43 protein-coding genes are annotated in these 46,035 nt (G+C 72.3%); 23 read left to right on the forward strand and 20 right to left on the reverse strand.

Annotated features, from left to right (window positions below):
• The 8 genes from VIU94_RS38045 to VIU94_RS38080 all read left to right on the forward strand — a co-directional run.
• Positions 1-667 (forward strand): glycerate kinase (locus VIU94_RS38045; protein WP_331919045.1); only part of this gene is annotated, 667 nt, incomplete at its 5' end.
• A 158-nt stretch (positions 668-825) separates the two neighbouring features.
• Positions 826-960, forward strand: a complete 135-nt coding sequence (locus tag VIU94_RS38050; RefSeq protein ID WP_331919047.1) for a hypothetical protein — start codon at positions 826-828, stop codon at positions 958-960.
• 78 nt (positions 961-1,038) lie between these two features.
• Positions 1,039-3,078 (forward strand): elongation factor G, encoded by a 2,040-nt coding sequence (fusA, locus tag VIU94_RS38055; RefSeq protein WP_331919049.1) that lies wholly within the window; start codon positions 1,039-1,041, stop codon positions 3,076-3,078.
• Between the two features lie 330 nt (positions 3,079-3,408).
• Complete coding sequence (locus VIU94_RS38060) at positions 3,409-4,227, forward strand: ABC transporter ATP-binding protein (RefSeq protein ID WP_331919051.1); 819 nt, start codon at positions 3,409-3,411, stop codon at positions 4,225-4,227.
• Positions 4,224-5,009 (forward strand): ABC transporter ATP-binding protein, encoded by a 786-nt coding sequence (locus tag VIU94_RS38065; RefSeq protein ID WP_331919053.1) that lies wholly within the window; start codon positions 4,224-4,226, stop codon positions 5,007-5,009. Before VIU94_RS38060 ends, VIU94_RS38065 begins: the two co-directional genes overlap by 4 nt.
• Positions 5,006-5,896: a branched-chain amino acid ABC transporter permease gene (locus tag VIU94_RS38070; RefSeq protein WP_331919055.1), complete on the forward strand. Its 891-nt coding sequence runs from the start codon at positions 5,006-5,008 to the stop codon at positions 5,894-5,896. The genes VIU94_RS38065 and VIU94_RS38070 overlap by 4 nt, the downstream gene beginning before the upstream one ends.
• Positions 5,889-6,983, forward strand: coding sequence for a branched-chain amino acid ABC transporter permease (locus VIU94_RS38075; protein WP_331919056.1), 1,095 nt, complete (start codon positions 5,889-5,891; stop codon positions 6,981-6,983). The genes VIU94_RS38070 and VIU94_RS38075 overlap by 8 nt, the downstream gene beginning before the upstream one ends.
• Entirely contained in the window at positions 6,980-8,254 is a 1,275-nt protein-coding gene (locus tag VIU94_RS38080) for an ABC transporter substrate-binding protein (protein WP_331919057.1), read from the forward strand. The genes VIU94_RS38075 and VIU94_RS38080 overlap by 4 nt, the downstream gene beginning before the upstream one ends.
• Positions 8,255-8,261: 7 nt before the next feature.
• Here the strand turns inward: VIU94_RS38080 and VIU94_RS38085 are convergent, their stop codons facing one another.
• From VIU94_RS38085 to VIU94_RS38130, 10 genes are all read right to left on the reverse strand, one after another.
• Positions 8,262-9,134, reverse strand: coding sequence for an NAD-dependent epimerase/dehydratase family protein (locus tag VIU94_RS38085; protein ID WP_331919058.1), 873 nt, complete (start codon positions 9,132-9,134; stop codon positions 8,262-8,264).
• Between the two features lie 146 nt (positions 9,135-9,280).
• A complete protein-coding gene (gene pssA, locus VIU94_RS38090) occupies positions 9,281-10,138 on the reverse strand; it encodes a CDP-diacylglycerol--serine O-phosphatidyltransferase (RefSeq protein WP_331919117.1) in 858 nt (285 codons plus the stop codon).
• A complete protein-coding gene (locus tag VIU94_RS38095) occupies positions 10,131-10,787 on the reverse strand; it encodes a phosphatidylserine decarboxylase (RefSeq protein ID WP_331919119.1) in 657 nt (218 codons plus the stop codon). Before VIU94_RS38095 ends, pssA begins: the two co-directional genes overlap by 8 nt.
• A 171-nt stretch (positions 10,788-10,958) precedes the next feature.
• Positions 10,959-12,164, reverse strand: coding sequence for an acyl-CoA dehydrogenase family protein (locus tag VIU94_RS38100; protein WP_331919059.1), 1,206 nt, complete (start codon positions 12,162-12,164; stop codon positions 10,959-10,961).
• 2 nt (positions 12,165-12,166) lie between these two features.
• The gene (locus VIU94_RS38105) at positions 12,167-12,691 is read right to left on the reverse strand and encodes a MaoC family dehydratase (protein WP_331919061.1); all 525 of its coding nucleotides are present in this window, start codon (positions 12,689-12,691) and stop codon (positions 12,167-12,169) included.
• A 5-nt stretch (positions 12,692-12,696) separates the two neighbouring features.
• Positions 12,697-13,662 carry an HpcH/HpaI aldolase/citrate lyase family protein gene (locus VIU94_RS38110; protein WP_024759161.1) on the reverse strand — a complete coding sequence of 322 codons (966 nt, stop codon included), beginning with the start codon at positions 13,660-13,662 and terminating at the stop codon, positions 12,697-12,699.
• A complete protein-coding gene (locus tag VIU94_RS38115) occupies positions 13,659-15,686 on the reverse strand; it encodes an ethylmalonyl-CoA mutase (RefSeq protein WP_331919063.1) in 2,028 nt (675 codons plus the stop codon). The genes VIU94_RS38110 and VIU94_RS38115 overlap by 4 nt, the downstream gene beginning before the upstream one ends.
• Before the next feature lie 14 nt (positions 15,687-15,700).
• Positions 15,701-17,038, reverse strand: a complete 1,338-nt coding sequence (ccrA, locus tag VIU94_RS38120; protein ID WP_331919065.1) for a crotonyl-CoA carboxylase/reductase — start codon at positions 17,036-17,038, stop codon at positions 15,701-15,703.
• 415 nt (positions 17,039-17,453) lie between these two features.
• Entirely contained in the window at positions 17,454-18,293 is an 840-nt protein-coding gene (locus VIU94_RS38125) for a TetR family transcriptional regulator (RefSeq protein ID WP_331919067.1), read from the reverse strand.
• A gap of 91 nt (positions 18,294-18,384) precedes the next feature.
• Positions 18,385-20,166, reverse strand: a complete 1,782-nt coding sequence (locus VIU94_RS38130; RefSeq protein ID WP_331919069.1) for a 3-hydroxyacyl-CoA dehydrogenase family protein — start codon at positions 20,164-20,166, stop codon at positions 18,385-18,387.
• Positions 20,167-20,467: 301 nt separating this feature from the next.
• Here VIU94_RS38130 and VIU94_RS38135 point away from each other — a divergent pair, with 301 nt between their 5' ends.
• The gene (locus VIU94_RS38135) at positions 20,468-21,064 is read left to right on the forward strand and encodes a HEAT repeat domain-containing protein (RefSeq protein ID WP_331919071.1); all 597 of its coding nucleotides are present in this window, start codon (positions 20,468-20,470) and stop codon (positions 21,062-21,064) included.
• 37 nt (positions 21,065-21,101) lie between these two features.
• Here the strand turns inward: VIU94_RS38135 and VIU94_RS38140 are convergent, their stop codons facing one another.
• The 3 genes from VIU94_RS38140 to VIU94_RS38150 form a co-directional block, all read right to left on the reverse strand.
• Entirely contained in the window at positions 21,102-21,515 is a 414-nt protein-coding gene (locus tag VIU94_RS38140) for a RidA family protein (protein ID WP_331919073.1), read from the reverse strand.
• Positions 21,516-21,592: 77 nt separating this feature from the next.
• Positions 21,593-23,272: an alpha/beta hydrolase gene (locus VIU94_RS38145; RefSeq protein WP_331919075.1), complete on the reverse strand. Its 1,680-nt coding sequence runs from the start codon at positions 23,270-23,272 to the stop codon at positions 21,593-21,595.
• A 59-nt stretch (positions 23,273-23,331) separates the two neighbouring features.
• The gene (locus VIU94_RS38150) at positions 23,332-24,360 is read right to left on the reverse strand and encodes an Rv2578c family radical SAM protein (RefSeq protein ID WP_331919121.1); all 1,029 of its coding nucleotides are present in this window, start codon (positions 24,358-24,360) and stop codon (positions 23,332-23,334) included.
• A 149-nt stretch (positions 24,361-24,509) separates the two neighbouring features.
• Between VIU94_RS38150 and VIU94_RS38155 the strand changes: the two genes are divergently transcribed.
• The 7 genes from VIU94_RS38155 (at position 24,510) to VIU94_RS38185 (ending at position 35,014) form a co-directional block, all read left to right on the forward strand.
• Positions 24,510-24,953 (forward strand): SRPBCC family protein, encoded by a 444-nt coding sequence (locus VIU94_RS38155; RefSeq protein WP_331919077.1) that lies wholly within the window; start codon positions 24,510-24,512, stop codon positions 24,951-24,953.
• A 273-nt stretch (positions 24,954-25,226) separates the two neighbouring features.
• The gene (locus VIU94_RS38160) at positions 25,227-27,677 is read left to right on the forward strand and encodes an MFS transporter (RefSeq protein WP_331919079.1); all 2,451 of its coding nucleotides are present in this window, start codon (positions 25,227-25,229) and stop codon (positions 27,675-27,677) included.
• Between the two features lie 126 nt (positions 27,678-27,803).
• Positions 27,804-28,637 (forward strand): M55 family metallopeptidase, encoded by an 834-nt coding sequence (locus tag VIU94_RS38165; RefSeq protein WP_331919081.1) that lies wholly within the window; start codon positions 27,804-27,806, stop codon positions 28,635-28,637.
• Positions 28,630-29,976 carry a M20/M25/M40 family metallo-hydrolase gene (locus VIU94_RS38170; RefSeq protein ID WP_331919083.1) on the forward strand — a complete coding sequence of 449 codons (1,347 nt, stop codon included), beginning with the start codon at positions 28,630-28,632 and terminating at the stop codon, positions 29,974-29,976. Before VIU94_RS38165 ends, VIU94_RS38170 begins: the two co-directional genes overlap by 8 nt.
• 26 nt (positions 29,977-30,002) lie before the next feature.
• Positions 30,003-31,991, forward strand: a complete 1,989-nt coding sequence (locus tag VIU94_RS38175; RefSeq protein WP_331919085.1) for a prolyl oligopeptidase family serine peptidase — start codon at positions 30,003-30,005, stop codon at positions 31,989-31,991.
• Positions 31,988-32,944 (forward strand): S66 peptidase family protein, encoded by a 957-nt coding sequence (locus VIU94_RS38180; protein WP_331919087.1) that lies wholly within the window; start codon positions 31,988-31,990, stop codon positions 32,942-32,944. Before VIU94_RS38175 ends, VIU94_RS38180 begins: the two co-directional genes overlap by 4 nt.
• A 342-nt stretch (positions 32,945-33,286) precedes the next feature.
• Positions 33,287-35,014, forward strand: a complete 1,728-nt coding sequence (locus VIU94_RS38185) for a CocE/NonD family hydrolase (protein ID WP_331919123.1) — start codon at positions 33,287-33,289, stop codon at positions 35,012-35,014.
• 16 nt (positions 35,015-35,030) lie between these two features.
• On the opposite strand, the gene VIU94_RS38190 is transcribed toward VIU94_RS38185, so the two are convergent.
• Positions 35,031-35,444: a hypothetical protein gene (locus VIU94_RS38190; RefSeq protein ID WP_331919089.1), complete on the reverse strand. Its 414-nt coding sequence runs from the start codon at positions 35,442-35,444 to the stop codon at positions 35,031-35,033.
• Positions 35,441-35,704, reverse strand: coding sequence for a hypothetical protein (locus VIU94_RS38195; protein ID WP_331919091.1), 264 nt, complete (start codon positions 35,702-35,704; stop codon positions 35,441-35,443). The genes VIU94_RS38190 and VIU94_RS38195 overlap by 4 nt, the downstream gene beginning before the upstream one ends.
• Before the next feature lie 211 nt (positions 35,705-35,915).
• On the opposite strand from VIU94_RS38195, the gene VIU94_RS38200 reads away from it, so the two are divergent.
• Entirely contained in the window at positions 35,916-36,185 is a 270-nt protein-coding gene (locus VIU94_RS38200; protein WP_331919093.1) for a hypothetical protein, read from the forward strand.
• A 102-nt stretch (positions 36,186-36,287) separates the two neighbouring features.
• Here the strand turns inward: VIU94_RS38200 and VIU94_RS38205 are convergent, their stop codons facing one another.
• Positions 36,288-37,379, reverse strand: a complete 1,092-nt coding sequence (locus VIU94_RS38205; RefSeq protein ID WP_331919095.1) for an adenosine deaminase — start codon at positions 37,377-37,379, stop codon at positions 36,288-36,290.
• Between the two features lie 149 nt (positions 37,380-37,528).
• A complete protein-coding gene (locus VIU94_RS38210) occupies positions 37,529-38,308 on the reverse strand; it encodes a GntR family transcriptional regulator (protein ID WP_331919097.1) in 780 nt (259 codons plus the stop codon).
• A gap of 183 nt (positions 38,309-38,491) precedes the next feature.
• On the opposite strand from VIU94_RS38210, the gene VIU94_RS38215 reads away from it, so the two are divergent.
• The 4 genes from VIU94_RS38215 to VIU94_RS38230 all read left to right on the forward strand — a co-directional run bounded on the left by VIU94_RS38215 (position 38,492) and on the right by VIU94_RS38230 (position 41,374).
• Positions 38,492-39,931 carry an MFS transporter gene (locus tag VIU94_RS38215; RefSeq protein WP_331919099.1) on the forward strand — a complete coding sequence of 480 codons (1,440 nt, stop codon included), beginning with the start codon at positions 38,492-38,494 and terminating at the stop codon, positions 39,929-39,931.
• Positions 39,932-40,066: 135 nt separating this feature from the next.
• Entirely contained in the window at positions 40,067-40,300 is a 234-nt protein-coding gene (locus tag VIU94_RS38220) for a lipopolysaccharide assembly protein LapA domain-containing protein (protein ID WP_331919101.1), read from the forward strand.
• Complete coding sequence (locus VIU94_RS38225) at positions 40,297-40,656, forward strand: hypothetical protein (protein ID WP_331919103.1); 360 nt, start codon at positions 40,297-40,299, stop codon at positions 40,654-40,656. The genes VIU94_RS38220 and VIU94_RS38225 overlap by 4 nt, the downstream gene beginning before the upstream one ends.
• 25 nt (positions 40,657-40,681) lie before the next feature.
• Positions 40,682-41,374, forward strand: coding sequence for a GNAT family N-acetyltransferase (locus VIU94_RS38230; RefSeq protein ID WP_331919105.1), 693 nt, complete (start codon positions 40,682-40,684; stop codon positions 41,372-41,374).
• Here the strand turns inward: VIU94_RS38230 and VIU94_RS38235 are convergent.
• Positions 41,355-41,690 carry a DUF6204 family protein gene (locus VIU94_RS38235; protein WP_331919107.1) on the reverse strand — a complete coding sequence of 112 codons (336 nt, stop codon included), beginning with the start codon at positions 41,688-41,690 and terminating at the stop codon, positions 41,355-41,357. The two genes, VIU94_RS38230 and VIU94_RS38235, sit on opposite strands and share 20 nt — an antisense overlap.
• A 128-nt stretch (positions 41,691-41,818) precedes the next feature.
• Between VIU94_RS38235 and VIU94_RS38240 the strand changes: the two genes are divergently transcribed.
• Positions 41,819-43,813 carry a DUF5107 domain-containing protein gene (locus VIU94_RS38240; protein WP_414721077.1) on the forward strand — a complete coding sequence of 665 codons (1,995 nt, stop codon included), beginning with the start codon at positions 41,819-41,821 and terminating at the stop codon, positions 43,811-43,813.
• 27 nt (positions 43,814-43,840) lie between these two features.
• Here the strand turns inward: VIU94_RS38240 and VIU94_RS38245 are convergent, their stop codons facing one another.
• Positions 43,841-44,194, reverse strand: a complete 354-nt coding sequence (locus tag VIU94_RS38245; protein WP_331919111.1) for a VOC family protein — start codon at positions 44,192-44,194, stop codon at positions 43,841-43,843.
• Between the two features lie 28 nt (positions 44,195-44,222).
• Positions 44,223-45,050, reverse strand: coding sequence for a class I SAM-dependent methyltransferase (locus VIU94_RS38250; RefSeq protein WP_331919113.1), 828 nt, complete (start codon positions 45,048-45,050; stop codon positions 44,223-44,225).
• 207 nt (positions 45,051-45,257) lie between these two features.
• Here VIU94_RS38250 and VIU94_RS38255 point away from each other — a divergent pair.
• Positions 45,258-46,035: aminotransferase class I/II-fold pyridoxal phosphate-dependent enzyme (locus tag VIU94_RS38255; protein ID WP_331919115.1), on the forward strand; the 778-nt coding region annotated here is incomplete at its 3' end.

Raw genomic sequence — 46,035 nt, forward strand, 5'->3', positions numbered from 1 at the left:
GGGCGAGCCCGTCGGCCCCGGCGGCGCGGCGCTGGCCGAGCTGGCCTTCGCCGACCTGTCCGACCTCGACCCGCGCTTCGCGGGCGTCGACCTGATCCTCGCCAGCGACGTCGACAACCCGCTGACCGGGCCGAAGGGCGCGCCGGCGGTGTACGGCCCGCAGAAGGGCGCGTCCCCGCAGGACGTGCAGACCCTGGACGCGGCGCTGTCGCACTTCGTGACCGTGCTCGAGAAGGCCATCGGCCCGAAGGCGGCGGAGTGCGCGGTCGCGCCCGGCGCGGGCGGCGCGGGCGGCATCGGGTACGGCGCCCTCGTCGGCCTCGACGCGAGCTTCCGCCCCGGCATCGAGCTGATGCTGGAGGTGCTGGGCTTCGCCCCGGCCCTGGAGCGCGCCACCCTGGTCATCACCGGCGAGGGCTCCCTCGACGAGCAGACCCTGCACGGCAAGGCCCCCGCGGGCGTCGCCGCGGCGGCGCGCGCGGCCGGCAAGGAGGTCGTCGCGGTCTGCGGCCGCCTCGCCCTGCCGCCCGCGGACCTCGGCGCGGCCGGCATCCGCCGTGCCTACCCGCTGACGGACCTGGAGCCGGACCCGGCCAAGTCCATGCCGAACGCGGGCCCCCTCCTGGAGCAGACGGCGGCGCAGATCGCCCGCGACTTCCTGCTGTAGGACGGCGCTCCGTCTCGTCTCCCCTTCACCCGGTCCGCTCCGCGCGGACCGGGTGAAGTCCGTTGCGGGGAAAAACCGTTGTCGCCGAGGGCAGCGCGCTCCCTACACTCGCGTCCGTACCCGCCAACCGATCAACGACCGCAGAGGGGAGCCCGACCGTGCGCAGCCGTACGTCCGTCACCGCTCCCCCTGCCCGGTCCCGGTCGCCGTTCCGGTACGACGTGATCCTGGCCTCTCCCGCCGCCCGGCGGCGGCTGCGCGCCCGCCTCCGGAATCCCGTGACGCACGCCTGACGTCTTCCTGACGTCGAGGCCTTTCGTCCGGGACATCGCGCTGCCCTTCTCCCGATCACGTTCGAAAGGCCACGGGCCGTGCGCACGCACCTCTCCCACATCCGCAACCTCGGCATCCTCGCTCACGTGGACGCCGGCAAGACCACCGTCACCGAGCGGTTCCTGTACCTCACCGGTGCCACCCACAAGCGCGGCGAGGTCCACGACGGCACCACCGTCACCGACTTCGACCCGCAGGAGCGCGACCGCGGCATCACCATCTTCGCCGCGGCCGTCAGCTGCGACTGGGACGGCCACCGGATCAACCTGATCGACACGCCCGGCCACGTCGACTTCTCCGACGAGGTCGAGCGCTCGCTGCGCGTCCTCGACGGGGCCGTCGCGGTGTTCGACGCCGTGGCGGGCGTCGAGCCGCAGAGCGAGACGGTGTGGCGGCAGGCCGACCGGCACGGGGTCCCGCGGATCGCCTTCGTCAACAAGCTGGACCGGGCGGGCGCAGACCTCGACACGGCCGTCGCCTCGATCCGGGACCGGCTGAACACCGTGCCGCTGGTCGTCCAGCTCCCGATCGGACGCGAGGACGGCTTCACCGGAGTCGTCGACCTGCTCCGCATGCGCGCCCTCGTCTGGGGCGCGGACGACGCCTGCGCCGAGGGCCCCGTGCCCGAGGAGCTGCGCGAGGAGGCGGCGCGCCGCCGCAGGCTCCTGGAGGAGACCGTGGCGGAGCTCCACCCGGCCGCGCTCGACGAGTTCTGCGCCCGCGGGGAGCTCGGCGAGCGGACGCTGGCGGACGCGCTGCGGGAGCTGACGGCCGGCGGCGAGGGCGTGGTCGTGCTGTGCGGATCGGCGTACCGCAACCGCGGGATCGAGCCGCTGCTCGACGCCGTGGTGGCCTACCTGCCGTCGCCGACGGACGTCCCGTCCGTACGCGGCACCCACGACGGGGCCGTGCAGGAGCGGGCCGCCGACCCGACCGCGCCGTTCGCGGGGCTGGTCTTCAAGGTGCACTCGACCGCCACCGGGCGGCTGACCTTCCTGCGGGTGTACGCGGGAACGATACGGAAGGGGGAGACCGTGCTCGACGCGACGGCGGGGCGCACGGAGCGGGTCGGGCGGATCCTGCGCGTCCAGGCCGACCGGAACACCGACGTCGACCGGGCCGTGGCCGGGGACATCGTGGCCGTCGTCGGACCGAAGGCGGCCCGCGCCGGGGCGACGCTGTGCGCCCCGGACGCGCCGCTGCTCTTCGAACCGCCGACGTCGGCGGCGCCCGTGGTGTCGGTCGCCGTCGAGGCCCGCAGGAGCCTGGACACCGACCGGCTCGCGTCGGCGCTGGCCCGCCTCGTCGAGGAGGACCCGTCGCTGGTGGTGCGGACCGATCCGGAGACCGGTCAGACGGTGCTGTCCGGGCTCGGCGAGCTGCACCTGGAGGTCGCGACGGAGAAGATCCGGCGTGCACACGGCCTTGACGTCGCGGTCGGCAGACCGCAGGTCGCGTACCGGGAGACCGTCGTGCGCGGGGTGTCCGGTTTCGTGTACCGGCACGTCAAACAGGACGGCGGGGCAGGGCAGTTCGCCCATGTCGTGCTCGACGTCGAGCCGCTGGACGGGCCGGACGGGACGTTCGCGTTCGGCTCGGCGGTCACCGGCGGCCGGGTGCCGCAGGAGTACGTCCGCGCGGTGGAGGCGGGCTGCCGCGACGCGCTCGCGGAGGGTCCGCTCGGGGGCCATCCGGTGACCGGGGTACGGGTGACGCTCGTCGACGGGGCCACGCACGCCAAGGACTCGTCGGAGCTCGCGTTCCGCACCGCGGCCCGGTTCGCGCTCCGCGACGCGCTGCGCGCCGCGGAGATGACGCTGCTCGAACCGGTGGCTGAGGTGACGGTCACGGCGCCGGACGCCGCCGTCGGCGCGGTCCTCGGCGACCTCGCGGCCCGTCGCGGCCGGATCTCGGGCTCGTCCGCCCACTCCGGTACGACGGTCCTGACGGCGACGGTCCCGCTGGCCGAGCTCTTCGGCTACGCGTCCCGCCTCCGCAGCCGCACCCAGGGACGCGCCACCTTCACGACGCGCCCCGCGGGCCACATCCCGCGCGCGTCGGGGGTCGCTCGCACCTGAGCGGCTCCAGGGCCGGCCCCCCACCGCCGGGGGGCCGGCCCGCCGCGCGTCAGAAGCCCGTTCCGCACTGTTGTGCGCGTGCACAAGCCCTCGCCCGCCGCGCTGGTCACCGGCAGCGTTTCGGCCGCCGAGCGTGGACGGACGGCTCCCGCGGTGCTGGGGTGAGCGCCACTGAACACGCCACGGAGATCCGAACGGGCCACGGAGATCCGAACGGGCCACGGACATCCGAGCAGGCCACGGAGATCCGAACGGGCCACGGACATCCGAGCAGGCCACGGATATCCGAGCAGGCCACGGATATCCGGACGGGCCATGGAAGGGGAACCAATGGGGGGTAGCGCACTCGCCCTCGAAGTGGCGGACCTGTCGGCGGGGTACGGACCGGTCCGCGCCCTGCGGCAGGTGTCGCTGGCCGTGCCGGAGGGCGCCGTCGTCGCCGTCCTCGGCGGCAACGGCGCCGGCAAGTCCACGCTGCTGCGGGCGATCTCCCGCACGCTCGCGTTCCACGGCGGCGCCGTCGCCTCCGGCACGGTCCGCTTCGGCGGCCGCGCCCTCGACGGGCTGCCGCCCGACCGAGTCGTCGCCGCCGGGGTGTGCCAAGTCCCCGAGGGCCGCCAGGTGTTCGCCCGGATGACGGTCGAGGACAACCTGCGCGCCGGCGCCCTCGGTGCGTCCGGCGACCGGGCCGCGAAGGCCGCCGCTCTGAAGCGGGTGCACGAGCTGTTCCCGGTCCTCGCCGACCGCGCCCGACAGCCCGCCGGGCTGCTCTCCGGCGGCGAACAGCAGATGCTCGCCGTCGGTCGCGCCCTGATGGCCGGGCCCAAGCTGCTGCTGCTCGACGAGCCCTCGCTCGGCCTCGCCCCGCTGATGGCCGCCCGGATCGCCGACACCGTCCGCGAGATCAACGCCCAGGGCACGGCCGTGCTCCTCGTCGAGCAGAACGCCGCCCTCGCGCTGCGGCTCGCCTCCCGCGCGTACGTGCTCGAGGTCGGCGAGGTCACGCTGTCCGGCCCGGCCGGCGAACTCGCCGCCTCCGACGAGGTGCGCCGCCGCTACCTCGGCGTCGTCGACGAGACCGCCGCCGCGGACGCGGCCGACGCGGCGAGCGCCCACCCCGTGCTCTCCCGCTGGGAGGACGCAGGATGACCCAGCAGCCCGTCCCCGCCCTCGAAGTGCGGGGCCTCACCGTCAAGTTCGCCGGACTCACCGCGCTCGACGCCGTCGGATTCACCGTCCGGCCCGGCACCGTCCACGCCGTCATCGGACCCAACGGCGCGGGCAAGTCCACCTGCTTCAACGTGCTCTCCGGGGTCTACCGGGCCACCTCCGGCAGTGTCCGCTTCGGCGACCACGAACTCACCGGACTGCCCCCGCACAAGATCGCCGGCCTCGGCGTCGCCCGGATCTTCCAGAACCTCGCCCTGCCGCCGCACGCCACCGTCGAGGACAGCCTCCTGCTCGGCCGGCACCGGCTCACCCGCACCGGATTCCTCGCCGCCGGACTGCGCCTGCCGTCCGCCGCCCGCGAGGAGGCCCGGCACCGCGAACGGGTCCGCGAGATCGCCGCGTTCGTCGGCCTGGAGAAGGAGCTCGCCCAGCCCGCGGGAGCGCTCCCGTACGGCAAGCAGAAGCTCGCCGAACTCGCCCGCGCGCTCTGCATGGAGCCGAAGCTGCTGCTGCTCGACGAGCCCGTCGCCGGCATGACCGCCGACGAACGCCGCCGCACCGCCGCCGTCGTCGCCGGCGTCCGCGACAGCCTCGGCATCTCGATCGTCCTCGTCGAGCACGACATGGGCGTCGTGATGCGGCTCGCCGACAGCGTCACCGTCCTCGACTTCGGCCGCCGCATCGCCGACGGCGCCCCCGGCGAGGTACAGAACGACCCGGCGGTCGTCCGCGCCTACCTCGGAGAGGAGACCGCCGCGTGACGACCTTCGCCGAATTCCTGCTCAACGGCGTGTCCTTGGGATCCATCTACGCGCTCATCGCGCTCGGCTTCGTGGTGATCTTCCGCGCCACCGAGGTCGTCAACTTCGCGCACGCCTCGCTGCTGCTCGCCGGCGGCTACGTCACCGCCGTGCTGCACGAGCCGATCGGCTTCTGGCCGGCGCTGCTCGTCGGCATCGCCGGCGCAGCCCTGGTGGGCGCGGCCGTCGAGTTCCTGGTGATGCGCCGCTACCGGGGCTCGGACCACAGCGTCCTCGCCATCGTCACCATCGGCGTCGACATCCTGCTGGCCACCGAGCTGACCCGGCGCATCGGCACCGACATCCTCGCCCTCGGCGACCCGTGGGGCGACGCCGTCGTCACCGTCGGCGGGATCTCCGTCGCCGAGACCCGGATCGCCGCCCTCCTCGCCGCGGCCCTGCTCATCACCGCCTTCCTGCTGGCCTTCCGGCACACCTCCTGGGGCGTCGCGATGCGGGCGGCGGCCGAGAACCAGGAGACCGCCGCCCTGATGGGGATCAGGCTCGGCCGGGTCTCGCTCGGCGCGTGGGCGGTCGCGGGCGGCCTCGCCGCCGTCGCCGCGCTCTTCCTCACCGTGTTCCCCACCCCCGGCCTGGAGCGCTCCACCTCGCTCGCCGCGATGAAGGCCTTCCCCGCCGCGATCCTCGGCGGCCTCGACTCCACGACCGGCGCACTGGTCGGCGGGCTGCTCGTCGGGATCACCGAGTCCCTCGCCACCGGCTACCAGGGGGACCTGACCTTCCTCGGCCGGGGCATCGGCGACCTCGCCCCGTACCTGGTGATGGTCGCGGTGCTGCTGATCCGCCCGGCGGGGCTCTTCGGCACGAAGGAGCCGGCCCGTGTCTGAGACCTCGCCCGTCCTTGCCGCAGGCTCCAGCGCCGTCCTCGCCCGCCCGCGCCTCTGGGCCTGGGCCGCCGCCGGACTCGTACTCCTCGCCTTCCCCTTCTACCTGGACCGCTTCTGGCTCCAGGCCGGGCTGTTCGCCATGGCCGCCGCGATCGGCGCGATCGGCATCAACCTGCTGACCGGCGCGACCGGCCAACTCTCCATGGGACACGCCTTCTTCCTCGCCGTCGGCGCGTACGGCTACTGCGCCTTCGCCGGCGACGGGGCCGACGGGCTCGCCGGTCTCGGCCTGCCCGGCTGGCTGGCCGCCGCGCTCGCCGTCGCCCTCGCCGGCCTGGCCGGGGGCGTGTTCAGCCCGATCGCGGGCCGGCTGCGCGGCGCGTACCTCGGCATCGCCACGCTCGCGCTGATCTTCATCGGCCAGCATGTCCTGTTCAACGCGCACGACCTCACCGGCGGCTTCAACGGCCGGGCCGTGCCGCCGCTCAACCTCTTCGGGATCGCCTTCGACGACACCGAACTCCTCGTCGCCCAGGTGCCGTTCGGGGCCGCCGAGAAGCTCTGGTACCTCGGCCTCGCCCTGCTCCTCGCGGGCGCGCTGTTCGCCCGCGGCGTGCTCCGCGGCCGCCCCGGACGCGCCATGAACGCGATCCGGGACCACCGGATCGCCGCCGGCGTCATGGGCATCCCGGTGGCGCGCTACCGCGCCGCCGTCTTCGTCCTGTCGTCGATGTACGCGGGGCTCGCCGGGGTGCTGCTCGCGCTGGTCTTCCAGCGGACCGTGCCGGAGTACTTCGGCATGATGCTCTCCCTCGAATACCTGGCCATGATCGTCATCGGCGGTCTCGGGTCGGTCGCCGGTGCGGTGGTCGGAGCGGTCTTCGTCTCCCTCCTGCCGCAGCTCCTCAACCGGTACAGCGACGCGCTTCCCCTGGTCTCCGCCCCCGGGACGGGCGGTATCGCACCGGGGGAGGCCGCGCGCTTCCTGTACGGCGCCGCCGTCGTCGCGGTGGTGCTCTTCCTGCCCGGCGGCCTGGTCCGGCTCGCCGCCCGGCGCACCCGGCAACCCTCAGGGGAGGAACGATGAACCACCGACGACAGGCCGTGCGGGGTCTGACCGCCGCACTCGCCGTACTGGTCGCGCTGACCGCGGCCGGCTGCAGCTCCAAGGCGAAGACCGGCGAGGGCGCGAGCGCCGGCAAGGGCGGCGTCAAGGCCGGGGAGGGCGTCACCGACACGACCATCGCGGTCGGCGCGCTCACCGACATGACGGGGGTGTACGCCACCCTCGGCAAGAGCATCACGCAGGCGCAGCAGCTGTACGTGAAGCAGGTCAACGCGGCCGGCGGGATCTGTGGGCGGCAGCTGGAGCTGACCGTCCGCGACCACGGGTACGACCCGCAGAAGGCGCTCGCCGCGTACACCGAGCTGGAGCCGAAGGTGGTCGGCTACAGCCAGTTCATCGGCTCGCCGTTCGTCGCCGCGGCCAAGCAGCGCATCGACGGCCAGGACAAGGTGCTCGTCCTCCCGCAGGCCTGGTCGGCCTCGCTGCTCGGCAGCCCGTACATCCGGGTGCTCGGCTCGACGTACGACGTGGAGACGATCAACGCGGTCGACTTCCTCGTCGCGGAGAAGGGGCTGAAGAGGGGCGACAAGCTCGGGCACGTGTACTTCGAGGGCGACTACGGCGAGAACGCGCTGGTCGGCTCCAAGCACGCGGCCGGGAAGGCCGGTCTTACGGTGGTCGAGCAGAAGATCAAGCCGACCGACAGCGACATGTCGGCGCAGGTCGCGGCGCTGAAGCAGGCCGGCGTCAAGGCCATCGTCATCAGCGCGGGCCCCCGGCAGGCGGCCTCGCTCGTCGGCGTCGCGGCGGCGACCGGGCTCCGGATCCCGATCATCGGCAACAACTCGGCGTTCTCGCCGCAACTGCTCGGCACACCGGCCGGCCCGGCCCTGGAGAAGATGTACTACGTCGCCTCCCCGAGCCTCCCGATCGGCGCGGACACCCCGGTCGCTCAGAAGCTGGTCGCCGACTACCAGGCCGCCTACCCGAAGGACAGCCTCGACAACGGCATCGTCGCCGGCTGGACCGCGGCGACGGTCTTCGGCGAGGCCCTGAAGAAGGCCTGCGACGCGAAGGACCTGACCCGCGAGGGCGTGGACAAGGCCCTCCTGTCGATCACCGCCCACGACGCGGGCTTCGGCATGAAGCACGACTTCACGGACCCGCAGTCCCCCTCGTCGAAGGAGAGCGCCATCCTCCAGCCGGCGAAGTCCGTCCCGGGCGGCATGCGCACGGTGCGCCGGCCGTCGGTCTCGGCGGCGGCCCAGTCCTTCACCCCGAAGACGGGCTGACCGCGGATCAGTCGCCCTGGGCGGCGAAGCCCGCGCGCCAGGTCGGGTGCGTCGGGCGCCAGCCCAGGGCTCGGGCCCTGGTGTTCGACGCGCCGCGAGCCCAGGGGAGCGCGCCCTCGGCCGGGGGCGGGGCGGGTGTGCCCAGCGCCTTGGCCAGCGCCGGGAGCCAGGCTCGGGACGGGGCCGGGGCGTCGTCCACGATGTTGTACGCGCCCGGCGGCCATGTCAGCGCCTGCAGGGCCGCCTCCGCCGCGTCCGCGACGTGGACGAAGGAGCTCACGGAGTCGTCCGCCGTCAGGCTGCCCAGGAAGCGGGCCTCCGGGGCGCCGGCCAGCGCGGCCGCGACCGCGCCGCCGGGGGCGTACCAGGTGCCGGGGCCGTACAGGATGCCGTAGCGCAGCACGACCGCCTCGGGGAGCTCGGAGACCTGGTCCTCCAGGGCGCGGGCTCCGCCGACGATCCGCGCGCGGGGCAGCTCGTCGGTGGGGTCGAGCGGTACGGATTCGCCGGCCGGGCCGGGGCCGGGGGCGTACGCCCAGGCGATCGACTGGGCGACGATCCGCTCGACGCCGGCCGCCTTCGCCGCGTCCACCAGGTTCCGGGTGCCCTCGTGCCGGAGTCGGTTGTTCGCCGCCCCGTCCGCCGTGCTGAGGTCCGTGAGCTGGTGCACGATCGCGTCCGGCGCGGCCGCCGCCACCGCCGCCCGCAGCCCGTCCGCGTCCAGCGCGTCGACCCGCACCGCCCGCGCCCCGGCCGCCCGGATCCGGTCGGCCCCGGTCTCCGTACGGGAGGCCCCGACGACCTCGTGTCCGGCGTCGAGCAGCAGGGGGACGAGCAGCCGGCCCACGGCGCCGGTCGCGCCCGCGACGAAGATCATCATGGCCTTCAGAATAGGGGCCCGGCGTCTTTGTCACGTCGAGGAAACTACGGAATGTGAAGCGCGGGCCCGCCAAGCGCCTTCCGGAGCAGGCATGCGGAAGGGCCCGGAGGCGATCGCCTCCGGGCCCTTCCTGCAAACCGTCCTGCTTACTGCGCCTGCGCCGCGCGAGCCTCGCGGCTCTCGCGCCGGTTGTCCCGGAAGGTGTTCACCCGCCGCGCCGTGGCGAAGAGCGGGATCACCGCGCCCAGGACCACCTGCAGCGCGCAGCCGGTCTGGAGCAGCAGCGCACCGCCCGGCGCGTCGAACGCCCACGCCGCCAGCAGGCCCATCGCGCCGACGATCCAGCTGAGCATCGCCACCGCGAGGATGCCCCGCGGCTTCGGGTACTCGACCCGGCTCACCATCAGCCAGGCCACTCCGATGATCGCGAGCAGCGTCGGGATGAACGGCAGCTCGAGGAGCACGATCGAGACGACGGTCAGCGCGCCGAAGGGGCTCGGCATGCCCTGGAACATGCCGTCCTTCATGGTCACGCAGGAGAATCTCGCCAGCCGCAGCACCACGGCGAGCAGCACCACGATCGCGGCAACCGCCGAGACCTTCTGCTGCGCGCCGGGCGTGACCATGCCGTACACGAGTACGAAGTAGGCCGGGGCCAGACCGAAGCTGATCAGGTCCGAGAGGTTGTCGAGCTCGGCGCCCATCGGGGACGAGCGCAGCTTGCGCGCCACGATGCCGTCGAACAGGTCGAAGATCGCGGCGGCCAGCATCAGGATCACGGCGGTGGCGGCGCTGTTGCGCGCCATGCCGGTCTCGGTGCTGCCTGTGATGTGCGGGATGAGGATGCCGGTGGTGGTGAAGTACACCGCCATGAAGCCGCAGGTGGCGTTGCCGAGCGTGAGGGCGTCCGCTATGGACAGCCTCAGCGACAGCGGCATCTCCTCTTCTTCGGCCTCCGCCTCGGCGTCGGCGACCCAGCCCGCCTGAGTCTCGGGATCAATCACGGTCAATGCGAGTCACCCCCGCGGTCGTGGTCTGACCGACCTCGACAGCGACATCGACACCTTCCGGCAGGTAGATGTCCACGCGCGAGCCGAAGCGGATCAGACCGATGCGGTCGCCCTGCTCGACCTTGGTCCCCTGCGGGATGTACGGCACGATCCGCCGGGCGACGGCGCCCGCGATCTGCACCATCTCGATGTCGCCGAGCTCGGTGTCGAAGTGCCAGACAACGCGCTCGTTGTTCTCGCTCTCCTTGTTGAACGCCGGGACGAACCCGCCGGGGATGTGCTCCACGGACGTCACCGTGCCGGCCAGCGGCGCGCGGTTGACGTGGACGTTCAGCGGGCTCATGAAGATGGCGACCCGGGTCCGGCCGTCCTTCCACGGCATGATGCTCTGCACCACACCGTCGGCGGGGGAGATGACCCGGCCCTGAGCGATCTCGCGCTCGGGGTCGCGGAAGAACCACAACATGCCCGCCGCCAGCGCGGTGGTGGGCACGGCGATGGCCGCGGCGCGCCTGGACTTGCGAGAGCGCGCAAGGCTCAGCGCCGCGGTGGCGACGGTCGGCAGAAGCCACGGCGATGCTCCGCGTGCGATCCGTACGCCGAGGAGGCTGTCGCGAGGTGCAGAGGTTTGGCTGTGGGGCATGGATGACCTTCGTAGCGGATGATGCCGCACTGGCAACGTGGGGACGGCGGCTTTTCCGGCGATGCTATCGGTTGCGGGGCGCAACTGGGAAAGCCAGAAGCCGAGTCGACGGCCGGAAGACGATGACAGGGTGTGATCTTCTTCGCGGCCGAATCGACCCAAATCGGACAATCAACCCTGGAATCGGTACTCCTCGAGCAGCCGGCGACCAATGATCATTTTCTGGATCTCGGCGGTACCTTCGCCGATGAGCAGCATCGGGGCCTCACGGTAGAGGCGCTCGATCTCGTACTCCTTCGAGAACCCGTATCCGCCATGAATACGGAACGCATCCTCCACGACTTCCTTGCAGTATTCGGAGGCGAGGTACTTCGCCATCCCTGCTTCGAGGTCGTTTCGTTCCCCGGAGTCCTTTTTGCGTGCTGCGTTCACCATCATGGCATGAGCAGCCTCGACCTTGGTAGCCATTTCGGCCAGCTTGAACTGGATCGCCTGGTGCTGGGCGATCGGCTTGCCGAAAGTGTGACGCTGCTGGGCATACGAGACACCCAGTTCGAACGCACGCTGAGCGACACCGCAACCACGGGCCGCCACATTCACGCGGCCGACCTCGACGCCGTCCATCATTTGGTAAAACCCTCGACCCGTGGTCCCGCCGAGCACCCTATTGGCCGGAATGCGCAGTCCGTCCATGATGAGTTCGGTGGTGTCGACACCCTTGTAACCCATCTTGTCGATCTTCCCGGGGATGGTGAGGCCGGGGCGGACCTCTCCGAAGCCGGGCTCCTTCTCGACGAGGAAGGTCGTCATCGACTTGTGGGGGGCCGTGCCCTCAGGGTGTCCTTCGTCACTTCGGACGAGAACGGCGACCAGCGTTGACGTTCCGCCATTGGTCAGCCACATCTTCTGGCCGTTCAGGACGTACTCGTCGCCGTCCTTCACCGCCTTGGACGTGATGGCCGACACGTCCGAGCCGAGGCCCGGCTCCGACATCGAGAACGCGCCACGCGTCTCGCCGGCCGCCATCCGCGGAAGGAAGTACTCCTTCTGCTCCTGGGTGCCGTGCTGCTTCAGCATGTACGCCACGATGAAGTGCGTGTTGATGATGCCGGAGACCGACATCCAGCCGCGCGCGATCTCCTCCACGCACAGCGCGTAGGTGAGCAGCGACTCACCCAGACCCCCGTACTCCTCGGGGATCATCAGACCGAAGAGGCCGAGCTCCTTCAGCCCGTCGACGATCTGCTGGGGGTACTCGTCACGGTGCTCCAGCTCGGTCGCGACCGGGATGATCTCCTTGTCGACGAACTCCCGGACGGTCTTGAGGATCTCCTGCTGGACGTCCGTGAGCCCGGCGGTCTGGGCGAGTCGTGCCATGGCTACTTCTCCGACTTCTTGGGGGGCTCGATGAGCTCGGGGCGGCCGGGCTGCTCGCCGCCGCGCGCGTCGATGTACTCGGCGGTCGGGACCATGACCTTGCGGCGGAAGACGCACACGAGGGTGCCGTCCTGCTTGTAGCCCTTGGTCTCGACGTAGACGATGCCGCGGTCGCTCTTCGACTTCGACGGCGTCTTGTCGAGGACGGTGGTCTCGCCGTAGATGGTGTCGCCGTGGAAGGTCGGCGCGACGTGGCGCAGCGACTCGATCTCCAGGTTGGCGATCGCCTTGCCGGAGACGTCCGGGACGGACATGCCGAGCAGCAGCGAGTAGATGTAGTTGCCGACGACGACGTTCTTCTTGAAGTCCGTCGTGTTCTCGGCGTAGTTCACATCCATGTGCAGCGGATGGTGGTTCATCGTCAGCAGACAGAAGAGGTGGTCGTCGTACTCGGTGACCGTCTTGCCGGGCCAGTGCTTGTACACGGCGCCGATCTCGAACTCTTCGTAGGTGCGGCCGAACTGCATCGGACTCAGGCCTCCGGGATCTCGAACTTGCTGGTGCGCTGCATGCCGGCGGCACGGCCCTTGCCGGAGATGACCAGGGCCATCTTGCGGGAGGCCTCGTCGATCATCTCGTCGCCGAGCATCGCGGAGCCCTTCTTCCCGCCGGCCTCGGACGTGTAGTAGTCGTACGCGTCGAGGATCAGCTCGGCGTGGTCGAAGTCCTCCTGCGCGGGCGAGAAGATCTCGTTCGCCGCGGCGACCTGGTCCGGGTGCAGCACCCACTTGCCGTCGAAGCCGAGGGCGGCGGCGCGCTGGGCGACCGCCTTGTAGCCCTCCGGGTTGCGGATCTGGAGGTAGGGGCCGTCGATCGCCTGAAGGTTGTTGGCGCGGGCGGCCATCAGGATGCTCATCAGGATGTGGTGGTACGCGTCCGCCGGGTAGCCGGGCGGCTGCTCGCCGACGACCAGGGACTTCATGTTGATGGAGGCCATGAAGTCGGCCGGGCCGAAGATGATCGTCTCGACGCGCTGCGAGGCCTGGGCGATCGCGTTGACGTTGACGAGGCCCTGGGCGTTCTCGATCTGCGCCTCGATGCCGATCTTGCCGACCTCGAAGCCCATGGTCTTCTCGATCTGGGTGAGCAGCAGGTCGAGGGCGACGATCTGCTGGGCGTCCTGGACCTTCGGCAGCATGATGCAGTCGAGGTTCTGGCCGGCGCCCTCGACGACCGTGACGACGTCGCGGTACGTCCAGTGGGTCGTCCAGTCGTTGACCCGCACGACGCGGGTCTTGCCGGTCCAGTCGCCCTCATTGAGGAACTTCACGATGGTGTGCCGGGCCTCCGGCTTGGCCAGCGGCGCGCAGGCGTCCTCGAGGTCCAGGAAGACCTGGTCGGCGGCCAGTCCCTGGGCCTTCTCCAGGAAGCGCGGGTTGGAGCCGGGGACCGCCAGGCACGAGCGACGGGGGCGGAGCCGGTTCACGGGGCTGGTCATGCGGGGACCTCCAGGGAGTCGAGCTTGTTCGCTTTCCGGATCTCGTCGACGATACGGCCGATGATCTCGGTGATACCGAAGTCCTTCGGTGTGAAGACGGCGGCGACACCCGCTCGCTTCAGTTCTGCGGCGTCGGCGTTCGGGATGATCCCACCGACGATGACCGGCACGTCGTTGGCCCCCGCCTCGCGGAGACGGTCGAGGACGTCCGGGACCAGCTCCGCGTGCGAGCCGGAGAGGATCGACAGACCCACGCAGTGCACGTCCTCGGCGAGAGCCGCGTTGACGATCTGCTCCGGGGTCAGCCGGATGCCCTGGTAGACCACCTCGAAGCCGGCGTCCCGCGCACGCACCGCGATCTGCTCGGCCCCGTTGGAGTGGCCGTCCAGGCCCGGCTTGCCGACCAGGAGCCGCAGCCGTCCGGCGCCCATCTCCTCGGCCGTGCGGGCCACCTTCTCGCGGACCAGGGCCATCGGGGTGCCCGCCTCGGCCGTGACGGCGACCGGGGCGGAGGAGACGCCCGTGGGGGCCCGGTACTCGCCGAAGACCTCGCGCAGCGCCCCGGCCCACTCGCCGGTGGTGACGCCGGCGCGGGCGCACTCCAGGGTGGCCTCCATGAGGTTGCCGGTGCCCTGCGCGGCCTCCTTCAGCCGCTCCAGTGCCTTGCAGGGGCGCGGGTGGTTGAACGGCGGCTGGTAGCGGTTGTCGCGCCAGTCCTTCAGCGAGCCGACCACCCGGGCCTCGACCGCCGGGTCGACCGTCATGATCGCGGTGTCGAGGTCCGAGGTGAGCGGGTTCTCCTCGGTGGTCTCGAAGATGTTGACGCCGACGATCTTCTCGTCGCCGGCCTCGATCCGGGCGCGGCGCTCGGCGTGCGAGGAGACCAGCTGCGACTTGAGGTAGCCGGACTCGACGGCCGCCATCGCGCCGCCCATCTCCTGGATCCGGTCGATCTCGGCCAGGCACTCGGCGACCAGGGCGTCCACCTTGGCCTCGACGACGTGCGAGCCGGCGAAGATGTCCTCGTACTCCAGCAGGTCGGACTCGTGGGCGAGCACCTGCTGGATGCGCAGCGACCACTGCTGGTCCCAGGGCCGGGGCAGGCCCAGCGCCTCGTTCCAGGCGGGGAGTTGCACGGCGCGGGCGCGGGCGTCCTTGGAGAGCGTGACGGCCAGCATCTCCAGGACGATGCGCTGGACGTTGTTCTCCGGCTGGGCCTCGGTCAGGCCGAGGGAGTTGACCTGGACGCCGTAGCGGAAGCGGCGCTGCTTGGCGTTCTCGATGCCGTACCGCTCCAGCGTGACCTTGTCCCAGATGCGGCCGAAGGCGCGCATCTTGCACATCTCCTCGATGAAGCGGACGCCGGCGTTCACGAAGAACGAGATCCGGGCGACCACCTCGCCGAACCGCTCCTCGGGCACCTGGCCCGAGTCGCGGACGGCGTCGAGGACCGCGATCGCGGTGGACATCGCGTACGAGATCTCCTGGACCGGAGTGGCCCCGGCCTCCTGCAGGTGGTAGCTGCAGATGTTGATCGGGTTCCACTTCGGGATGTGGTTGACCGTGTACGCGATCATGTCCGTCGTGAGGCGGAGCGAGGGGCCGGGCGGGAAGACGTGCGTCCCGCGCGACAGGTACTCCTTCACGATGTCGTTCTGCGTGGTGCCCTGGAGCTGGGTGATGTCCGCACCCTGCTCCTCGGCGACCACCTGGTAGAGCGCCAGCAGCCACATGGCGGTGGCGTTGATGGTCATCGAGGTGTTCATCTGCTCCAGCGGGATGTCCTGGAACAGCCGGCGCATGTCACCGAGGTGCGAGACCGGGACCCCGACCCGGCCGACCTCGCCGCGGGCGAGGATGTGGTCGGGGTCGTAGCCGGTCTGCGTCGGCAGGTCGAAGGCGACCGAGAGACCGGTCTGCCCCTTCGCCAGATTGCGCCGGTACAGCTCGTTGGACGCCTCGGCGGTGGAGTGACCGGCGTACGTCCGCATGAGCCACGGCCGGTCCTTCTGACGCTCTGTCATCTATGGTCCCGGGGTCAGATGTTACGGAAGCGGTTGATGGCGTCGATGTGCTTCTCGCGCAGCTCCGGGTTGCTGACGCCCAGGCCCTCCTCGGGGGCCAGCGCGAGCACGCCGACCTTGCCCTGGTGCAGGTTGCGGTGCACGTCGTACGCGGCCTGGCCGGTCTCCTCCAGGGAGTAGACCTTCGAGAGCGTCGGGTGGATCTTGCCCTTGGCGACCAGGCGGTTGGCCTCCCACGCCTCGCGGTAGTTGGCGAAGTGCGAGCCGATGATGCGCTTCAGCGACATCCACAGGTAGCGGTTGTCGTACTCGTGGTTGTAGCCGGACGTCGAGGCGCAGGTGACGATCGTGCCGCCCTTGCGGGTGACGTACACCGAGGCGCCGAAGGTCTCGCGGCCCGGGTGCTCGAAGACGATGTCCACGTCCTCGCCGCCGGTGAGCTCGCGGATGCGCTTGCCGAAGCGCTTCCACTCCTTCGGGTCCTGGGTGTGCTCGTCCTTCCAGAACTTGTAGCCCTCGGCGTTGCGGTCGATGACCGCCTCGGCGCCCATGGCCCGGCAGATGTCGGCCTTCTCGGGGGAGGAGACGACACAGATCGGGTTGGCGCCGCCGGCCAGCGCGAACTGGGTGGCGTACGAGCCGAGTCCGCCGCTAGCGCCCCAGATGAGCACGTTGTCGCCCTGCTTCATGCCGGCGCCGTTGCGGGAGACCAGCTGGCGGTACGCGGTGGAGTTGACGAGGCCCGGGGACGCCGCCTCCTCCCAGCTCAGGTGGCCGGGCTTCGGCATCAGCTGGTTCGACTTGACGAGCGCGATCTCCGCCAGGCCGCCGAAGTTGGTCTCGAAGCCCCAGATGCGCTGCTCGGGGTCGAGCATCGTGTCGTTGTGGCCGTCCGAGGACTCCATCTCGACCGAGAGACAGTGCGCGACGACCTTGTCGCCGGGCTTCCAGGCGTTGACGCCCGGGCCGGTGCGCAGGACGACGCCCGCGAGGTCGGAGCCGATGATGTGGTACGGCAGGTCGTGGCGCTTGCTGAGGTCGGAGAGCCGGCCGTAGCGCTCCAGGAAGCCGAAGGTCGACACCGGCTCGAAGATCGAGGTCCAGACCGAGTTGTAGTTGACCGAGCTGGCCATGACGGCGACCAGGGCCTCGCCCGGGCCCAGCTCGGGCAGCGGGACGTCGTCGAGGTGCAGCGACTTGCGCGGGTCCTTGTCGCGGCTGGCGAGCCCGGCGAACATCTCGGTCTCGTCCTTGTGCACGGTGATCGCGCGGTAGGACTCGGGCAGCTCGATGTTGGCGAAGTCCTCGGACGTGGAGTCCGGCGACTGGATCGCGTCCAGGATGTCCTTCACGGTATGCCTCCGGCGGTGCGGCTGTGCGAGGGGGAGCGATGAGGGAGTCCCCCCTCGGATCGAGGGTTGAGGGGTGCTGCTGTGGAGGTGTGCCGTCGGTTCGGCGGGGGTGGTGCGGTGGCTGCGCCGGGGTAGGGCGCAAAGGGTGCCTGTGACGCAGGCGTCCGGGCGCACAAGCGAAGTCGCTTGCGGGGACAGCCGACGCACGAGGAGATCTCTGCGCGCCGGCCGCCCGGACAACTTCAACGTATGGCACGCCGTGTCACCACGCAAGGCACTGCGTGCCAACAATTTCACTCAGATGCAATCCGCCGGTCACACATGAGCGATGATCGATCAGAATGGGCGCTCACCAGCGAAAACGGCCGCCCCCGAGTGGGGACGGCCGTTGTTCTGATCGATCGTTTCGGCGGGCTCAGCTCTCCGAGAGTGCCTGCCGGATGGTCCGCATGACCTCGTCCAGCGGGGCGTCGGTACGCGCCACGGCGACGAGTACGCCGCCCTCGGTGGAGGCGGTCGCCGCGGGCTGCGCAGGCTCCGCGGGAGCCGTCTGGGCGGTCGGTGCGGCCGCCGCCGTGGGCCGCGCCCCTATGCCGGAGCCGAAGGTCTCCCGCACGATCGCGAAGGCGTGGTCCAGCTGGGCCTCCACGTCGCCCTGACCGCCTGCCCGCAGCCAGCGTCGCAGCACGTGGTTGTGCGCGGTGACGACCGCGGAGGCGGCCACCTCGGCCAGCAGCGGGTCGTCGTTGCCGTCGTGGTGGTCCCGCTCGTCGAAATGACCCAGCAGATACCGGGTGAACAGCCGCTCGTAGCGGGCCACCGAGGCGATCTCCCGCTCCCGCAGGGTGGGCACCTCGCGGGTGAGCCGGTAGCGCTCCACGGAGACCGCGGGGGACCCCGCGTACATCTTCATGACTTCCTTGATGCCCCGGCAGACGGTGTCCAGCGGGTGCTCGTGCGGCGGCGCGGCGTTGAGCACCGCCTCCGCGCGCACCAGGGTGTCGTCGTGATCGGGGAAGATCGCCTCTTCCTTGGAGCGGAAGTGGCGGAAGAAGGTCCGCCGGGCCACGCCGGCGCGGGCCGCGATCTCGTCGACCGTGGTCGCCTCGTACCCCTTGGTCGCGAAGAGCTCCATGGCCGCCGTCGCCAGTTCCCGCCGCATCTTGAGCCGCTGGGCGGCGGCGCGGCTGCCCGCGGCGCTCTCCGGGGCGTCGGGCTGAGGTGTGGCACGGGGTGTCTTAGCGGCCTTGGACATGTCCTGAACGTACTGCATCGGTGCAGGAGAGTGCGCCTGCGGGGGCGGGCCGCCGGTGGGCTCCAGCAGCCCGCCCCACCCCGCGTACGGATCAGCGGCGGGCATATTCGCGGAAGCCGCGCCCCGTCTTGCGGCCCAGGCAGCCCGCGGCCACCAGGTGCTCCAGGAGCGGGGCCGGGGCCAGGCCCGGGTCCCGGAACTCGCGGTGCAGCACCTGCTCGATGGCGAGCGAGACGTCCAGGCCGACCACGTCGAGCAGCTCGAACGGTCCCATCGGGTAGCCGCCGCCCAGCTTCATCGCGGCGTCGATGTCGTCGAGCGTGGCGTAGTGCTGCTCGACCATCTTGATCGCGTTGTTCAGGTACGGGAAGAGCAGCGCGTTCACGATGAAGCCGGCCCGGTCGCCACAGTCCACCGGGTGCTTCTTGATCTTCGCGGTGACCTCGCGGACGGTGGCGTGGACGTCGTCGGCGGTCAGCACCGTGCGGACGATCTCCACCAGCTTCATGGCCGGGGCCGGGTTGAAGAAGTGCATGCCGATGACGTCCTGCGGGCGCGAGGTGGCGCGGGCGCAGGCGACGACCGGCAGCGAGGAGGTGGTGGTGGCCAGCACCGCGCCCGGCTTGCAGATCTTGTCCAGCGTGCCGAACAGCTGCTGCTTGACCGCCAGGTCCTCGGCGACCGCCTCGACCGCCAGGTCGACGTCGGCGAAGGCGTCGAGCGAGCCGGCCGGGGTGATCCGGGCCAGCGTCTCGTCGCGGGCCTCGGGCGTCATCCGGCCCTTGTCCACGGAGCGGCCCAGCGACTTGGCGATCCGCGCCTTGGCGGTCTGGGCCTTCTCGTCCGAGCGGGCGGCCAGGACGACGTCGTACCCGGCCTTGGCGAAGACCTCGGCGATGCCGGAGGCCATCGTGCCGGAGCCGGCGACGCCGACCGAGCGGACCTCGCGCCCGCCGTCGGCCGCGGCGGCCTCCAGCGGGGTCAGCGCGTCGCGGACCACGGCGGCGGAGCCGGGAGCCTCGTACGTGTAGAAGCCGCGGCCCGACTTGCGGCCGGTCAGGCCCGCCTCGCTGAGCTGCTTCAGGATCGGGGCGGGGGCGTGCAGCCGGTCCTGGGACTCGCTGTACATCGCCTCCAGGACGGTGCGGGCGGTGTCGACGCCGATCAGGTCGAGCAGCGCCAGCGGGCCCATCGGAAGGCCGCAGCCCAGCCGCATCGCGGCGTCGATGTCCTCGCGGGAGGCGTACTTGGCCTCGTACATCGCCGCGGCCTGGTTGAGGTAGCCGAAGAGCAGCCCGTCGGCGACGAAGCCGGGGCGGTCGCCGACCGCGACAGGCTCCTTGCCCAGATCGAGCGCGAGCGAGGTGACGGCCTCGACGGCCTGCGGGGCGGTGAGCACCGAGGAGACCACCTCGACCAGCTTCATCGCCTGGACCGGGGTGAAGAAGTGCAGGCCCAGGACCCGCTCGGGGTGCGCCGAGTCGGCGGCGAGCCGCGTGACGGAGAGCGCGTTGGTGCCGGTGGCGATGATCGCGTCCGGGCGGATGATCGCGTCGAGCGCCCGGAACACCTCCTGCTTGGCCTCGTACGACTCGGGCACGACCTCGATCACGAGGTCGGCGTCGGCGGCGGCCTGCAGATCGGTGAAGGTGCGGAAGCGGGCCAGGACGTCCTGCCGCTCCTCCTCCGTGATGCGCTCGCGGCTCACGGCGCGGGCCGTGGAGGCCTCCAGGGCGGTGGCGGCCTGACGGGCGGCGGCCTCGCTGATGTCGATGCCGATGACCTCACGGCCGGCCCGGGCGAGCACGTCGGCGATGCCGGCGCCCATGGTGCCGAGGCCGACGACGGCGATGGTGGAGAGAGGGGTGTCCATCAGGGGACTCCTGGGAGGGAAGAGTGACGACTGAGGGCGGCGATGCGGGAGCGAACGAATCGCGGAGAACACGCGTCGCGAGAATGCGCGGAACGCGCGGGAAAAGGAGCAACGGACTCTGTCCCGGAGCCACGTCGAGAACTGCCGAACCGACAAACTCGATCCCACAACGGCTGCGTCACCAGGCCGTCGTGGGGGTGCGGGGGTTACCCGCTCACTTGAGATTAACCGGCGGGTAACGAGCGCGCCAGCCCTGGGAAGTACAGAAAATGTGATCTGGATCGCGGATACGCTGAACGCCATGGATATCGCTCAGGACCCGGAATTCTGCTCGATGATCGATCGATTGCGGGACGAGATCCAGGACGAGTCGGAAGTCGTCCGGGCGGAATTCGAAGAACTCGTCGCGACCTGGGACGAAAGGGAGTTCGCACGGGTCCTCACCGCACCCGGACAGCCGCTCTGGGCCCGGGAGATCGCGTGCTTCCGGCTCGGCCTCGCGGGGGACGCCCGCGCCTTCGAGGCCCTGGTGCTCCTGCTCAACCACCGCGACCCCGAGCGCTGCGTGTCCGCCGCGTACGCGCTGGCCCGGCTCGGCGACCCGCGCACCGCGCGTGCCGCAGCCGCCCTCGCGACGAACGAACTCCGCGTCGCCTACGCGCTGCTGCCGGTCCGTCTGCTCGCCGAACTGCGCGCGCCCGAGTCCGTGCCGGCGCTGGTGACCGTTCTGGAGCGGCGGCTCGCTGCCGAAGACCCGCACTGGCGGGTGGGCGTCGCCTGCGCCGAGGGGCTGGGCACGCTGGGGGACGGACGGGCCCGGCCCGTCCTGGAGGCGGCGGTCCCGCACCCCAGGCTCGGCCCGGCAGCCCGCGCGGCCCTCGCCCGGCTCGCGGACTGATCAGGGGCGACCCCAGCCCTGATCCGCCGGACAGGCCTTAGGAGGCCCCCTCTTCCGGTACGAGCGCGAACGCCTCGATCTCGATCAGCAGCTCGGGCCGGACGAGCGCGGACACCTGCACCGCCGAACTGGCCGGCAGCGCGGCCGCGCCGAAGGCCTCGTCCCGCGCGGCCCGCACCGCCGGCAGGTGCGCCACGTCCGTGACGAAGTACGTCAGCTTCACCACGTCCCCGAACCCGGCCCCCGCCGCGTCGAGACAGCGCCGCAGATTGGCGAACACCTGACGCGCCTGCGCCGCCGGATCGCCGGCGCCGACCACCGCGCCCGAGGCGTCGAGGGAGCACTGGCCGGATATCGCGACGAACCGGCCCGTGCCCCACACGACATGGCTGTACTGGGGGCTCGGGGCGACCCCGGCGGGGGCGGGCACATGCGTGAGATGCGTCGTCATGCCCGCCATCCTCGCCGACGCCACTGACAACGAGAGCAGCGGGCCGCCGCGCCGGGTGACGTCGTGGCCCTCGGCCCTCAGCCCCGGTGCCCCAGCATCCCGTGCAGGGCCGCGCCGCCCGTCGTTCCGCCCGCCGCGGCGGCCGCCCGGGACTTCCCGGACTTCAGCGGCTGCGGATCCGGCAGCGCCGCGCAGACGGCGTCCGCCTCGGCGGCTGTCCCTTCCTTCGCGCGCGGCACCGTGCCCGACTCCAGGTATCGCACCAGGTGCTCGTCCAGGCACGCGTTGCCGCCGAGCGTCACGGCGTGGTTTCCGCCGCCCTCCTCGACGACCAGGCTGGAGCCGCGTACGGACCGGTGCAGGTTCACGCCGCCCTCGTACGGGGTGGCCGCGTCGTCCGTCGCCTGGAAGAGCAGCATCGGCGGCGCCTGATCGTTCGTCACGTCGACCGGAGTGCGCGACTCCACCGGCCAGAACATGCACGGCGCGTTGTACCAGGCGTTGTTCCAGGTGGAGAAGGGCGCCTTCGCGTGCGCCGCCCAGTTGTCGGCCCGCCACACGGTCCAGTCGCGCGGCCAGGCCGCGTCCCGGCACTGCACGCTCGCGTAGACCGAGTAGCCGTTGTCGTCCGAGGCGTCGGCCGCGCCGAGGTTCCGGTACGCGGCGATCAGCGGCGCGCTGTCCGTCTCGTTGACGTACGCGGCGAAGGCCTCGGCCAGCTGGGGCCAGTAACCGTTGTAGTAGCCGCCGGGCAGGAAGGTGTCCTCCAGCTCGCCCGGGCCGACCGTGTCGCCGGCCGGCGCGGCGCGCAGTCGCTCCCGCATCCCGTACCAGGCCGCCTCGACCGCGGCCGGGTCCGTGCCCAGCCGGTACGTGGCGTCGTGCTTGGCCACCCAGGCGGTGAACGCCTTGTGCCGGGTGTCGAAGGCGAGGTCCTGGGACATGTTGTCCTCGTACCAGACGCCCTTCGGGTCGACCATCGAGTCCAGCACGAACCGGCGCACCCGCTCCGGGTACAGCTTGGCGTACACGGCGCCCAGGTAGGTGCCGTACGAGTAGCCGAAGTAGTTGAGCTGCGGCGCGCCGAGCGCCCGCCGGATCGCGTCGAGGTCCCGCGCCGTGCTCACCGTGTCCATGTGTCGCAGCAGGTCGCCGTACTTGGTCCCGCAGGCGGCCGCGAAGGCGCGGGCCCGCTCCAGGCCGGCCGCCTCGCCCTCGAGGGTGTGGGGCACGGAGTCCGGGCGTACCGGCTTGAAGTGACCGGGCAGGCAGTTCAGGGCCGGCTCGCTGCGGCCGACGCCGCGCGGGTCGAAGCCGATCACGTCGTACTGCGCGGACAACTCCGCCGGCAGCGAGGCGGCCACGAAGCCGGCCATGCCGAGGCCGCTGCCGCCCGGGCCGCCGGGGTTGACCAGCAGCGGGCCCTGGGACTTCGCGGCGGTGTGCGCGATCCGGGACAGCGCGAGCGTGATCGTCCGGCTCTTCGGATCGTCGTGGTCCAGCGGCACCTTGAGGGAGGAGCACTCGAGCCGCGGGTAGCGCTTCGTGGCGCAGGCTCGCCAGATGACCGGGGAGGCCGGGCGGGTGGTCGGATGGGTCGCCGGTTCGGCGGCGGGCCCGTTCGCCGCTTCGGCCGCGGTTCCGTTCGCCGGCGTCGTGGGCGGTTCGGGTGCGGGCGACGCGGACGCGGGCAGGGCGGCGACCGTACCGGCCAGCAGCGCCCCCGCGGCGAACAGCATTCCTGCGCGTGGGTTCATACGGCGTCCGTGCCCGCAAGCCGGAGCGGAAGGACCACTTCCGGCGAGAGTTGACCCAATCAGAGGAGGGTGAGCTGCGTCGGCCCCGCGAGCGCCGGCGCGCCGGGCTCGGGTATGCGCCGGGCCGCGCCCCGACGCGCCGGTCCGATGCCGAACTCATCCGCCAGTTCGTGCACCTGACGGGTGATCCGGCGCTGGTACCAGGTGGGCGCGTACGCGCCGTCCGCGTACATCCGCTCGTACCGCCCCACAAGGAGCGGGTGGTGCTCGCGCAGCCAGGCCATGAACCACTCGCGCGCGCCCGGCCGCAGATGCAGTACGAGCGGGGTCACCGACGTGGCGCCGGCCTCGGCGATCGCCCGGACCGTCTCCCGCAGCTGCTCGGGGCGGTCGCCGAGAAAGGGGATGACCGGGGCCATCAGGACCCCGCAGCCGATGCCGTGCTCGGTCAGCGTGCGCACGGCGTCGAGGCGGCGCTGCGGCGACGGGGTGCCCGGCTCGACCGTGCGCCACAGGCTCTGGTCGGTGAAGCCGACGGAGACGGAGATGCCGACCTCGGTCACCTCCGCGGCCTGCCGCAGCAGGTCCAGGTCGCGCAGGATCAGCGTGCCCTTGGTGAGGATGGAGAACGGGTTCGCGTGGTCGCGCAGCGCCGCGATGATCCCCGGCATCAGCCGGTAGCGGCCCTCCGCGCGCTGGTAGCAGTCCACGTTGGTGCCCATCGCGATGTGCGCGCCCTGCCAGCGGCGGGACGCGAGCTGACGGCGCAGCAGCTCGGGGGCGTTGATCTTCACCACGATCTGGGAGTCGAAGCCGAGCCCGGTGTCGAGGTCCAGATAACTGTGGGTCTTGCGGGCGAAGCAGTACACGCAGGCGTGCGAGCAGCCGCGGTACGGGTTGACCGTCCATTCGAACGGCATCCGGGAGGCGCCCGGCACCCGGTTCACGATCGACCGGGCCCGCACCTCGTGGAAGGTGATCCCGCGGAACTCGGGGGTGTCGAACGTACGGGTGGTGACCGCGTCCGTGCCGAACAGGACGGGGGCCGTGGTGGCGGCGGGCTCGTCGCCCAGATGGTCCCAGCGCATGGACGCCTCCTCGGTAGTACTGCCTCGCACCGACCCGAGAATAGAACACATGTTCCCTTGATCGCCGCAACCCCGATTTTGGGCGGCGGGGCGCAGGTGATGGGATGGGCCCGTACCCCCCCGAGGAACCTGAAGCTGGAGGAACTGGGATGGCGCAGGTCGAGGCCACGACGGAACGGATCATCGCGGCGGACGCGGAGACCGTGTTCGATGCTCTGGCGGACTACCGGAACACCCGCGCGAAGGTGCTCCCCGAGCACTTCAGCGAGTACGAGGTGCGCGAGGGCGGCGACGGCGAGGGCACCCTCGTGCACTGGAAGCTGCAGGCCACCAGCAAGCGCATCCGCGACTGCCTCCTGGAGGTGACCGAGCCGACCGACGGGCAGCTCGTCGAGAAGGACCGCAACTCCTCCATGGTCACCACCTGGACCGTCACCCCGGCCGGCGAGGGCAAGTCCAAGGCCGTCGTCTCCACGGTCTGGAACGGCGCGGGCGGCATCGGAGGCTTCTTCGAGAAGACCTTCGCCCCCAAGGGCCTCGGCCGGATCTACGACGCGATGCTCGACAAGCTTGCCGCCGAGGTCGAGAAGTAACCCTCGCGCACCCCTGCGCGCGGCGGCGCGGCGCTCACCGGTTCGGGTGGTTTTCGCTCACGACCCGGGAGCGCCCCGGTCGCGCCCCCGAGTGCGCCGGGGCGCGGGAAAGCCGCTGATGAGCGCGCCAACTGCGGCTTCGCGCCTGGTCGTTCACCGCGCTCGCCGCCCCTGATCTCCCGTACCGTCCGGCTTGCTCCCGCTTCGCGCCTGATGCGAAGAATGGCGTCGCGGACGCAGCCGCGAGGGCAGACGCGACGAGGGGAGCGGCAGGTGGGCGGCATCACGCTGGTGAAGGGCGCGGGGGGCGGTGCGTCGCCGGAAGCCGCGGAACCGGAGCCTGGCGTCTGTGAGGAGCCAGGGGCGGGGGCGGCCGGCGCCGGCGCCGGTGCTCAAGGGCCGGACACCGCCGCGTACGCACTCGGCCCTCGCCGCGTCCGGCTGGTCTTCCTCGGGCTCATGCTCGCGCTGCTGCTCGCCGCGCTGGAGCAGATGATCGTCGCCACCGCGCTGCCGAAGATCGTCGGCGAACTCCAGGGTCTCGACCGGATGTCCTGGGCGATCACCGCCTATCTGCTCACCGCCACCATCGGCCTGCCGGTCTACGGCAAACTCGGCGATCTCTTCGGCCGCAAGGGCGTGTTCCAGTTCGCCATCGTCGTCTTCGTCGTCGGCTCGGCCCTCGCCGGCTGGTCGCGGACCATGGACCAGCTCATCGCCTTCCGCGCCGTCCAGGGCGTCGGCGCGGGCGGCCTGATGATCGGCGTGCAGGCGATCATCGCGGACATCGTGCCGGCCCGTGATCGCGGCCGGTTCATGGGCCTCATCGGGGCCGCGTTCGGACTCGCCTCGGTGGCCGGGCCGTTGCTCGGCGGCTTCTTCACCGACCATGCCTCCTGGCGTTGGTGCTTCTGGTTCAACGTCCCCTTCGGTCTGATCACCCTCGCGGTCGTCTCCGGCGTGCTGAAGCTGCCCCGGCCGCGCAGCCGGGCCCAGCTCGACGTGCTCGGCGCGATCCTGCTCGCCGCCGCCTCCACCTGCCTGGTCCTGCTGACGAGTTGGGGCGGGACCGAGTACGCCTGGGGCTCGCGGGTCATCCTCGGACTCGCCGCCGGGGCCGCCGGAACGACCGTGCTGCTGTTGGTCGTCGAGCACCACGCGCCCGAACCGATCCTGCCGCTGCGGCTGTTCCGCGACTCCGTGTTCACCGTCACCAGCCTGGTCGGCGCGGTGATCGGCGTCGCGCTGTTCGGCGCGGCGAGCTATCTGCCCACGTTCCTGCAGATGGTCGAGGGGGCGACGGCCACCGAATCGGGGCTGCTGATGCTGCCGCTGATGGGCGGCATCGTCCTCGCCTCCGTCGTCTCCGGCCAACTCATCAGCCGCACCGGCCACTACAAGATCTATCCGGTGCTCGGCGGCGCGATCTCCGTCGTCGGGATGTGGCTGCTGTCCCGGATGAACGCGGACACGCCGCGCCTGGACCACAGCGTCTGGCAGGCGGTCCTCGGCGTCGGCATCGGGCTGGTCATGCCCGTCCTGATCCTCGCCGTGCAGAACTCCGTACCGCCCGCCGACCTCGGGGCCGCGACCAGCGCGCACAGCTACTTCCGGCAGATCGGAGGCAGCGTCGGGGCGGCCGTCTTCGGCACCCTCTTCGCGCACCGCCTCGACGGCGCGCTGTCGGAGCGGCTCGCGGACGGGGGCGCCGCCGGGCTCCCGGCGGGGGTGCGGCTGCCCGAGGCGGAGTCGATCACCCCGCAGGCGGTGCACGCGCTGCCGCCGATGCTGCGCGACGCGTACGTGCACGCGTACGCGGAGGCCATGCCGCGGATCTTCCTCTACCTGGTGCCGGTCCTCGTGCTCGGCCTCCTCCTCGCCTTCTTCCTCAAGGAGAAACCGCTGGTGTCCCACCACACCCCCGAAGCCACGACCGTCCCCCGGGCGCGGAGCTCGGCCGCCCTCGGAGGAGTCCCGGTGTGCGGCGCCGTCCAGCACCCCGACGGGTCCTGCGTGCCGCGCGCCGCGCTCACCCTCATCGACGTCCAGGGACGGCAGATCGGGCGGGGCGCGAGCGAGGAGGACGGGCGGTACGCGCTGAGCGTGCCCGGCTCCGGCTCGTACGTCCTGATCGCGGCGGCCGGCGGCCACCAGCCGCAGGCGGTGTCGGTGACCGTCGGCGACCGGCCGGTGGAGCTGGACGTCGTCCTCGGCGGGGCCGGCCGCCTGGCCGGCGCGGTCGTCACCGCGGACGGCGCGCCGGTACGGGACGCGGCGGTGACGCTGACCGACGTCCGCGGCGACGTCGTCGCCTCGACGCGCAGCGGCCGCGAGGGCGGCTATGTGATGACGGAACTGGTGGCGGGCGAGTACACCCTGGCCGCCAGCGCCCCCGCCTTCCGCCCCGCCGCCCTCCCAGTGAGCGTGCAGGCGGCCCGCGAAACCCGCCAGGACATCGAGCTCGCAGGCGGCGCGGTACTCCGCGGCACGGTCCGCGCCGGCGTCGGCCGCCCGGTGGAGGAGGCCCGGGTCACGCTGCTGGACGCGGCGGGCAATGTAGTGGACACCCTGACGACCGGCCCCGACGGCGCCTTCCGCTTCGTGGACCTCTCCTCCGGCGAGTACACGGTCATCACCGCGGGCTACCCGCCGGTCGCAACGGTCCTCCAGGTCGCGGGCGGCGGGCGGACGGAACGGGACCTGCAGCTGGGCCACGAGGACTGAACCCGGCGCCCACACGTACCTGACGTGGCCGTGTGTCCACCGGTGACAAGGGCAGGCGGATCTACAAGGATGCTGTTCGTCGGGCCCGGCGTGTGACGGGGTCGTTCCCCGGGGAACAGGAGTGGCATGAAGATCCTGATCAGTGCCGACATGGAGGGGGCCACCGGGGTCACCTGGCCCGCTGACGTGCTGCCGGGGACGCCGCAGTGGGAGCGGTGCCGGGTGATGTTCACGTCGGACGTCAACGCGGCGGTGCTCGGGTTCTTCGACGGCGGGGCCGACGAGGTGCTGATCAACGAGGCGCACTGGAACATGCGGAATCTGCTGCTGGAGCGGCTCGACGAGCGCGTCGAGATGCTGACCGGGCGGCACAAGTCGCTCTCCATGGTCGAGGGCGTGCAGCACGGGGACGTCGACGGGATCGCGTTCGTCGGGTATCACACCGGCGCCGGCGCCGAGGGCGTGCTCGCGCACACCTATCTCGCCAACTCGATCACCGGCGTCTGGCTCGACGGGGTGCGGGCCAGCGAGGGGCTGCTCAACGCGCATGTCGTCGCCGAGTACGGGGTGCCCGTCGTGCTCGTCACCGGGGACGATCTGACGTGCGAGGACGCCCTCGGGTACGCGCCCGAGGCGCACAAGGTCGCCGTCAAGGACCACGTCTCGCGGTACGCGGCGGTGTGCCGCACCCCCAGCCGGACGGCCTCCGAGATCCGCGCCGCCGCGAAGGCCGCCGTGGGCCTGGCCGTACGGCACGAGCCGGTGCGCGGCGGGCCGCACACCGTCGAGCTCGAGTTCGACGCGGAGCACCTCGCCGCCGCCGCGACGGTGGTTCCCGGCGTGGCGCGGACCGGGGAGCGCAAGGTCGCCTACACCAGCGCGACCATGTACGAGGGCATTCGTTCGTTCAAGGCGGTCACCACGATCGTCTCCGCCGCGGTGGAGGAACAGTATGGGTGAGCAGATCCGGCAGCAGGGGGTCGGTGTCGACTCCCTTGCGCTCGACGAGGTCGTTCACTTCACCTCCGAGCTCATCCGCATCGACACCGCCAACCGCGGCGGCGGCGACTGCCGCGAGCGCCCGGCCGCCGAGTACGCGGCCGAGCGGCTCGCCGGCGCCGGGCTCGAGCCCTTCCTGCTCGAACGCACCCCGGGCCGTACCAACGTCGTCGCCCGCATCCCCGGCACCGACCCGTCCGCCGACGCCCTGCTCGTCCACGGCCATCTGGACGTCGTGCCCGCCGAGGCCGCCGACTGGGCCGTGCATCCGTTCTCGGGCGAGGTCCGCGACGGCGTCGTGTGGGGTCGCGGCGCCGTCGACATGAAGAACATGGACGCGATGGTGCTCGCCGTCGTCCGCTCCTGGGCCCGCCTCGGCATCCGCCCCCGCCGAGACATCGTCATCGCCTACACCGCCGACGAGGAGGACAGCGCCGTCGACGGTTCCGACTTCCTCGTCGACCGCCACCCCGAGCTGTTCGAGGGCTGTACGGAGGGCATCAGCGAGTCCGGGGCGTTCTCCGTCCACCCCGAGCCCGGCATTACCCTCTATCCGATCGCCGCCGGCGAACGCGGCACCGCCTGGCTGGAGTTGACCGCGCACGGCCGCGCCGGACACGGCTCCAAGATCAACGAGGAGAACGCGGTCACCCGGCTTGCCTGCGCCGTCGCCCGCATCGGCGCGCACCGCTGGCGCCCCCGGCTCACCCCCACCGTCCGCGCCGCCCTGATCCGACTCGCCGCCGTGTACGGCATCGAGACCGATGTCGACGCCCCCGGCTTCGATGTGGACGCGCTCCTGGACAAGCTCGGCCCGGCCGCCGCCCTCGTCGAGCCGACCGTCCGCAACAGCGCCAACCCCACCATGCTGAACGCCGGTTACAAGGTGAACGTGATCCCGGGGCACGCCACGGCCTTCGTCGACGGGCGCATGCTTCCCGGCGGCGAGGAGGAGTTCGTCGCCACCATGGACGCGCTCACCGGGCCCGACGTCGACTGGCAGTACTACCACCGCGAGAGCCCCCTCGAAGCCCCCGTCGACTCCCCGACGTACGCCAAACTCCGTGCTGCCGTCGAGCACTTCGACCCGACCGGGCACGTCGTCCCGTTCAGCATGGCCGGCGGCACCGACGCCAAGCAGTTCTCCCGGCTGGGCATCACCGGATACGGTTTCTCCCCCCTGAAGCTGCCCGCCGGCCTCGACTACGCGGCGCTGTTCCACGGGGTCGACGAGCGGGTGCCGGTCGAGGCCCTGCACTTCGGCGTCCGCGTCCTCGACCGCTATCTGCAGTCCGCGTAACGCGCACACGCACAAGGGGAGTTGCGATGGTACCCACGGCGGCCTACGGCGCCTGGCCGTCCCCGATCGACGCCTGTCTCACCGCCGCGCACGACGGCCGGCCCGAGTACCTCGGGGCCGTCGGCGACGAGCTGTGGTGGACCGCGCCCCGCCCCGCCGAGGGCGGCCGCCGCGCCCTCGTACGCCGCCGAGCCGACGGTGCCGAGGAGTCCGTCCTGCCCGCTCCGTGGAACGTGCGCACCCGGGTCATCGAGTACGGCGGACAGCCCTGGGCCGGAACCGCCCGCGCGACCGGCGGGCCGCTGATCGTCTTCAGCCACTTCCCCGACCAGCGCCTGTACGCCCACGAGCCGGACGGCGACGCCCCGCCGCGCCCGCTCACCCCGCTCTCCTCCGTCGGCGGCGGCCTGCGCTGGGCCGACCCGGTGATCCACCCGGACCGGGGCGAGGTCTGGTGCGTCCTGGAGGAGTTCACCGGGGCGGGGCCGACCGACCTGCGGCGCGTCGTCGTCGCCGTGCCCCTCGACGGCTCCGCCGCCGACGACCGCACAGCCGTGCGCGAACTCTCCGACGGGCGGCACCGGTTCGTCACCGGACCGCGGATCGACCCGGACGGCCGCCGGGCGGTGTGGATCGGCTGGGACCATCCTCGGATGCCGTGGGACGGCACCGAGGTGATGCTCGCCGACGTCGGCGCGGACGGCGCGTTCCACGACCCGCGCCGCGTCCTCGGCGGACCCCAGGAGTCGATCCCACAGGTCGAATGGGCCCCCGACGGACGGCTGTTGTACGTCAGCGACCGCAGCGGCTGGTGGAACATCCACCGCGCCGACCCCGGCCGTCCGGACGAGGAGCCCGTCGCGCTCTGCCCCCGCGAGGAGGAGTTCGGCGGCCCGCTGTGGAAGATCGGCCTGAGCTGGTTCCGCCCGCTGGACAACGGGCTGATCGCCGCCGTCCACGGCAAGGGCGCCACCGCCCTCGGCATACTCGATCCCGAGTCCGGCGAGCTCGTCGACGCCGCCGGGCCGTGGACCGAGTGGGCCGCCACCCTGGCCGTGCACGGCACCCGCGTCATCGGCGTCGCGGCCAGCCCGCGCAGCGCGTACGAGGTCGTCGAGCTGGACACCTGCACCGGCCGGGCCCGGGTGGTCGGCCGGGCGCACGACGACCCGGTCGACCCGGTGTACTACCCCGAGCCGCAGATCCGCACCTTCACCGGCCCGGACAACCGCGAGATCCACGCCCACGTCTACCCGCCGCACAACCCCGACCGGATCGCGCCCGGCGACGAACTGCCGCCCTACGTGGTCTGGGCGCACGGCGGCCCCACCGGGCACGCCCCGCTCGTCCTCGACCTGGAGATCGCCTACTTCACCTCCCGGGGCATCGGCGTCGCCGAGGTCAACTACGGCGGCTCCACCGGGTACGGGCGGGAGTACCGCAACCGGCTGCGCGAGCAGTGGGGCGTGGTCGACGTCGAGGACTGCGCCGCCGTCGCCGAGGCGCTCGCTGCCGAGGGCACGGCCGACCCGGCGCGGCTCGCGATCCGCGGCGGCAGCGCGGGCGGCTGGACCGCCGCGGCCTCGCTCGTCGCCACGGACGTCTACGCCTGCGGCACGATCATCTACCCCGTCATCGACCTGGAGGGCTGGGCCGTCGGCGGCACCCACGACTTCGAGTCCCGCTACCTGGACACCCTGATCGGCCCGCTGGAGGAGGTGCCCGCCCGGTACCAGGAGCGGTCGCCGGCCGCTCGGGTGGAGCGGATCACCGCCCCGTTCGTGCTGCTCCAGGGCCTGGACGACGTGATCTGCCCGCCCGCGCAGAGCGAGAGATTCCTCGCCCGGATCGCCGGGCGCGGCGTCCCGCACGCGTACCTCGCCTTCGAGGACGAGGGGCACGGCTTTCGCCGCGAGGACACCCTGGTCCGGGCCCTTGAGGCCGAACTCTCCCTGTACGCCCAGACCTTCGGCATCGCCCGGCCCGACGTCCCCCGCCTGGAGCTGAAGCCGTGACGCGCTCGCCCGAGCCCGCCCCGCTCGTCCCGCTGACCCGCCCCCGCCGGCTGCGCGCCGGCGAGCGGGTCGCCGTCGTCGCGCCCAGCGGCCCGATCCCCGAGGACCGGCTCGCGGCCGGCCTGGCGATCCTGCGCGGCTGGGGCCTCGAACCGGTGGTCGCCCCGCACGTCCTGGACGCCCACCCCCGGCACGGCTATCTGGCCGGTTCGGATGAGGCGCGGGCCCGGGATCTCCAGGAGGCCTGGTGCGACCCGACGGTCTCGGCTGTGCTCTGCGCCCGCGGCGGCTTCGGGGCCCAGCGCATGGTCGACCTGCTCGACTGGACGGCGATACGGGCGGCGGGGCCCAAGGTGTTCGTCGGCTACAGCGATGTCACCGCGCTCCACGAGGCGTTCGCGCTGCGGACCGGGCTCGCCACGCTGCACGGGCCCATGGTCGCGGCGATGACCTTCCTCAAGGACGCGGCCACCCAGGAGCACCTGAGGGCCACCCTGTTCGAGCCCGAGTCGGTCCGCACGGTGGGCGGCCTGGAGACCGCGCGCACCCTGGTCCCCGGCCGCGCCCGTGGCGTCACGTTCGGCGGCTGCGTCAGCCTCATCGCCGCCGGCCTGGGCACCCCCGACGCCCGCTTCAGCAGCCGCGGCGGCCTGCTGTTCCTGGAGGACGTGGGGGAGGAGCCGTACCGCCTCGACCGCATCCTCACCCAACTCCTGCGCGCCGGAACACTGGAGGGCGTCACCGGCGTCGTCCTCGGGTCGTGGGAGGAGTGCGGACCGTACGAGGAACTCCACGCGCTCTTCGCGGACCGGTTCGCCGGGCTCGGCGTGCCGGTGGTGGAGGAGTTCGGCTTCGGGCACTGCGCGAGCACGCTGACCGTTCCGCTGGGCGTCGGCGCGGTCCTCGACGCGGACACGGGAACACTGACGCTGGACGCTCCGGCGTTGCGCTGATCGGCTGCTGACCGGCTGAGGTGTGAGGCTCCGGCGTCGACGTCTCACGCCCCGGTGTTGCTCTGATCGGCTGACGTCTCACGCCCCCCGGCGTTGCTCTGATCGGCTCACCTTGCACGCCCCGGCGCTGCTCCGAACCGCTTCCGTCTGCCGTCCGCTCTTCACTGAATCTCCGTCAATAACCTTCGTCCCACGCGTTGACGGAGCTCTGACACGTGTCACACCATGGGCGCGGCCCGGTACCTACCAGTCGGTACGGCACCGGGTCATTCCTGCGTCCTCAGCGTGGAGGTCACCGTGTCCCGACCCCGCAAGGTCCTCGCCCTCGCCGCCGCGGCGGCCATGGCCGCACCCCTGGCCCTCACCGCCCCGGCGGTCGCCGCCGAGCCGGGCGGCGGCACGTACACGGTGACGCCGCTGACCTTCACCGTCCGGGCCGGCGACCGGACCTGCGCCGTCGAGGCCGACCTGTACCGGCCCAGCGGCGTGGACGCGGACCGTCCGGCCCCCGCCGTCCTCACCACCAACGGCTTCGGCGGCAGCAAGGCGGACGGCTCGACCGCCGCCACCGGCCGGGCCTTCGCCGCGCGCGGCTACGTCTCGCTCGTCTACTCGGGCCTCGGCTTCGGCAAGTCCGGCTGCCTGGTCTCCCTCGACGACCCGCGGATCGACGGCCAGGCCGCCGCGCGGCTGCTCGACTTCCTCGCCGGCGCCCGCGCCGCCGACGACGGGACCCGCGTGGACTACGTCCTCCAGGACGGCGCGGGCGACCCCCGGGTCGGCATGATCGGCGGCTCGTACGGCGGCGCGATCCAGCTCGCCACCGCCTCCGTCGACCCGCGCCTCGACGCCCTCGTCCCGCTCATCACCTGGAACGACCTGGCCTACTCGCTCGCTCCGAACGCCGCCGACCGCGAGACGCCAGGCGTCTTCAAGTGGCAGTGGGCCAACGGCTTTTACCTGATCGGAGAAGGTCAGCCGCTGCTCGTCCCGTCCCTGGACCCCTCCCGTTTCAACTCGCTCGGCTGCCTGCACTTCGTCAGCGACGCCTGCGACACCCTCCGGCTGCTCAACTCCGGCCGCTACCCCGACGCCGAGACCCGGAAGATGCTCGACTTCGCGCGTAGCGTCTCGCCGACCTCGTACCTCGACCGCGTCAAGGCCCCGACGCTGATCGTGCAGGGCCAGTCAGACAGCCTGTTCAACCTCAATGAGGCCCGGGACACCTACCGGCAGCTGCGCGGGCGGGGTGTCCCGGCCAAGATGATCTGGCAGTCCTGGGGCCACAGCGGCGGTCTCACCGACCCGGCGGCCGGCGAACTGAACCTGGGGGAGGGGAACCTGGAGACCAGCTACGTCGGAACCCGGATCCTCGCCTGGTTCGACCGGTATCTGAGGAAGCATCAGGACATCGACACCGGGCCGGCGTTCGCCTACTACCGGGACTGGCAGAGCGGGTACGGCACCGCCTCCGGCGTCCCCGCGCTCAGCCAGAAGCTGTACCTCTCCGGCGACGGCAAGCTCGTCGACAACCGGGCCAAGGTCGCCCGAGGCTCCCGCCAGTACGCCAACTGGCTCGTCCCCACGAGCCATTCGGAGTCCTCGCTGGCCGGCATGATCGGCCTGCCCGACCCGAAGCCGTACGACATCAACGGCACGCACCTCGCCTGGACCAGCGCCCCGCTCACCGCGCCCGTCGACCTCGTGGGCGCACCCAAGGCCACCCTGAAGGTGATCTCTCCCAAGACCGAGCGCGTACAGCACTCCGGCGACGCCGCCGACAAGCTGGTCCTCTTCGCCAAGGTCTACGACCTCGCCCCGGACGGCACGAAGACCCTGGTCAACCGACTCGTCGCACCGGTGCGCGTCCCGGACGTCACCCGGCCGTTCACGGTCGAACTGCCCGGCATCGTGCACCGCTACGAGACGGGCCACCGGCTCCAGTTCGTCATCGCGGCCGGCGACACTGCGTACACCGGCAACCGCGGCATCAAGCCGGTCACCGTCTCCAGCGCCCCCGAGGACACGGGGACGCTGGAGCTGCCCCTGGTACGGGGCCGGGTGGGCTAGGGCCTGCCCGGGCGGCTCAGCCGCCGACGGCGGCCGGGGCGCTCGTCGTGTGGACGATGTGGGGGCAGACCGCGCAGGCTTCCGGCCCGCCCTGCTCCCACCAGCGGCACGACGAGCGGATGGCGCAGGGGGCGAGCGCGGTGTGTCCGGCGGTCGACGCGCCGACGCGCGCCACGGCGTCGCCCAGGCTGCACCGTTCCTCCGCCCAGTGGGCGCACGACGACGTGACGCACGGTCCGGCGAACCGGAAGCGCGCCTCGGGAGGCCTGCGCCCGTCGGCTGACGCCTGCTCGACGAACCCGGAGTCCACCTCCAGCGGATCCCGCAGCGCGGCCACCGTCCCGTCCGGCCGCACGATGCCGAGCAGGAGCCGACCCGGAGCGCAGGAGCTGCTGGGGCACGTGGCCCCTCGGTCGTCACGCACGGTCACTGCGGCAGCTCCGACTCCAGGATCAGCCCGAGCGGAACCAGCCACCCCCTGAGCTCCGCGAGGTCGGTCGGCAGTGCGTCGATGACGGCCCCGCCGAGATTGTCGGGCCCTGTGATCGGCACCTCGCGCAGGGGCGGTGCGAGGTCGAGCGTCGCCACCTCGGCGAGGACGGCCCGCTTGACGGAATTCGCGATCTTCTCCATGGCCTCCGGCGGTAGGCCGCCTTGCACGGTGACGCGTACGCCCGATTCCTGCGCCATTTCCGGTCTCCTTCGGCAGAGGGGCAGATGCCCCAACCGTGCTGCCGCCCTTGATGGCGCGCCACCGCTGACATCCAGGGGAGTGAGCCGGGGTCAGGCCCGGCTGCTCCGATGGAGGGGCGTCGTTCGCGTGTATCCGTCGAGACGCGAGTCGGACACGTAGCGTGACGGTCGCTCGTGGACGCGGGTGAACTCGACAAGGGAGAGATCCATGCCACCCAACGACAAGCAGAAGCTCCAAGAACTGCAGCTGGCCGGGGCCTACATCGCGAGCCACCCTCGGTTCTCCGAGGTCGTGGACGAGATCGGGAGCGACCCGGCGAAGTTCGAGACGGCGAACGTGAATCCCGTCCAGTTCCTCAACGGAAAGGGGTTCGACTTTCCGCCGGAGTGGAACATCACTATGTCGAACGCGCATTCCTTCTCGATCGCGGCGTGCGTGAACGATCACTGCATCAGCATCACCGTGACCATCCAGTGAGAGCCCTGAGGTAGGGCTCGTGCAGTCCGGCCGAGGCGCGGCCGGTCCGCCTCCGCCCGGTCCTGGCCACGGCCGGGAGCCGGTCGGAGGCGGCGTCGCTTCCTAGCCCGCGAGCGCCGCGTAGCCCGGGCGGACGACCTCGTCGATCAGGCGCTGCCGGTCCGGGAGCGGCAGGAAGGCGGCGTCCAGGGCGGCGACCGTGAACTCCTCGAAGACCTCCGGGCCGTAGCCGAAGGCGTCCGCCATGTGCTGGAACTCTTCGCTCATGGTGGTGCCGGAGACCAGACGGTTGTCCGTGTTGAGGGTGATCCGGAAGCCGAGGCGGCGCAGCTCGTCGATCGGGTGCGAGGCGTAGTCCTTCGCCGCGCCCGTCTGGAGGTTGGAGGTCGGGCAGACCTCCAGGGCGATCCGGTTGTCGCGCACGTACGCGGCGAGCCGGCCGAGCGTGCCGTCCTCGGCTATGTCGTCCGTGATCCGCACGCCGTGGCCGATCCGCTCGGTGCCGCAGACCTGCACGGCCTCGTGGATCGACTCCGCGCCGACGGCCTCGCCCGCGTGGATGGTGAAGTGGCAGTTCTCCCGCTTCAGATGCTGGAAGGCGGGGAGGTGGCGGGCCGGCGGGTTGCCGATCTCGCCGCCGGCGATGTCGAAGCCGGCCACGCCGTTGTCCCGGTGCGCGACCGTGAGCTGCGCGATCTCCAGGGAGCGGTCGGTGTGCCGCATGCCGGTGAGCAGCGTGCGGACGATGATCCGGCCGCCGGCGCGGCGCTCGCCCTCGCGGAAGCCCGCGTTCACGGCCTCCACGACCTCGTCGAGGGTCAGCCCGCCCTCCAGGTGCTGCTCGGGGGCGTACCGGATCTCGGCGTAGACGACCCCGTCGGCCGCCAGGTCCTCGGCGCACTCGGCCGCGATCCGCTCCAGGGCCTCGCGGGTCTGCATCACCGCGCAGGTGTGGGCGAAGGTCTCCAGGTACCGCTCCAGCGAGCCGGAGTCGGCGGCGTCCCGGAACCAGACCGCGAGCTCGGCCGGGTCCTCGGTCGGCAGCGCGGTGTAACCGCAGGCGCGGGCCAGCTCGACGATGGTGGCGGGCCGCAGGCCGCCGTCCAGGTGGTCGTGCAGCACGGCCTTGGGGGCGCGGCGGATCCACTCGGCCACGGTGGTGGCGGAGGCGGCGAGGTTGTCAGACAAGTGCATGGCGCGGAAGTGTACGCCACGCCCCCCGGGTCCGGGCAGCCGTCCCGCCTGCCACTCGCCCCCGTGTGGGCAGTCGTCCCGCCCTGGGGGTCCCCCCCCCGGACGAAGTCTGGGGGAGGAACGACTAACCATGACGGGGGGAGCGGGGGTCAGTTCGTCTGGACCACTGGGAGCGCTGGCGCGCCCGTCGGGAGCATGTGCTTCGCGGCCAGGATCGGGATGTCGTCGACGCGGACGACCTGGGTGACCAGGACCGCCGGGGTGTCGGCCGGGCGGGACAGCTGCTCGCCGCGGCGGTGGCCGAGGAGCGTTGCCGTGACCGTGCTGTGGCCGCTCAGCCGTACGTCCCGGGAGGCGGCGGTCAGGACCGCGAGCATCGAGGTCCGCTCCGGCGCGGCGCGCAGGGCCTCGGCGAAGGCGGGGTGCGCCCGAACGAGGACGTCGTCGGTGGCCGCCCACTCCTGGCTCAGCGCCGCCGCCGTGCCCTCGCCGGTCAGCAGCGACTCCCAGAACCGCAGCTCCGCGCGGGCCGGGGCCAGCAGGTGCTGGGTGGTGAAGTCGGTCGGCTCCTCGACCGCCCGCAGCAGGGTCCGTACGCGCAGCGGCGCGCCCGCCCCGATCAGCTCCTCCAGCGGCTGGACGTGCTCGAAGCCCCGCCGCGGCGGGGCGTCGTTGACGGTCCGGCCGACCCCGCGCCGCACGGTGAGCAGCCCGTCCTCCTGGAGCAGCAGCAGCGCCTCGCGCAGCGCGGGCCGGCTGACGCCCAGCTCGCCGGCGAGCCGCGGCTCGGAGGGCAGCGTCGAGCCGGGCGGGTACGTGCCGTCGTGGATCGCGTCCGCGATCCGCTCGTAGAGCACGACAACCGGCCGCCGCCGCTGCCCGGACCCGTTGCCGGCTCCGGTGCCGGACGTTCCTGCGCTGACTGCCACTGCCCCTCCTCGTCCCACTTGTCGGGCAAGTGACGGGCAGGCTAAGCCCACCCGAAGCCGACGGGCAACGCGGTTACGGATCCCACACCAGCGCGGCTTGACGTTTTACGCGCGTAGAACACACCCTGTCCGGGCACAGCTTGTCTGACAAGCTCCGACCTGGACGAGGCAAAGGGGCCCGACATGTCCACCCGATCCGATCTCGCGGGCCGTGGGCCCATGCTCCTGGCGATGGTGCTGGCCGTCCTCGGCTACCAGATCAACGCCACGATGCTGAGCCCCGCGCTGCCGGACGTCATCGAGCGCCTCGGCACCACCACCGCGGCCGCCGGCCTCTCGCAGACGTTGTTCTTCCTGATGGCCGCGATCGGACAGGTCACCATCGCCCGGCTCAGCGACCAGCGCGGCCGCAAGCCCATGATGATCGTCTGCGCGATCGTGCTGATCTTCGGCAACCTGCTCTGCGTCTTCGCGCCGAACATCGAGATCTTCATCGCGGGCCGCATCCTCCAGGGCATCTCCGCCGCGATGTTCACCCTCGCCTTCCTCACCCTGAACCAGCTGCTCACCCCGGCCGGCTTCGGCAAGGCCGCGGGCATCATCACCGCCGTCAACGGCGGCCTCGCCGGCGTCGACGCCATCGCCGGCGGCCAGATCGCCGACACCATCGGCTTCCGCGGCATCTTCGTCTGCTCCACCCTGATCGCCGTCGCCGGCCTGGTCGGCGTCCGGAAGTACGTCCCCGACACCGCGGCCGAGACCGCCGCCGGCACTGCCGACGCCCGCTTCGACTCGCGCGGCATCGCCGCCCTGGCCCTCGGCCTCACCGGCATCCTGGTCGGCCTCGCCCAGGGCACCGCCTGGGGCTGGACCTCCCCGCTCACCGTGGGCTTCCTGCTCGGCGGCCTGGCCTCGCTGATCTTCTTCGTCGTCTCGCAGAAGTCCGCCCCGAACCCGGTCATCGACATCGAGGTGCTGGCCTCCCGTCGCGCCTGGCCGCTGCTGCTGACCACCGTCTGCACGCTCGGCGGCGCGTTCGGCGCGATCGCCCTGACCATCCCGCTCTTCTCGCAGGACGCTCGGGTCGGCCTGGGCCTCTCGGCGGTCACCGCCGCCGTCCTCTTCCTCACCCCGATCCAGCTCATCGGCGTGATCTCCGCCCCGCTGACCGGCCGGCTCGGCCCGAAGATCGGCTGGCGCAGGATCGTGGTCACCGGCGCGGTCGCCAACTTCGCGATCTTCCTCCTCGCCACGCTCTTCCTGAGCAACGAGTGGATCCTGATCGCCTCGCTGGCCGCGCTCGGCGTCACATACGGCGGCTTCATGCTCACCGGCCTCAACGGCCTCGCCGTCACCACCGCCCCGAAGGACAAGCCGGGCTCGCTCTCCGGCCTCAACGGCGCGTGCTTCGGCATCGGCGCGTCGCTCGGCATCGCCCTCGCCTCCGCGATGATCACCGCCGGCAGCGACGCGGGCGGCCCCACCCAGGCGGGCTACCAGCACGCGATGTACACGGCCCTGGCGCTGCTGGGCACCGGCGTCGTCACCGCGTTCCTGATCCAGCGGCCCGACCCGGCCGAGACGCCGGCCGAGGAGCCGCAGCCGGTGCTCGTCCACCACTGACGGGCCCCCGGCCCCGTCGACCGGCCGCCGGGTGGCTTCACCCGTACGGCCCTCCCACCGCCCCCGTGCGGACCGGATCCCTCCATCCTGGTCCCACGGGGGCGGCGGCGCAGGACGGACGAGAGGGCGACACGCATGGGTCCCAAGGAGACAACGGGCGCGGGGCGCGGGGGCGTCACCGCGGGCCGGATCGCGATCGCGGTCCTCGTCGTCCTCACGCTCGTCCTGATCTTCGAGAACACCACCCGGGTCGAGATCCGGCTGCTGGTCCCCAAGGTCACGATGCCGCTGTACCTGGCCCTGCTCGGGACCGCTCTGCTCGGGGCGATCTGCGGCTGGTACGGGGCGACGCGACGGAGCAGGCGGTGAGGCGCGCGGCGAAGGTCTGCGCGGTCACGGTCCTCGCCCTCGCGGCGGTCGTCGCCGGTACGGCCGAGCAGACCGGCGCGGCGGACGAGGCCGAGCCCGGCGCACCGCCGCGGCCTATGCCGGACTTCACCGGGCACAGCCTCATGCGGGCCTTCGCGGCGCTCGACCACCGCACACGGGTGCATGTGCACGACGCGAGCGGCGGGGACCGGCGGGTGCTGTGGCCGCCGCGCTGGAGGGTCTGCACGCAGTACCCGGCTGCTGGCGACAGCGGCGGGGCGGGCGGCAGCGTGACGCTCGGCGTCGTGAAGAAGACCGAGCGGTGCCCGTCCCGGGTCCTCACGTCGCGCCGCTGAGGCGGCTCACCGCAGCCCGGCCACCATGCCCGACGATCACGTTCCGGACGACGACGATCACGTACCCGGCGATCACGTACCCGGCGATCGCGCTTCCGACGACCACGCCTCCGGCGACCACGCTTCCGACGATCTCGACGCGTACGTCGCCGTGGGCCCCCGCGTCGCGCTACGGACCTACTCCGCCGACGACGCCGAGGAGTTCACCGCCGCCGCCCGTGCGAGCCGCGCGCTGCACCGGCCCTGGCTGTTCCCGCCGCAGACCGCCGAGGAGTACGCGAGGTACCGGCGGACCCTGGACGAGGACCCCGCGCGGCTCGGGTTCCTGGTCTGCGAGCGGGCCGCGGCGGGCCGGATCGCCGGGTTCGTGAACATCAACAACATCGTCCTCGGCGGCTTGCTGAGCGGTGCCCTCGGCTACGGGGCCTTCGTCCACGCGGCCGGGCGCGGGCTGCTCGGCGAGGGGCTCGGGCTGGTGCTCCGGCATGCCTTCGACCCTCCCCCTACGCCTGGCGGCGTGGGGGGACCCCCAGCTCTGCACCGACTTGAGGCCGACATCCAGCCGGGGAACGCCGCTTCCCGCGCCCTCGTCGTGCGGGCCGGCTTCCGGCTCGAAGGCTTCTCGCCCGCGCTGCTCTTCATCGACGGCGCGTGGCGCGACCACGAACGCTGGGCGATCACCGCGGACGCGCAGGCGCTCAGCGGCGCTTGTAGTTGATCTTCATGGTGTCCAGGTCGGTCACGGTGGACTTCAACTCCCGGTAGCCGTAGCCGAGTTCCTTCAGCGCGCGCTCCACCCGGTCCTCGGCGAGCGCCGCCGCCATCTCCTCGCCGTCCGTCGCGTCCGAGTGCACGACGATCCGGTACGAGAAGTGCTTCAGCGTCCGGTCGTACGCGAGCGCGCCCTCCTGCGTGAACTGCATCGCCGACAGGCCGTGATCGTCCGCCTCGTCGAGCAGCCGGGCCCGGCTCTCCTCCGACAGACCGTCCCACCTGCCGCGCACGATCACCCGGTAGGTGTGCTGCGTGCTCATTTCTCGCGTCCTCACGTCGTCCGGCACGGAAAGGACCCACCCTACGGACGTGTCGCCCGGCCGACCTCGGAATTTCCGCCGGGTCGGACCCCTGGCCTGGGCGGCGACCGGCGTGTTCCATGGTCGACATGACGACCGTACGACGTGCCGAACTCACCCTCCCCGGCGCTCCGCTCGGCCCGGACAACCCCCTGCCCGCCCTCCGCACGCTCGACCGGAGCCATGCCGTCGTCGACCCGCGCGACACCGCGGACCTCCCGCGCGACATGGCCCGGCAGCTCGGCCACGCCCCGCTGCGCACGCTGCTGCCCGCCCCGCTGCGCGACGGCTACGGACGCGAGCGCGCGCCGCTGACCCTCGACACCATCGTGATCGAGAACGACCGCCTGCGCGCGACGGTCCTGCCCGGTCTCGGCGGCCGAATCCACTCCCTGCACCACAAGCCGACCGGACGCGAACTCGTCTACCGCAACCCGGTGTTCCAGCCCGCCGCGTTCGCGCTCAACGGCGCGTGGTTCTCCGGCGGCATCGAGTGGAACATCGGCGCGCGCGGCCACACCACCCTGTCCTGCGCCCCGCTGCACGCCGCCGTCGTGCCCGCGCCCGACGGCGGGGAGATGGTCCGGCTGTGGGAGTGGGAGCGGCTGCGGGACCTGCCCTTCCAGGTCGACCTCTGGCTGCCGGCGGACTCCGACTTCCTGTACGTCGCGGTCCGCATCCGCAATCCGCACCCGCGCGCCGCCGCCGTCTACTGGTGGTCCAACACCGCCGTGCCCGAGGACCGGCGGGTGCTCGCCCCGGCCGACCGCGCCTGGCTCCCCCACAGCCTGAACGGCGTGGGAGGCACCCCCACCGGCTACGAACGGGCCCTGAGCCGGGTCCCGGTGCCCGTCCTCGACGGCGCGGACCGCACGTACCCGGCGCTTGGACCGCACCCGGCCGACTACTTCTACGACGTCCCCGACGACTCCCGCCGCTGGATCGCGGCACTCGACGAGACCGGCGCGGGCCTCGTGCAGACCTCCACCGACCGGCTGCGCGGCCGCAAGCTGTTCCTGTGGGGCGCGGGCCGCGGGGGCAGGCGCTGGCAGGAGTGGCTCACCGAGCCCGGCACGCCCGGCTACGCCGAGATCCAGGCCGGGCTCGCCCGCACCCAGCTGGAGCACCTGACGATGGAGCCCGGCGAGGAGCTGAGCTGGCTGGAGGCGTACGGACCGCTCGTCGCAGACCCGGCGGCCGTGCACGGAGCGGACTGGGCGGCAGCCCGGGAAACCGTGGAGCGCGGCCTCGAAGCCGTACTGCCGCGGTCTGCGGTGGACGCGGCGCACGAGGCGTGGCGGCGGACCGGAGCGGACGCCGCACCCGTCAAGAGCCTGGCCACCGGCTCGGGTTGGGGCGCGCTGGAGGTGCTGCGCGCCGAACTCGACCTGCCCGGCACTCCGTTCGACCCGGCGTCCCTCGGGCCCGAACAGCAGCCCTGGCTGGAGCTGCTGCGCACCGGCGTGCTGCCCGGCCCGCGCGCGGGCGAGCCGTCGCCCGGCCCGACGCTGGTCGCCGCCCCCTGGCGGGACATGCTGGAGACCGCGCCGGCCGACCCGGCCACCGAGTACCACCTCGGCGTCGCCCAGTGGCACGCCGGCGATCTGGCGCAGGCGGTGCGAAGCTGGGAGCGCGGGCTGCAACGTGCCGACGCCCGCTGGCCGTTGCTGCGCTGTCTGGCCGTCGCCGAGCAGGAGGGCGGCCACCCGAAGCGCGCCGCCGAACGGTACGTCGAGGCCTTCGACGACCTGTGCGCCGCCGGGGCGGGCGACACGGAGCGGGCCGCGCTCGGACGCGAGGCCCTGACCGTTCTCGTCGACCAGGGCCTGACCGAGGAGGCCCGGGCGGTGTGGGAGCGGCTGCCCGGACCGGCCCGGGAGCGCGGCGCGTTCCGCTTCCTGGAGGCCCGCCTGCTGCTCGCCGAGGGCCGGACGGCCGAGGCCCGCGCCGTGTACGACGCGGGCTTCGAGGTGGCCGACCTTCGTGAGGGGGCCGAGGTGCTCGGTGAGCTCTGGTCCGCTCTCACCGACGAACCCGTCCCGGACGCCTACGAGTTCCGCATGCGCCCGGGCCACGGCGAGTAGCGGGGGCCCGGGCGGGGACGTCTGAGGTCAGGCGGCCGCGCGGCGGTCGACGTACTCGAAGACGGAGCCGTCCGGGTGGACCGCGATCAGGTTGCGGCCCACCGGGGTCGGCACCGGGCCGGCCACGATCTTGGCGCCCGTCTCGGTGAGCGCGGCGAACGCCGCGTCCACATCCTGGACGGAGATCGTGGCCGTCACCTTCCGCAGCACCTCCAGCTCCTCCTCCGGGCCGCTCATCAGCAGGAAGCAGTCGATGGCCGCGACCGACACGCCGCCGCGCTCGAAGCGCAGGGCCTGGCTCCCGGTGAGCCGCTCGTAGAAGGCGACGGCCGGTTCGAGGTCGTCGACGCAGATGCGCAGTGTGGTACCCAGAATCTCCATGCGGACGAGCCTAGTCAGGTCCGCGGCGCTACGGCACCCGGCACAGGATCTCGCCGTGCGGAACCATGAACCAGGCGTCCTCCTGCCGGCCCCACTCCCGCCACGCCTCGGCGATCTCCGCCAGCTGCACGGCAGTTGCGTGCCCGCCGTCCACCGCCAGTTCCGCGTACACCGACGCCGTCGTGCGGTCCGCCCACAGGCCGCTCCACCAAGCCCGCTCCTCCTCGGTGGCGAAACACCACGTCGCGGCCGAGGTCGTGACGTCGGTGAAGCCGGCGGCCCGCGCCCAGGAGAACAGCCGCCGCCCGGCGTCCGGTTCGCCGCCGTTGTGCCGGGCGACCGCGTGGTACAGCCTCGACCAGTCGTCCAGCGCGGGCAGTTCGGGGAACCAGGCGAACGCGCCGTAGTCGCTGTCCCGCGCCGCGACCACGCCGCCCGGCCGGCACACGCGCCGCATCTCGCGCAGCGCCTGCACCGGATCGCCCACGTGCTGCAGCACCTGGTGCGCGTGGACCACGTCGAACGAGTCGTCGGGGAAGTCCAGGGCGTGCACGTCGGCCACCGCGAACTCGACGTTGTCCAGGCCGCGTTCGGCGGCGACCGCGCGGGCCTTGTCCACGACGTCCGGCGCGGCGTCGACCGCGGTCACCCGTCCCGGGGCGACCAGCGCCGCCAGGTCGGCGGTGATCGTGCCCGGGCCGCAGCCGACGTCCAGGACGTCCATCCCCGGCCGCAGTTCGGGCACCAGATAGGCCGCGGAGTTGGCGGCGGTCCGCCAGCTGTGCGAGCGCAGCACCGACTCGTGGTGCCCATGGGTGTAGACGGCGGTCTCCTTCGCCGGGGACGGATGCGTCATGGCCGGACTCCCTCTCGCTCGTGCTCGTGAAGTGGTGTGATCACCGTAGCGCCGCTTGGCCGCATGGTGAGATCTATATCTTGCTATGTGGACGCCAGTTTCAGTCCGCCTGTCGCCCGGTCGCGCCCTCCGGCGGCGGAATGGGTGATATCTCCGTATAAAGGGGCGTGGGACTACGTCACGGAGCGTCGCTCGGGAGGTCACGCCATGCGTCAGGCGGCGGCGGAAGGGCGCGGGCCGGTGCGTTACGGGCCGCTCGCCCCGGAGTCCGGCCTGCCCGTGCTCGAGTCGCTCGCCGGAGTGCTCGCGGCGGCCGCCGGGCGGGCGGAGACGGAGCCGTACGGCGGCGGGCCGGTGCTGCGCGAGGCCGCCGCCGGCTACTGGGGTCGGCGCGGGCTGCACGCGCACGCCGAGGACGTGCTCGCCGCCCCCGGGGCCCAGCCGCTCTTGTTCGCCCTGCTCGCCGCCCACGACGGCGACGTCCTGATGCCCCGGCCCTGCCCCGCCTGGTGGACCCCGCAGGCCCGGCTGCTCGGCAGGCCCGCGTACCACGTGCCCACCCCGGCCGAGTGCGGCGGCGTGCCCGATCCGTACGCCCTCCTGGAGACCGTCCGCCGGGTCCGGGCCGAGGGCGGCCGGCCCGCCGTGCTGCTGCTCTCCGTCGCCGACGACCCGACCGCCACCGTCGCCCCGCCCGAGCTGGTCCGCGAGGCCTGCGAGGCGGCCGTCGCCGAGGGCCTGCACATCGTCAGCGACGAGACCTGGCGCGACACCCTGCACCGCCGGCACGGCACCGTGCTGCTCAGCCCCGCCGAGATGTGCCCCGACGACGTCACCGTCCTCGCCGACCTCTCCGGCGCCTTCACCCCCGCCGCCTGGCCCTGCGCCGTCGCCCGCTTCCCGCCCGCGTCCGACAGCCAGGTCCGGCGGGCCCGCGCCCTCGACGTGCTCACCGCGCTCGGCGCCCACGTCGCCGCCCCGGTCG

This window comes from Streptomyces sp., assembly GCF_036566765.1.
In the GTDB taxonomy this organism is placed as follows: domain Bacteria; phylum Actinomycetota; class Actinomycetes; order Streptomycetales; family Streptomycetaceae; genus Streptomyces.

What these genes read in the sequence shown, in the direction of transcription:
- VIU94_RS38185 (WP_331919123.1), top strand. Translation starts at nt 33,287, where the DNA reads ATGGCCGCACCCCTGGCCCTCACCGCCCCGGCGGTCGCCGCCGAGCCG.
- VIU94_RS38250 (WP_331919113.1), bottom strand. Translation starts at nt 45,050, where the DNA reads ATGACGCATCCGTCCCCGGCGAAGGAGACCGCCGTCTACACCCATGGG.
- VIU94_RS38095 (WP_331919119.1), bottom strand. Translation starts at nt 10,787, where the DNA reads ATGCCCCACAGCCAAACCTCTGCACCTCGCGACAGCCTCCTCGGCGTA.
- VIU94_RS38165 (WP_331919081.1), top strand. Translation starts at nt 27,804, where the DNA reads ATGAAGATCCTGATCAGTGCCGACATGGAGGGGGCCACCGGGGTCACC.
- VIU94_RS38235 (WP_331919107.1), bottom strand. Translation starts at nt 41,690, where the DNA reads ATGAGCACGCAGCACACCTACCGGGTGATCGTGCGCGGCAGGTGGGAC.
- VIU94_RS38080 (WP_331919057.1), top strand. Translation starts at nt 6,980, where the DNA reads ATGAACCACCGACGACAGGCCGTGCGGGGTCTGACCGCCGCACTCGCC.
- VIU94_RS38085 (WP_331919058.1), bottom strand. Translation starts at nt 9,134, where the DNA reads ATGATGATCTTCGTCGCGGGCGCGACCGGCGCCGTGGGCCGGCTGCTC.
- VIU94_RS38195 (WP_331919091.1), bottom strand. Translation starts at nt 35,704, where the DNA reads ATGGCGCAGGAATCGGGCGTACGCGTCACCGTGCAAGGCGGCCTACCG.
- VIU94_RS38135 (WP_331919071.1), top strand. Translation starts at nt 20,468, where the DNA reads ATGGATATCGCTCAGGACCCGGAATTCTGCTCGATGATCGATCGATTG.
- VIU94_RS38230 (WP_331919105.1), top strand. Translation starts at nt 40,682, where the DNA reads ATGCCCGACGATCACGTTCCGGACGACGACGATCACGTACCCGGCGAT.
- VIU94_RS38060 (WP_331919051.1), top strand. Translation starts at nt 3,409, where the DNA reads ATGGGGGGTAGCGCACTCGCCCTCGAAGTGGCGGACCTGTCGGCGGGG.
- VIU94_RS38215 (WP_331919099.1), top strand. Translation starts at nt 38,492, where the DNA reads ATGTCCACCCGATCCGATCTCGCGGGCCGTGGGCCCATGCTCCTGGCG.
- VIU94_RS38220 (WP_331919101.1), top strand. Translation starts at nt 40,067, where the DNA reads ATGGGTCCCAAGGAGACAACGGGCGCGGGGCGCGGGGGCGTCACCGCG.
- VIU94_RS38115 (WP_331919063.1), bottom strand. Translation starts at nt 15,686, where the DNA reads ATGACAGAGCGTCAGAAGGACCGGCCGTGGCTCATGCGGACGTACGCC.
- VIU94_RS38170 (WP_331919083.1), top strand. Translation starts at nt 28,630, where the DNA reads ATGGGTGAGCAGATCCGGCAGCAGGGGGTCGGTGTCGACTCCCTTGCG.
- VIU94_RS38100 (WP_331919059.1), bottom strand. Translation starts at nt 12,164, where the DNA reads ATGGCACGACTCGCCCAGACCGCCGGGCTCACGGACGTCCAGCAGGAG.
- VIU94_RS38140 (WP_331919073.1), bottom strand. Translation starts at nt 21,515, where the DNA reads ATGACGACGCATCTCACGCATGTGCCCGCCCCCGCCGGGGTCGCCCCG.
- VIU94_RS38105 (WP_331919061.1), bottom strand. Translation starts at nt 12,691, where the DNA reads ATGCAGTTCGGCCGCACCTACGAAGAGTTCGAGATCGGCGCCGTGTAC.
- VIU94_RS38240 (WP_414721077.1), top strand. Translation starts at nt 41,819, where the DNA reads ATGACGACCGTACGACGTGCCGAACTCACCCTCCCCGGCGCTCCGCTC.
- VIU94_RS38200 (WP_331919093.1), top strand. Translation starts at nt 35,916, where the DNA reads ATGCCACCCAACGACAAGCAGAAGCTCCAAGAACTGCAGCTGGCCGGG.
- VIU94_RS38065 (WP_331919053.1), top strand. Translation starts at nt 4,224, where the DNA reads ATGACCCAGCAGCCCGTCCCCGCCCTCGAAGTGCGGGGCCTCACCGTC.
- VIU94_RS38150 (WP_331919121.1), bottom strand. Translation starts at nt 24,360, where the DNA reads ATGCGCTGGGACCATCTGGGCGACGAGCCCGCCGCCACCACGGCCCCC.
- VIU94_RS38205 (WP_331919095.1), bottom strand. Translation starts at nt 37,379, where the DNA reads ATGCACTTGTCTGACAACCTCGCCGCCTCCGCCACCACCGTGGCCGAG.
- VIU94_RS38155 (WP_331919077.1), top strand. Translation starts at nt 24,510, where the DNA reads ATGGCGCAGGTCGAGGCCACGACGGAACGGATCATCGCGGCGGACGCG.
- VIU94_RS38175 (WP_331919085.1), top strand. Translation starts at nt 30,003, where the DNA reads ATGGTACCCACGGCGGCCTACGGCGCCTGGCCGTCCCCGATCGACGCC.
- VIU94_RS38245 (WP_331919111.1), bottom strand. Translation starts at nt 44,194, where the DNA reads ATGGAGATTCTGGGTACCACACTGCGCATCTGCGTCGACGACCTCGAA.
- VIU94_RS38125 (WP_331919067.1), bottom strand. Translation starts at nt 18,293, where the DNA reads ATGTCCAAGGCCGCTAAGACACCCCGTGCCACACCTCAGCCCGACGCC.
- VIU94_RS38110 (WP_024759161.1), bottom strand. Translation starts at nt 13,662, where the DNA reads ATGACCAGCCCCGTGAACCGGCTCCGCCCCCGTCGCTCGTGCCTGGCG.
- VIU94_RS38145 (WP_331919075.1), bottom strand. Translation starts at nt 23,272, where the DNA reads ATGAACCCACGCGCAGGAATGCTGTTCGCCGCGGGGGCGCTGCTGGCC.
- VIU94_RS38130 (WP_331919069.1), bottom strand. Translation starts at nt 20,166, where the DNA reads ATGGACACCCCTCTCTCCACCATCGCCGTCGTCGGCCTCGGCACCATG.